Source organism: Pseudomonas sp. Sample_14 (assembly GCF_004307515.1).
Lineage (GTDB): Bacteria > Pseudomonadota > Gammaproteobacteria > Pseudomonadales > Pseudomonadaceae > Aquipseudomonas > Aquipseudomonas atacamensis.
Map to the genome: position 1 here is coordinate 1 of NZ_RCOC01000083.1, position 43,402 is coordinate 43,402.

The 43,402-nt window shown below is 59.9% G+C and carries 36 protein-coding genes and 1 pseudogene; 15 read left to right on the top strand and 22 right to left on the bottom strand.

Going from position 1 to position 43,402, the window contains the following annotated elements; all coding sequences use genetic code 11:
* Nucleotides 1–63: 63 nt before the first annotated feature.
* From tilS to rpsB, 18 genes are all read right to left on the bottom strand, one after another.
* On the bottom strand, nt 64–1,392 hold the full coding sequence (tilS, locus tag D8U61_RS19195) for a tRNA lysidine(34) synthetase TilS (protein ID WP_130927472.1): 1,329 nt from the start codon (nt 1,390–1,392) through the stop codon (nt 64–66).
* Nucleotides 1,393–1,524: 132 nt separating this feature from the next.
* Nucleotides 1,525–2,472 (bottom strand): acetyl-CoA carboxylase carboxyltransferase subunit alpha, encoded by a 948-nt coding sequence (locus D8U61_RS19200; protein WP_016771465.1) that lies wholly within the window; start codon nt 2,470–2,472, stop codon nt 1,525–1,527.
* 139 nt (nt 2,473–2,611) lie between these two features.
* Nucleotides 2,612–6,133, bottom strand: coding sequence for a DNA polymerase III subunit alpha (gene dnaE / locus D8U61_RS19205; RefSeq protein WP_122698404.1), 3,522 nt, complete (start codon nt 6,131–6,133; stop codon nt 2,612–2,614).
* A 76-nt stretch (nt 6,134–6,209) separates the two neighbouring features.
* Entirely contained in the window at nt 6,210–6,836 is a 627-nt protein-coding gene (gene rnhB, locus D8U61_RS19210) for a ribonuclease HII (protein WP_016771466.1), read from the bottom strand.
* 11 nt (nt 6,837–6,847) lie between these two features.
* Nucleotides 6,848–7,981, bottom strand: a complete 1,134-nt coding sequence (gene lpxB, locus D8U61_RS19215) for a lipid-A-disaccharide synthase (protein ID WP_162999776.1) — start codon at nt 7,979–7,981, stop codon at nt 6,848–6,850.
* Nucleotides 7,981–8,757, bottom strand: coding sequence for an acyl-ACP--UDP-N-acetylglucosamine O-acyltransferase (gene lpxA / locus D8U61_RS19220; protein ID WP_016771468.1), 777 nt, complete (start codon nt 8,755–8,757; stop codon nt 7,981–7,983). Before lpxA ends, lpxB begins: the two co-directional genes overlap by 1 nt.
* Nucleotides 8,754–9,194 carry a 3-hydroxyacyl-ACP dehydratase FabZ gene (gene fabZ, locus D8U61_RS19225; protein WP_016771469.1) on the bottom strand — a complete coding sequence of 147 codons (441 nt, stop codon included), beginning with the start codon at nt 9,192–9,194 and terminating at the stop codon, nt 8,754–8,756. The genes lpxA and fabZ overlap by 4 nt, the downstream gene beginning before the upstream one ends.
* Before the next feature lie 106 nt (nt 9,195–9,300).
* Nucleotides 9,301–10,356: a UDP-3-O-(3-hydroxymyristoyl)glucosamine N-acyltransferase gene (gene lpxD / locus D8U61_RS19230; RefSeq protein WP_016771470.1), complete on the bottom strand. Its 1,056-nt coding sequence runs from the start codon at nt 10,354–10,356 to the stop codon at nt 9,301–9,303.
* Nucleotides 10,357–10,359: 3 nt separating this feature from the next.
* A complete protein-coding gene (locus D8U61_RS19235) occupies nt 10,360–10,863 on the bottom strand; it encodes an OmpH family outer membrane protein (protein ID WP_003222140.1) in 504 nt (167 codons plus the stop codon).
* Between the two features lie 45 nt (nt 10,864–10,908).
* Nucleotides 10,909–13,284, bottom strand: coding sequence for an outer membrane protein assembly factor BamA (gene bamA / locus D8U61_RS19240; RefSeq protein WP_024011830.1), 2,376 nt, complete (start codon nt 13,282–13,284; stop codon nt 10,909–10,911).
* Between the two features lie 74 nt (nt 13,285–13,358).
* A complete protein-coding gene (gene rseP, locus D8U61_RS19245; RefSeq protein WP_110600137.1) occupies nt 13,359–14,711 on the bottom strand; it encodes a sigma E protease regulator RseP in 1,353 nt (450 codons plus the stop codon).
* A gap of 55 nt (nt 14,712–14,766) precedes the next feature.
* Nucleotides 14,767–15,957, bottom strand: coding sequence for a 1-deoxy-D-xylulose-5-phosphate reductoisomerase (gene ispC, locus D8U61_RS19250; RefSeq protein ID WP_130902040.1), 1,191 nt, complete (start codon nt 15,955–15,957; stop codon nt 14,767–14,769).
* Complete coding sequence (locus D8U61_RS19255; RefSeq protein WP_016771474.1) at nt 15,954–16,760, bottom strand: phosphatidate cytidylyltransferase; 807 nt, start codon at nt 16,758–16,760, stop codon at nt 15,954–15,956. Before D8U61_RS19255 ends, ispC begins: the two co-directional genes overlap by 4 nt.
* Nucleotides 16,760–17,515 carry a polyprenyl diphosphate synthase gene (gene uppS / locus D8U61_RS19260; protein ID WP_016771475.1) on the bottom strand — a complete coding sequence of 252 codons (756 nt, stop codon included), beginning with the start codon at nt 17,513–17,515 and terminating at the stop codon, nt 16,760–16,762. Before uppS ends, D8U61_RS19255 begins: the two co-directional genes overlap by 1 nt.
* A 14-nt stretch (nt 17,516–17,529) precedes the next feature.
* A complete protein-coding gene (gene frr / locus D8U61_RS19265) occupies nt 17,530–18,087 on the bottom strand; it encodes a ribosome recycling factor (protein WP_007954771.1) in 558 nt (185 codons plus the stop codon).
* Complete coding sequence (pyrH, locus tag D8U61_RS19270; protein WP_003222124.1) at nt 18,084–18,827, bottom strand: UMP kinase; 744 nt, start codon at nt 18,825–18,827, stop codon at nt 18,084–18,086. The genes frr and pyrH overlap by 4 nt, the downstream gene beginning before the upstream one ends.
* Before the next feature lie 209 nt (nt 18,828–19,036).
* Nucleotides 19,037–19,900 carry a translation elongation factor Ts gene (gene tsf, locus D8U61_RS19275; protein WP_095180487.1) on the bottom strand — a complete coding sequence of 288 codons (864 nt, stop codon included), beginning with the start codon at nt 19,898–19,900 and terminating at the stop codon, nt 19,037–19,039.
* A 191-nt stretch (nt 19,901–20,091) separates the two neighbouring features.
* Nucleotides 20,092–20,829, bottom strand: a complete 738-nt coding sequence (rpsB, locus tag D8U61_RS19280; protein ID WP_003222119.1) for a 30S ribosomal protein S2 — start codon at nt 20,827–20,829, stop codon at nt 20,092–20,094.
* A 373-nt stretch (nt 20,830–21,202) separates the two neighbouring features.
* Between rpsB and map the strand changes: the two genes are divergently transcribed.
* The 4 genes from map (at nt 21,203) to D8U61_RS19300 (ending at nt 27,094) form a co-directional block, all read left to right on the top strand.
* The gene (map, locus tag D8U61_RS19285; RefSeq protein WP_016771477.1) at nt 21,203–21,985 is read left to right on the top strand and encodes a type I methionyl aminopeptidase; all 783 of its coding nucleotides are present in this window, start codon (nt 21,203–21,205) and stop codon (nt 21,983–21,985) included.
* Between the two features lie 40 nt (nt 21,986–22,025).
* On the top strand, nt 22,026–24,728 hold the full coding sequence (locus tag D8U61_RS19290) for a [protein-PII] uridylyltransferase (RefSeq protein ID WP_016771478.1): 2,703 nt from the start codon (nt 22,026–22,028) through the stop codon (nt 24,726–24,728).
* Nucleotides 24,729–24,951: 223 nt separating this feature from the next.
* A complete protein-coding gene (gene dapC / locus D8U61_RS19295; protein ID WP_130927473.1) occupies nt 24,952–26,151 on the top strand; it encodes a succinyldiaminopimelate transaminase in 1,200 nt (399 codons plus the stop codon).
* Between the two features lie 187 nt (nt 26,152–26,338).
* Nucleotides 26,339–27,094, top strand: a complete 756-nt coding sequence (locus D8U61_RS19300) for a M12 family metallopeptidase (protein ID WP_130927474.1) — start codon at nt 26,339–26,341, stop codon at nt 27,092–27,094.
* Between the two features lie 24 nt (nt 27,095–27,118).
* Here D8U61_RS19300 and D8U61_RS19305 read toward each other — a convergent pair whose 3' ends face one another.
* Together D8U61_RS19305 and D8U61_RS28115 are read right to left on the bottom strand one after the other, a co-directional pair.
* Nucleotides 27,119–28,753: a Na+/H+ antiporter gene (locus D8U61_RS19305; protein ID WP_130927475.1), complete on the bottom strand. Its 1,635-nt coding sequence runs from the start codon at nt 28,751–28,753 to the stop codon at nt 27,119–27,121.
* A gap of 106 nt (nt 28,754–28,859) precedes the next feature.
* Nucleotides 28,860–28,946, bottom strand: a pseudogene (locus D8U61_RS28115) (metal ABC transporter ATP-binding protein); the annotation flags it as partial.
* Between the two features lie 99 nt (nt 28,947–29,045).
* On the opposite strand from D8U61_RS28115, the gene D8U61_RS19315 reads away from it, so the two are divergent.
* The 4 genes from D8U61_RS19315 (at nt 29,046) to D8U61_RS19330 (ending at nt 32,207) form a co-directional block, all read left to right on the top strand.
* Nucleotides 29,046–29,408, top strand: a complete 363-nt coding sequence (locus tag D8U61_RS19315) for an ArsC family reductase (RefSeq protein ID WP_269670131.1) — start codon at nt 29,046–29,048, stop codon at nt 29,406–29,408.
* A gap of 31 nt (nt 29,409–29,439) precedes the next feature.
* Nucleotides 29,440–30,474, top strand: coding sequence for a 2,3,4,5-tetrahydropyridine-2,6-dicarboxylate N-succinyltransferase (gene dapD, locus D8U61_RS19320; protein WP_041478134.1), 1,035 nt, complete (start codon nt 29,440–29,442; stop codon nt 30,472–30,474).
* A gap of 126 nt (nt 30,475–30,600) precedes the next feature.
* Nucleotides 30,601–31,806, top strand: coding sequence for a cysteine desulfurase (locus D8U61_RS19325; protein WP_130927476.1), 1,206 nt, complete (start codon nt 30,601–30,603; stop codon nt 31,804–31,806).
* On the top strand, nt 31,803–32,207 hold the full coding sequence (locus D8U61_RS19330) for a SufE family protein (protein ID WP_016771483.1): 405 nt from the start codon (nt 31,803–31,805) through the stop codon (nt 32,205–32,207). The genes D8U61_RS19325 and D8U61_RS19330 overlap by 4 nt, the downstream gene beginning before the upstream one ends.
* A gap of 121 nt (nt 32,208–32,328) precedes the next feature.
* On the opposite strand, the gene tcdA is transcribed toward D8U61_RS19330, so the two are convergent.
* The gene (gene tcdA, locus D8U61_RS19335) at nt 32,329–33,147 is read right to left on the bottom strand and encodes a tRNA cyclic N6-threonylcarbamoyladenosine(37) synthase TcdA (RefSeq protein WP_125917994.1); all 819 of its coding nucleotides are present in this window, start codon (nt 33,145–33,147) and stop codon (nt 32,329–32,331) included.
* A gap of 214 nt (nt 33,148–33,361) precedes the next feature.
* Between tcdA and D8U61_RS19340 the strand changes: the two genes are divergently transcribed.
* The 4 genes from D8U61_RS19340 to D8U61_RS19355 all read left to right on the top strand — a co-directional run bounded on the left by D8U61_RS19340 (nt 33,362) and on the right by D8U61_RS19355 (nt 38,609).
* Nucleotides 33,362–35,953 carry a glycosyltransferase gene (locus D8U61_RS19340; protein ID WP_056783195.1) on the top strand — a complete coding sequence of 864 codons (2,592 nt, stop codon included), beginning with the start codon at nt 33,362–33,364 and terminating at the stop codon, nt 35,951–35,953.
* A 242-nt stretch (nt 35,954–36,195) separates the two neighbouring features.
* Nucleotides 36,196–37,347 carry a succinyl-diaminopimelate desuccinylase gene (gene dapE / locus D8U61_RS19345; RefSeq protein WP_016771486.1) on the top strand — a complete coding sequence of 384 codons (1,152 nt, stop codon included), beginning with the start codon at nt 36,196–36,198 and terminating at the stop codon, nt 37,345–37,347.
* Nucleotides 37,347–38,156: a putative RNA methyltransferase gene (locus D8U61_RS19350; protein WP_130927477.1), complete on the top strand. Its 810-nt coding sequence runs from the start codon at nt 37,347–37,349 to the stop codon at nt 38,154–38,156. The genes dapE and D8U61_RS19350 overlap by 1 nt, the downstream gene beginning before the upstream one ends.
* Before the next feature lie 75 nt (nt 38,157–38,231).
* Nucleotides 38,232–38,609, top strand: coding sequence for a hypothetical protein (locus D8U61_RS19355; RefSeq protein ID WP_016771488.1), 378 nt, complete (start codon nt 38,232–38,234; stop codon nt 38,607–38,609).
* Nucleotides 38,610–38,747: 138 nt separating this feature from the next.
* Here the strand turns inward: D8U61_RS19355 and D8U61_RS19360 are convergent, their stop codons facing one another.
* Nucleotides 38,748–38,957 (bottom strand): cold-shock protein, encoded by a 210-nt coding sequence (locus D8U61_RS19360; protein WP_016771489.1) that lies wholly within the window; start codon nt 38,955–38,957, stop codon nt 38,748–38,750.
* Between the two features lie 236 nt (nt 38,958–39,193).
* On the opposite strand from D8U61_RS19360, the gene plsB reads away from it, so the two are divergent.
* The 3 genes from plsB to D8U61_RS19375 all read left to right on the top strand — a co-directional run bounded on the left by plsB (nt 39,194) and on the right by D8U61_RS19375 (nt 42,930).
* Nucleotides 39,194–41,695, top strand: coding sequence for a glycerol-3-phosphate 1-O-acyltransferase PlsB (plsB, locus tag D8U61_RS19365; protein ID WP_110600147.1), 2,502 nt, complete (start codon nt 39,194–39,196; stop codon nt 41,693–41,695).
* Between the two features lie 119 nt (nt 41,696–41,814).
* Nucleotides 41,815–42,213 carry a YbaY family lipoprotein gene (locus tag D8U61_RS19370; protein WP_130927478.1) on the top strand — a complete coding sequence of 133 codons (399 nt, stop codon included), beginning with the start codon at nt 41,815–41,817 and terminating at the stop codon, nt 42,211–42,213.
* A gap of 27 nt (nt 42,214–42,240) precedes the next feature.
* Nucleotides 42,241–42,930, top strand: a complete 690-nt coding sequence (locus D8U61_RS19375; protein ID WP_130927479.1) for a DUF4197 domain-containing protein — start codon at nt 42,241–42,243, stop codon at nt 42,928–42,930.
* Nucleotides 42,931–43,402: the final 472 nt, after the last annotated feature.

Below are 43,402 nucleotides of genomic sequence, written 5' to 3' on the forward strand. Positions count from 1 at the left end.
CAATTCAGGCGAATCCACAGAAGTTGTATCAAGAAGGGAGCGTAGTCTACCGGAATGCTCCTTTCAGCTCAAACCTTGATCTTCGTCTGTTGGCTGCCAGTGCAATGTCCAGCCTTCGTCCATCTGACCAGCAAGACCCGGCAGGTTCGCCACGGCGAGCAATTCTTCACCACGAAACAGCAGCGGCAATCTGCCACGCACGAAGGCCGGCACCGCGCGCTCGTTGAGCAGACGCTTGAGATCCCGCCTGCCGCGCTCGGCCAGTTGCATGACCTCACCGCCCTGCCGATAGGCAATACGCAAAGGCCCGGATGGAGCTTGCCCGTGGAGCATGACGCGTCCGTTATCCGGCAAGCGTAGCGCTGAAGTCGGGGTCTGCCAGTCGGCACCGATCACTGGCGTGCGCAACCAATTGCCGCTCAGCCACCAGACGCGACCGGCGCTGCGGTGCAGCTCTCCGTCGGCCAGACGCCAGATCGGTGAAGCGTCGGCGCCGGCATTGCACAGCGTTGTCCAACCCGACCAATGGTCAGCATCCGGCAGCCGGGTCAACGGTTCGAGCCAGTGGCTGAGGGCATTTCGCTGGCGCGCGTCAGATAACGCCGTCAATGGTGTCAGCTCCAGCGATGGCACACCCAGCCAAGCGAATTCATGGGGCGTTTCGGCTTGTGCGAGATCAATCTGCGCCAGCTCATCGAGCAAGCCCTGCGCCTCACGCAGATGCGCAGCCGTTCGCGCCATGCTGGCCTGCGCTTGCGGCCAGCGCTCGGCCAGCAGCGGCATGACTTGATGGCGCAGGTAATTGCGCGAAAACTGGTGATCCTGATTCGACGGGTCTTCGATCCAGCGCAACTGATGCGCCTGTGCATAACCTTCCAGCTCAGCACGACTGACATCCAGCAACGGTCGAACCAGCGTGCCCTGCCCCACTGGACGCTGCTGCGGCATCGCGCCGAGCCCGCGGACACCGGCACCGCGCAACAGCCGAAACAGCAGCGTTTCCGCTTGGTCGTCGCGGTGTTGACCGGTCAGCAGTGCATCATCGGCTTGCGTCAGCGAATTGAACACGGCGTAACGCGCATCCCGCGCCGCCCGCTCCAGGCTCGCCCCGCCCTTCACGGTGACCCGCTTCACTTGCAACGGCACGCCCAGCGCATCGCAAACGTCTTGGCAATGTTGCGGCCACGCATCGGCCGCAGCCTGAAGGCCGTGGTGGATATGAATGGCGCTGAGCGCAGGGAGGGATTCAGTGTTCGCCAGGGTGGCGAGCAGATGCAGGAGGACGGTGGAATCGAGGCCACCGGAGAAGGCGATGCGCCAGTGAGCGACGTGGCGCCAGGGCTCAAGGTTCAGCAGAAGACGGGATGGCAAATCAATCGGGGACTGGCCCATAACTTTCTCTTTGCCCCAAACAAATGTGGGAGCGAGCCTGCTCGCGAAGGCGGTTTAACATTCAACACATTCGTCGAGTGCTATACCGCTTTCGCGAGCAGGCTCGCTCCCACATGGGTATCGCGCTTCGACTTAGAGACCGTAGCTCATCAGGCGATCGTAACGGCGCTTGAGCAGCGCTTCGTTATCGAACTGCTTGAGCATCGCCAGTTGCGAGCTCAGCTCGGCGCGGATCGACGCAGCGGCAGCAGCCGGGTCACGGTGGGCGCCGCCCAGTGGCTCGCTGATCACTTTGTCAACAATGCCCAGGCCTTTGAGACGCTCAGCGGTGATGCCCATCGCTTCAGCGGCATCCGGTGCTTTCTCGGCGGTCTTCCACAGGATCGATGCGCAACCTTCCGGCGAGATCACCGCGTAAGTCGAATATTGCAGCATGTTCAATTGATCGCAGACGCCGATGGCCAGTGCGCCGCCGGAACCACCTTCACCAATTACGGTGGCGATGATCGGGGTCTTCAACCGCGCCATCACACGCAGGTTCCAGGCAATCGCTTCGCTCTGGTTGCGCTCCTCAGCATCGATGCCAGGGTAAGCACCCGGGGTGTCGATGAAGGTCAGGATCGGCATCTTGAAGCGCTCGGCCATCTCCATCAGACGGCAGGCCTTGCGGTAGCCTTCCGGACGCGGCATGCCGAAGTTGCGGCGAACTTTCTCACGCACTTCACGGCCCTTCTGGTGGCCGATGATCATCACCGGCTGGTCTTCCAGACGGGCGATACCGCCAACGATGGCAGCGTCGTCGGAGAAGTGACGGTCGCCGTGCAGTTCGTCGAACTCGGTGAAGATGTGCTCGATGTAATCGAGGGTGTAAGGGCGTTTCGGGTGACGCGCCAGGCGTGCGATCTGCCAGCTGGTCAGCTTGCCGAAGATGTCTTCGGTCAGCGTCTTGCTCTTGTCCTGCAGGCGGGAGATCTCATCGCCGATATTCAGCGAATTGTCATTACCGACCAAGCGCAACTCTTCGATCTTGGCTTGCAGGTCGGCGATCGGCTGTTCGAAATCTAGAAAATTCGGGTTCATAGGCGTCCGTCTTGGGTCGTGTCCCAAGTGAGCTTGGGCCGGCCGGTTGTCTATTCGCGCCCTACCTTAAGGGAGAGGCGCGCTGAGGTCGAGATTAAAAATTCAGGTTGTGGGCAAGCGCAATGATGGCACTTGCCGGTCAACGGTATTGGAGGAAGACGTTGTCTCGCCCGAACTGGTCACGCAGGGCTTGAATCAAGGTATCCGCCGGGTCGATCCGCCAGGTCTCGCCGAACTGCAGCAAGGTCTTCGCATCCGGGCTGGTGTACTCCATGGTCACCGGGCACGCGCCGCGATGACGCTTGAGCAGTTCGCCCAACCAGCGTAGCTGATCGCCTTTCAGATCCTGGGTGTGCAGCTTCAGGCGCAGGCTCTCGGCCAGATTGGTTCGCGCATCTTCCATGCTCATCACCCGCTTGACCCGCAGGCGCAGGCCGCCGGAGAAGTCGTCATTGCTGACCTCGCCTTCGACCACCACCATCGCGTCGGTCTGCAACAGTGATTGCGCCGAATGGAACGCATCGGCAAACAGCGACGCTTCGATCCGCCCGGAGCGGTCGTCGAGGGTGATGAAGCCCATCTTGTCGCCTTTCTTGTTCTTCATCACCCGCAGGGCAATGATCATCCCCGCTACGGTTTGCGTGTCACGCGCCGGCTTCAGGTCGATGATGCGCTGGCGGGCGAAACGGCGGATCTCGCCTTCGTACTCGTCGATCGGGTGACCGGTCAGGTACAGACCCAGAGTGTCTTTTTCACCCTTGAGGCGTTCCTTGAGGGTCAGTTCCTTGGCCTTGCGATGGGACGCGTAGACGTCGGCATCTTCCTCGACGAACAAGCCGCCAAACAGGTCGGCGTGGCCAGAGTCGTGAGTCCGCGCAGTCTGCTCGGCCGCCTTGATCGCCTCTTCCATCGCCGCCAGCAGTACCGCGCGGTTACGGTCGATGTTGGCTTGATAGGCCTTTTGTTCGTCGTGGAAATACGGGCCGAGGCGATCCAGCGCGCCGCTGCGAATCAAGCCATCAAGAGTTCGTTTGTTGATGCGCTTGAGGTCGACCCGCGCGCAGAAATCGAACAGATCCTTGAACGGACCGGCCTGACGCGCTTCGGTGATCGCTTCCACCGGACCTTCACCGACGCCTTTGATCGCGCCCAGGCCGTAAACGATGCGGCCGTCGTCGTTCACCGTGAACTTGAACTCCGAAGTGTTCACGTCCGGCGCGTCGAGGCGCAGCTTCATCGTCCGCACTTCTTCGATCAAGGTCACGACCTTGTCGGTGTTGTGCATATCCGCCGAGAGTACCGCGGCCATGAACGGCGCCGGGTAATGGGCTTTCAGCCAGGCAGTCTGGTACGACACCAGGCCGTAAGCGGCGGAGTGGGATTTGTTGAAGCCGTAACCGGCGAACTTTTCCACCAGGTCGAAAATGTTACCGGCAAGATCCGCGTCGATGCCGTTGGTCGCGCAACCCTCAATGAAACCGCCGCGCTGCTTGGCCATTTCTTCGGGCTTTTTCTTACCCATCGCTCGACGCAGCATGTCCGCACCGCCGAGGGTGTAACCGGCCATGACCTGGGCAATCTGCATCACCTGTTCCTGATACAGGATAATGCCGTAAGTCGGCGCCAGTACCGGCTTAAGCCCGTCGTACTGGTAGTCGGAGTGCGGATAGGCCAGTTCGGCGCGTCCGTGCTTACGGTTGATGAAGTCGTCCACCATGCCCGATTGCAGCGGGCCCGGACGGAACAGTGCCACCAGTGCGATCAAGTCTTCCAGGCAGTCAGGCTTGAGCTTTTTGATCAGCTCTTTCATGCCCCGGGATTCAAGCTGGAACACCGCCGTGGTTTCGGCTTTTTGCAGCAACTGGTAGGTCGGCTTATCGTCGAGCGGGATAAAGGCGATATCCAGCGGCGGCTCGTTGACCTTGGCGCGGTCGCGGTTGATGGTTTTCAGCGCCCAGTCGATGATCGTCAGGGTACGCAGGCCGAGGAAGTCGAACTTCACCAGACCGGCGGCCTCAACGTCGTCCTTGTCGAACTGGGTTACCAGACCGTCGCCGGCCTCGTCGCAATAGATCGGCGAGAAGTCGGTCAATTTGGTCGGCGCGATTACCACACCACCGGCGTGTTTGCCGACGTTACGCACCACGCCCTCGAGCTTGCGCGCCATCTCCCAGATTTCCGCCGCTTCTTCATCGACCTTGATGAAGTCGCGCAGGATCTCTTCCTGCTCGTAGGCTTTTTCCAGGGTCATGCCGACTTCGAACGGAATCATCTTCGACAGACGATCCGCCAGGCCATAGGACTTGCCCTGCACCCGCGCCACGTCACGGACCACAGCCTTGGCGGCCATGGAACCGAAGGTGATGATCTGGCTCACCGCGTTGCGGCCGTATTTCTCGGCCACGTAATCGATCACCCGGTCACGGCCGTCCATGCAGAAATCGACGTCGAAGTCGGGCATGGAAACCCGTTCCGGGTTGAGGAAACGCTCGAACAGCAGGTCATATTCCAGCGGGTCGAGGTCGGTGATCTTCTGTACGTAAGCCACCAGCGATCCGGCACCCGACCCACGGCCCGGACCTACCGGTACGCCGTTGTTCTTGGCCCACTGGATAAAGTCCATCACGATCAGGAAGTAACCGGGGAAGCCCATCTGGATGATGATATCCAGCTCGAAATTCAAACGGTCGACGTAGACCTGACGCTTGGCTTCGTAGTCTTCGGTGGTGTCCTTGGGCAGCAGCACCGCCAGGCGTTCTTCGAGCCCTTCGAAGGAGACCTTGCGGAAATATTCGTCGATGGTCATGCCATCGGGGATCGGGAAGTTGGGGAGGAAGTGTGTGCCCAGCTTCACATCAATGTTGCAGCGCTTGGCGATCTCGACGGTGTTTTCGATGGCGTCGGGAATATCGCTGAACAGCTCGAGCATTTCCTCGGCGCTTTTCAGGTATTGCTGATCGCTGTAATTCTTCGAACGACGCGGGTCATCGAGGGCGCGGCCTTCACCGATGCACACACGGGTTTCGTGGGCGGCGAAGTCTTCCTGCTTGATGAAGCGCACATCGTTGGTCGCCACCAGCGGCGCGCCAAGCTTGTCGGCCAGCGCCACGGCGCCGTGCAGTTGCTCTTCATCGTTGGGGCGGTTGGTGCGCTGGATTTCCAGATAGAAACGATCCGGGAACACCGCCATCCACTCGCGTGCCAGCGCTTCGGCTTCCGCCGGGTTGCCGCCGATCATGGCCATGCCGATCTCGCCTTCTTTGGCGGCGGACAGCATGATCAAACCTTCGTTGGCCTCGGCCACCCACTCGCGCTCGACGATGACCATGCCGTTGCGCTGGCCTTCGATGAAGCCACGCGAGATCAGTTCGGTGAGATTGCGATAACCCTGAGCGTTCATCACCAGCAGGCTGAGGCGGCTCAGCGGTGCATCCGGGTCCTTGTTCGCCAGCCACAGGTCGGCGCCGCAGATCGGCTTGATGCCAGCGCCCATGGCGTTTTTATAGAACTTGACCAGGGAACACATGTTGTTCTGGTCGGTGACCGCGACCGCCGGCATGTTCATGGCGGTCAGCGCTTTGACCAGCGGCTTGATCCGCACCAGCCCGTCGACCAGGGAGTATTCAGTGTGCAGGCGTAGATGAACGAATGAAGCCGGCATAGTGATCCTGTCCAGTTACATAGAGACAACGAGGCCCGGATTGTACCGGGCCTCGAATAAAACATCAGCCTTGCGCCTAAACCTGCGTCAGGCTTTCCCGCGCCTCGTAAGCCAGGCGTACCGGGGCGAACGAGCGGCGGTGAATCGGCGTCGGGCCGAGCCGCGCCAGTGCTTCCAGATGAACGGGCGTCGGGTAGCCTTTATGGCCGCCGATGCCGTAGCCCGGGTAGATCAATTCGAACGCCGCCATTTCGCGATCACGACTGACCTTGGCCAGAATCGACGCCGCCGCGATGGCCGGTACCTTGCCGTCGCCCTGGATCACCGCCTCGGCACGCATCGGCAAATGCGGGCAGCGGTTACCGTCGATCATCGCCAGTTTCGGCTGAATGTGCAGACCGGCGACCGCGCGCTGCATGGCCAGCATGGTCGCGTGGAGGATATTCAGATCGTCGATTTCTTCGACTTCGGCGCGGGCAATACACCAGCTCAGGGCTTTCTCGCAGATCTCGTCGTAGAGCTTTTCGCGCTTGGCTTCGGTGAGCTTTTTCGAATCGTCGAGGCCGAGGATCGGCCGGTTCGGATCGAGAATCACTGCTGCCGTTACCACCGCACCGCACAACGGGCCACGACCGACTTCATCAACACCGGCGACCAGTTCTTCGACTTCGGCCACCAGAGTGAAATCCAGGCCCATTTGCATGCTTGTCTTGCTCATTGTGGTTTGCCGATCAGGTCAAGGACGGCTTGCGCCGCCTGATTGGAAGCATCGCGCCGCAGCGTGCGGTGGATCTCGTCGAAGCCGCGGGTCTGTTCCTCGCCGCCATCGATCAAGGGCGACAGCGTCTGCGCCAAGGCTTCGACAGTCGCATCATCCTGCAACAACTCCGGCACCAGCAAGCGCTGGGCGAGCAAGTTGGGCAGCGACACGTACGGGCTCTTGACCATGCGCTTGAGAATCCAGAACGTCAGCGGCGCCAACCGATAGGCCACCACCATCGGCCGCTTGTACAGCAGCGCTTCAAGGGTAGCAGTGCCAGAGGCGATCAACACGGCGTTGCACGCGGCGAGCGCCAGATGAGATTTACCGTCGAGCAAGGTTACCGGCAAATCCCGGCCAGCAAGCAAGGCCTCGAGTTGCACCCGGCGTTCCGGGTTTGCACAAGGCATGACAAAGCGCACGCCCGGACGCATGGCGCGCAGACGTTCGGCAGTGTCGAGGAACAGCGCACCGAGGCGACTGACTTCACCGCCACGGCTGCCGGGCATCAACGCCACCAGCGGGCCGTCGGGCAAACCCAGCTCGGCGCGTGCAGCGGCTCGGTCGGCTTGCAGCGGAATGGTATCGGCCAAGGTGTGACCGACGAAACGCACCGGCACGCCTTTCTCTTCGTAGAATTTCGCTTCGAACGGCAACAGGGTCAGCATCAGATCGCAGCCTTCGCGGATCTTCAGCACCCGTTTCTGCCGCCATGCCCACACCGACGGGCTGACGTAATGCACGGTCTTGATCCCGGCCTGACGCAGCTTGAGTTCGATATTGAGGTTGAAATCCGGCGCATCGATGCCGATGAACACGTCTGGCTTTGCGGCAATCAGTGTGGCAATCAGCTCTTTGCGGCGCTTGAGCAATTCACGCAGCCGACCGAGGACCTCCACCAGCCCCATGACCGACAAGCGCTCCATGGGAAAGTACGAGGTCAGGCCTTCGGCCTGCATCAACGGACCGCCGACGCCGATGAACTCGACTGCCGGGTGCTGTGCCTTGAGCGCGCGCATGAGGCCGGCGCCGAGAATGTCACCGGAAGCCTCACCCGCCACCAGCGCAATACGCAGACTGGCCATGATCAGCGGGTGATGCCGCGAGTCGATGCCTGGATCGAATCGCGGAACACGGCGACTTCAGGGAACTGCGCAGACGGCTCTGCCAGCTCGGCCAGCGCCTGCTCGACCGTCAGGCCCTGCCGATAGACCGTCTTGTAAGCACGACGCAAGGCGTGGATCGCGTCTTCGCTGAAACCGCGACGGCGCATGCCTTCGAAGTTCATGCTGCGCGCTTCGGCCGGGTTGCCGAATACGGTGACGAACGCCGGAACATCCTTGCCGATCGCCGTGCCCATGCCGGAAAAGCTGTGGGCGCCGATGTGGCAGTACTGATGCACCAGGGTGAAACCGGAGAGGATCGCCCAGTCGTCAACGTGTACATGCCCGGCCAACGCAGTGTTGTTGACCAGAATGCAGTGATTGCCGATGACGCTGTCATGGCCGATGTGGGCATAGGCCATGATCAGGTTGTGATCACCCAGGGTGGTTTCCGAACGGTCCTGCACGGTGCCACGGTGAATGGTCACGCCTTCGCGGATGACGTTGTGGTCGCCGATCACCAGGCGGGTTTCCTCGCCTTTGTACTTCAGATCCGGGGTGTCTTCGCCTACCGAAGAAAACTGGTAGATGCGATTGTGCTTACCAATGCGGGTCGGCCCCTTGAGGATCACATGCGGCCCGATCACGGTACCCTCGCCGATTTCCACACCTGCGCCGATGATCGACCACGGGCCGACCTCGACGCCGTCAGCCAGAACGGCGGACGGATCGATGATTGCGCGAGGGTCAATCAAACTCATACTTTCTGTTCCGCGCAGATGATTTCTGCCGAGCAGACCGGCTTGCCGTCCACCGAAGCCTGGCACTCGAACTTCCAGATCTTGCGCTTGCAGCTGATGAAGGTCGCTTCAAGGATCAACTGATCGCCCGGCTTGACTGGCTGGCGGAAGCGCAGCTTGTCGGAACCGACGAAGTAATACAGGGTGCCGTCGGCCGGTTTGACGTCGAGCATCTTGAAACCGAGGATCCCGGCAGCCTGAGCCATCGCTTCGATGATCAGCACGCCCGGCATGATTGGATGCGCAGGGAAGTGACCATTGAAGAACGGTTCATTGATGCTGACATTCTTGTAGGCGCGAATTCGCTTGCCTTCAGTGTCCAGTTCCACCACCCGGTCCACCAGCAGGAACGGGTAACGGTGAGGCAGGTATTCGCGAATCTCGTTGATGTCCATCATTTCAGGGGAAAGCCTATGTAAAGATTGGGAGCGCGACTGACGCGCACTCCTCTAGCAAATCAAGGAGGCAGTCCAGAGGCTGTGCACACTTGATATGGAAATGGTATCAGCCATCAGATGAAGCATTGCCGTCAGGGGTCACTTCCCCAACGCGCTTTTCCAGCTGTTTCAACCGTCGCGCGATGTCATCGAGCTGACGGATGCGGGCCGCGCTTTTGCGCCATTCGGCCGCCGGTTGCATGGCTGTGCCGGAAGAATAGGCGCCCGGCTCGGTAATCGAGTGAGTCACCATGGTCATCCCGGTCAGGAAAACGTTGTCGCAAATGTCAATGTGGCCGACCAGACCAACACCGCCGGCGAGCATGCAGTGCTTGCCGATCTTGGTGCTGCCGGAAATGCCGACGCACGCGGCCATGGCGGTGTGATCACCGACCTGGACGTTGTGCGCGATCTGGATCTGGTTGTCGAGCTTCACACCGTTGCCGATCACAGTATCGGCCAGAGCGCCGCGGTCGATGGCGGTGTTCACGCCGATCTCGACATCGTCGCCGATGGTCACGCCACCGATCTGGGCGATTTTCTGCCAGACGCCTTTTTCGTTGGCGAAGCCGAAGCCCTCACCGCCGATCACTGCGCCGGACTGAATAACCACACGCTTGCCGATGCGCACATCGTGATACAGCGTAACGCGCGGAGCGAGCCAGCCGCCTTCACCGATTTCGCTGCGCGCGCCGACTACGCAATGCGCGCCCAGCGTGACCTGTGCAGCGATGCGTGCACCGGCTTCGATCACCACGAACGGACCGATGCTGGCACTCGGGTCAACCACAGCGTCCGCCGCGATCACCGCTGTCGGATGAATCCCGCCAGCCGCTTTTGGCTTCGGATCGAACAGATGCGAAATACGTGCATAGGCCAGGTAAGGATCAGGCACCACCAGGGCATTACCGGCAAAACCCTCAGCGTCGGCTTCCTTGAGCAGCAGTGCAGCTGCTTGAGAACCGGCCAGGTATTTGCGGTATTGGGGATTTGCCAGAAAGCTCAACTGAGCTGGGCCAGCCTCTTGCAAAGTGGCTAGCCCAGTAATTTGCCTCTCGGGGTCGCCACGCAGGGTGGCGCCGAGGTGCTCGGCCAACTGGCCGAGCCTGATAGTCACGGTCATGGGTTACTTCAGCTGATTCATGCGCTCGATAACCTGGCGCGTGATGTCGTACTGAGGTTTGACATCAATGACTGCGCCACGCTCGAACACCAGGTCAAAACCACCCTTCTTGATGACTTCTTCCACAGCGCTGTCCAGTTTCGGCTTCAGCTGCTTGAGCATTTCACGGTCGGCAACGGCTTTGGCTTCGTTCAGCTCCTTGGACTGGAACTGGAAGTCGCGGGCCTTTTGCTTGAATTCCAGCTCCAGACGCTCACGCTCGCCCTGCTGCATTTTGTCGCCACCGGCCATCAGACGGTCCTGAATGCCTTTGGCGCTACTTTCCAGGGTTTTCAGCTTGGTCAGTTGCGGACCGAACTTCTTCTCGGCATCCACGGCGTACTTCTTCGCCGCGTCGGATTCCAGCAGTGCCATTTGATAGTTCAGCACGGCAATTTTCATGTCGGCGAACGCCGGGCCTGCCACCAGTACGGAGGCCAGGAGAACCAATTGAGTCAACTTACGCACGATGCACTCCTACAAAATCCATTGTCGTTATCTTGGGTCAGACGCTTAGAACGTCTGGCCGAGGGAGAATTGGAACACTTGAGTTTCAGCGTCATCCGGTTTCTTGATCGGCATCGCCAGGGCGAAGCTCAACGGCCCCAGTGCGGTGACCCAGGTCACGCCGACACCTACGGAACTGGCCATGTTGCTCAGGCTGATGTCGTTGCACTTGGTGTTGGACGAGGAACCGTTCGCGTTCGTAGTGTCCTTGCACTGCGAGTCAAACACGTTACCGACATCCCAGAAAACCGAAGTCCGCAGGGAACGCTGATCCTTGACGAATGGCAGCGGGAACAGAACTTCTACACCGCCCTGGATCAGGACGTTACCACCGAACGGCAGCGGATCCTGGTCCGGATCAAGCGACGTGCCCGGGTTGGTGCCACGGCTCGGCGTACTGCGCGGGCCGAGGGTGCTGTCCTTGAAGCCACGAACCGAGTTGAAACCACCGGCATAGTAGTTTTCATAGAACGGCAGACCATCGGTCGAACCGTAACCGTCGCCATAACCGAGTTCGGAGTGCAGGCGCAGTGTGTAGTTTTCGGTGATCGGCTGGAACAGCTGACCACGGTAGTCAAGTTTGAAGAACGACAGGTCGCTGCCCGGAATGGTGGTTTCCAGGGTCAGGCTCTGGGAACGACCACGGGTCGGCAACACGCCTTTGTTCAGGGTCGACTCGGACCAACCGGCCGAGGCCTTGAAGTTCAGGTAGTTGTCGCCTTCCTTGTCGACGAAATCGAAAATCTCGTCAACGGTATAGCGACCGGTGTTGATCTTGTCCTGCTGAGCAGACAGACCGAAGGTCAGACGCGATGTTTCGCTGATCGGGTAGCCAACGTTGACGCCAGCGCCCAGGCTGTCGACGGCGTAGCTCGAGATATCGGCATCGAGCTCATCGTAGTCAGTGGTGCGATAGAACGCGTTGTAACCCAGGCTCACGCCATCAGCGGTCCAGTAGGGGTCCACGTAGCCGAAGTTGTAGCGGCTCTGGTATTCGCTGCGGGTCAGACCGATGCTGACGCGGTTACCGGTACCGAGGAAGTTGTTCTGGGTGATCGAGCCACCGAGGATCAGACCGGCGCTCTGTGCAAAACCGACGCTGGCGGTGATCGAACCGGAAGCCTGTTCTTCAACGGCGTAGTTCACATCAACCTGGTCGTCGACACCTGGCACGGCCGGGGTTTCAACGTTGACTTCCTTGAAGAAGCCCAGACGCTCCAGACGGGTCTTGGACTGGTCGATCAGGTAGGTCGAAGCCCAGCCGCCTTCCATCTGACGCATTTCACGACGCAGCACTTCGTCTTCGGACTTGGTGTTGCCACGGAAGTTGATGCGGTTGACGTAGGCACGCTTGCCCGGATCGACAGCGAAGAGGATGTCTACAGTGTGGTCATCATCGTGCGGCTGAGGCACGCCGTTGACGTTGGCGAAGGTGTAACCCTCGTTACCCAGACGACGGGTGATCAGCTCGGAGGTGGTGGTCATCAGCTTGCGCGAGAACACCTGGCCCTTTTGCACAAGCAACAGCGACTTGATCTGCTCTTCAGGGACTTTCAGGTCGCCACTGAGCTTGACGTCACGAACGGTGTACTTCTCGCCTTCGGTGACGTTGACGGTGATGTACACGTGCTTCTTGTCCGGGGTAATCGATACCTGGGTCGAAGCGATGTCCATGTTGATATAGCCGCGGTCCAGGTAGTAGGAACGCAGACGCTCCAGGTCACCGGAGAGTTTTTCACGGGCATATTTGTCATCGTTCTTGAAGAACGACAGCCAGTTGGTGGTTTTCAGTTCGAACAGGTCAGTCAGGTCTTCCTCAGGGAAAACCGTATTGCCTACCACGTTGATGTGCTGGATGGCGGCAACGGTACCTTCGTTGATCTTCACCTTCAGACCCACGCGGTTACGCGGCTGCGAAACCACTTCGGTGTCGACGGTAGCGGAGTAACGACCCTGGGCAACGTACTGACGCTGCAATTCGTTACGCACACCCTCGAGGGTGGCGCGCTGGAAGATTTCGCCTTCGGCCAGACCGGATTGCTTGAGGCCCTTCATCAGGTCTTCAGTGGAAATCGCCTTGTTGCCTTCGATTTCGATACTGGCGACCGAGGGACGCTCGACCACAGTGATGACCAGAACGTTGCCTTCGCGGCCCAGCTGGATATCTTGAAAGAAACCGGTTTTGAACAACGCACGAGTGGATTCCACCAGGCGACGATCATCCGCCTGCTCGCCGACGTTCAACGGCAAGGCACCAAAGACGCTACCCGCGGAGACCCGCTGGAGGCCATTGACGCGAATATCAGAGATAGTGAAGGACTCGGCGTGAACTTCGGCGATCATCAATACGGTGAGAACCGCAGTTAGCAGCAGACGTTTCATGAAGTCCTTTCTTATTCCAACTGGCAATAAACAAACTGCCGCAAAATGCGGCAGATTCGCAATTCAGCGAAGCGTTACAGTCGACCCAGATCGTTGACCAGAGCAAGCAACATCACCCCGACCACCAAACTGATACCGATCTGTATCCCCCAACCTTGCACCCGATCCGACAAGGGGCGACCACGCACCCACTCGATCAGATAAAACAACAAATGCCCCCCATCCAGTACAGGAATGGGCAGCAAATTCAGAACGCCCAGGCTAATACTCAGATAAGCAAGGAAATTCAGGAAATCAGCGACGCCCGACTGGGCAGAAGCGCCCGCCACTTTAGCAATGGTTATCGGTCCACTCAAGTTTTTTACCGAGAGCTCGCCGAACAGCATTTTCTTCAGTGAATCCAGCGTCAGAATGCTCATGGTCCAAGTGCGACGGGCACCCTCGCCAATCGCGGCCAGCGGGCCATAACTGACCTCGCGGATCATTTCCGGCGGCCAGTCGATGGCTTTGACGCCAGCGCCCAGATAACCGCTTGGCGCTTTGCTTTCACCGCGCGCCGCCAGGGTCACAGGGACGTCGATTTGAGCATTGTCGCGCTCGATGCGCAGCATGATTTTGGTATCAGGACGCGTACGAACGGTATCGACCACTTGCTGCCAGTCATCGAGCGGCTGGCCATCAAGCGCCAGCAATCGATCGCCGGTTTTCAGCCCCGCCGCCTGAGCCGGGCCTTTCGGGTCCAGCTCGGCAAGCACCGGCGGCAAGGCCGGACGCCAAGGACGAATGCCCAGCGAGCGGATCGGATCCGGCTCGTCGGCACCTTTCAGCCAGTTATCCAGTGCCAGCGTACGGGGCGACTCAGCGGTCGAGCCCTGCTCGCGCACCAGCAATTGAATGGCACCGCTTTCACCGAGACGGCGCACCAGTTGCAGATTGACCGCAGCCCAACCTGACGTTGGCTCGCCATCGATCGAAACGATCTCCTGACCGGCATTCAGACCAGCCTTGGCGGCAATGCTGCCAGACTCGACCGCGCCAATGACCGGACGCACTTGCTCGCTGCCGAGCATCGCCAAGACCCAAAAGAAGACTAACGCCAGCAGGAAGTTAGCAATCGGGCCAGCGGCAACAATGGCGATACGCTGACGTACCGATTTGCGATTGAACGACTGATCGAGTTGATCGACCGGCACTTCGCCTTCGCGCTCGTCGAGCATCTTGACATAGCCGCCCAAGGGAATCGCGGCGACCACGAATTCAGTGCCTTGCTTGTCATGCCAGCGCAGCAACGGCATGCCAAAGCCCACGGAAAACCGCAGAACCTTGACGCCACAGCGACGCGCGACCCAGAAGTGGCCGAATTCGTGGAAGGTGACCAGCACACCCAAGGCGATCAGGGTGCCGGCAATCATATAGAGCGCGCTCATCTACTTTCTCCGCAATCCTGTTCAGTGTCGCGTGTCGCCGTTGCGTTACAAAAAACTATCGGCCGTGCCGACTCAACCATTGCTCGGCCAGCAGTCGCGCTTTCGCGTCCGCCGCAAATACGGCGTCGAGGTCGTGCAGCGCCACCACCGGCTCCAGATTCAAGACTTCCTCGATGATACTCGCGATTTCCAGGTAGCGAACCCGTCCGTCGAGAAACGCTGCCACGGCCACTTCATTGGCCGCGTTGAGCATCGCCGGCGCGCTGTTGCCAGCTTCGGCGGCCTGACGGGCCAAACGCAGACAGGGGAAGCGGCTTTCATCGGGCGCCTCAAAATCCAGTCGTGCAATGGCGAACAGATCCAGTGGCGGTACGCCGGAATCGATACGCTCCGGCCAGGCCAATGCGTTAGCGATCGGTGTGCGCATGTCGGGGTTGCCCAATTGCGCCAGGACCGAGCCATCGACGTAATCGACCAGAGAATGGATCACGCTTTGCGGATGAATCACAACTTCGACCTGAGACGGTTTGGCATCGAACAACCAGCAGGCTTCGATCAATTCCAGACCCTTGTTCATCATGCTTGCCGAATCCACGGAGATCTTGCGCCCCATGGACCAGTTCGGATGCGCACACGCTTGCTCCGGCGAAACATGCGCCAGCTCGGACATCGGCGTCTGCCGGAAAGGCCCGCCAGAGGCGGTCAGCAAGATCCGCCGCACCCCCACCGAGCTCAAGCCGCGCGCGAAATCCGCAGGCATGCACTGAAAAATCGCGTTGTGTTCACTGTCGATCGGCAGCAGCACCGAGCCACTTTTGCGCACGGCCTGCATGAACAGCGCGCCGGACATCACCAGCGCTTCCTTATTGGCCAGCAGAATCTTCTTGCCCGCCTCGACCGCTGCCAGTGTCGGACGCAGCCCGGCCGCACCGACAATGGCCGCCATGACCGCGTCGACTTCAGGCGCGGAGGCAACCTGACACAGGCCCTCCTCGCCTACCAGCACACGAGTCGGCAAACCGGCTGCACGCAAGTCATCCTGCAACCCACGCGCCGCAGCACCTTCAGGCACCACGGCAAATTGCGGTACATGACGAACGCACAGCGCGAGCAATTCGCTAAGACGGGTGAAACCACTCAATGCAAAAACCTGATAACGCTCAGGATGACGCGCAATCACATCCAGGGTGCTCAGACCGATCGAACCGGTCGCACCCAACACCGTAATCTGCTGGGGACGACTCACGGTGCGGCCATCCAGAGCAGTACGGCGAATACCGGAATGGCTGCGGTCAGGCTGTCGATGCGATCCAGCACGCCACCATGCCCGGGCAGCAGATTACTGCTGTCCTTGATGCCGGACTGGCGCTTGAACATGCTTTCGGTAAGGTCACCGACCACGGAAATGAAGACGATCACTGCCGCGCCGATGAGGCCTTTGAGCAGCTCGGCCACGGTCCAGTCGCGCACCAGCCCGACAATCGCGGTAATCACCAGACTCAGTGCCAGACCACCGTAGACGCCTTCCCAGCTTTTGCCCGGACTGACCTGCGGCGCGAGCTTGCGCTTGCCGAACTTGCGCCCGGAGAAATAAGCACCGATGTCCGCACCCCAGACCAGCACCATCACCGCCATGATCAACCAGTTACCCAGCGGGTACTGCTTGATCTGCACCAGACCCTGCCACGCAGGCAGCAGGATAAGCAGGCCGATCAGCAGTTTGGTTGCCGCAGTGGACCAGTGCGCGCTGGAGCGTGGATACGTCAGCACCAGATAAGTCGCAATCGCCCACCAGATCACCGATGCACCGAGCACCCAAGGCGCAAGGCCCGGCAACACGTACATGACAAACAGCATCAAGGCGACCACAGCGGCAAAGCCGACGCGGAACGACTGTGCGGTGAAGCCGGCCAGACGCGCCCATTCCCAGGCACCGAGGCTCACCACCAGGCCAATGAACAGCGCGAAGCCGGCACCTTTGAGCAGGAAAAACCCGCACAAGGCAATCGGCAGCAGGATCAGTGCAGTGATGATTCGTTGTTTAAGCATTAAACCCGGGCTCCAGCTTCGACCTGTTCGCTCGTTTTACCGAAGCGACGCTGGCGTGAAGCGAAATCGGCCAGCGCGGTGCGCATGGCGTCGTGTTTGAAGTCCGGCCAGAACAGGTCGGAAAAGTACAGCTCGGCGTAGGCCAGCTGCCACAGCAGGAAGTTGCTGATGCGATGCTCGCCACCGGTGCGGATGCACAGGTCAGGCAACGGCAGATCGCCGGTGGCCAGACACGTTTGCAGCAGATCCGGGGTGATGTCCTCCGGGCGCAAGTGCCCGGCCTGGACTTCACGCGCCAGACGTTGCGCAGCCTGGGCGATATCCCACTGACCGCCATAATTGGCGGCGATCTGCAGGACAAAGCGGTTGGCACCGACCGTCATGGCCTCGGCCTCGCGCATCGCCGCCTGAAGCTCAGGGTGGAAGCGCGAGCGATCGCCAATGATGCGCAGGCTGATGTTGTTGTCGTTGAGACGCTTGGCCTCACGACGCAGCGCCTTGAAGAATAGATCCATCAAAGCGCTGACTTCATCGGCCGGGCGCTGCCAGTTTTCACTGGAGAAGGCGAACAGGGTCAGGACTTCGACCTTGGCCTCAGCGCACACCTCGATCACCGCCCGCACAGCATCCACGCCCGCTTTATGCCCGGCGACACCCGGCATAAAGCGTTTTTTCGCCCAGCGATTATTGCCATCCATGATGATCGCGACATGGCGCGGCACCGCGGACGGCGCAGTCTGCTTGGTCTTGTCCATTTAAAGCTCGACCCTTATACGGCCATCAGGTCTTTTTCTTTCTCGTCCGTGGCCTTGGTGATCTGGGCCTCGGATTCTTTGGTCAGCTTATCGATATCGGCGATGGCACGACGCTCTTCGTCTTCGCTGATTTCCTTGTCCTTGACCAGTTTTTTCAGCTCACCCAAAGCATCGCGACGGATGTTGCGCACGGCTACGCGCGCGTCTTCGGCTGCACTGCGGGCCTGCTTGGTGAAGCCTTTGCGCGTTTCTTCGGTAAGGGCAGGCATCGGGATCAACAGCAACTCGCCCAGATTGGTCGGGTTGAGGTTCAGACCGGCGCTCTGGATTGCCTTGTCGACGGCAGCGAGCATGTTGCGCTCGAAGGCCACGACCTGCAGGGTGCGCGAATCTTTCACGGTGACGTTGGCAACGCCGCTCAGCGGAGTGTCAGTGCCGTAGTAAGGCACCATGACGCTGCCAAGGATGCTCGGGTGAGCCTTGCCGGTACGAATCTGGCCGAACGCGTGGTTCAGAGATTCCAGGGATTTCTGCATACGCGCTTGGGCGTCTTTCTTGATTTCGTTGATCATTGTTGGCCTTCCTCGATCAAAGTCCCTTCAGCGCCGCCGTGCACGATGTTCAGCAGGGCGCCGGGCTTGTTCATGTTGAATACGCGCAGCGGCATCTTGTGATCGCGGCACAGGCAGATGGCAGTCAGATCCATTACGCCCAGCTTGCGATCCAGTACTTCATCATAAGTCAGATGATCGAACTTCTCGGCATGCGGGTCTTTGAACGGGTCTGCGGTGTACACGCCATCAACCTTGGTGGCCTTGAGCACAACGTCGGCGTCGATTTCGATTGCACGCAGGCAGGCTGCCGAATCCGTGGTGAAGAACGGATTGCCGGTACCGGCCGCGAAGATCACGACGTCCTTGGAGTTCAGGTGGCGCATGGCTTTGCGACGATCGTAGTGATCGGTCACACCGACCATGGAAATGGCCGACATGACGATGGCCGAGATATTGGCACGTTCCAGCGCATCGCGCATGGCCAAGGCGTTCATCACAGTGGCCAGCATGCCCATGTGGTCGCCCGTGACCCGATCCATACCGGCTTTGCTCAGGGCTTCGCCACGGAACAGGTTGCCACCGCCGATCACCAGACCGACCTGCACGCCGATGCCGACCAGTTGGCCGACTTCCAGCGCCATGCGATCCAGCACCTTCGGATCGATCCCGAACTCTTCCGAGCCCATCAGGGCCTCGCCGCTAAGCTTGAGTAGAATGCGTTTATAGCGAGCCTGATAACCACTGCCCTGCTGAGCCATTGCGAATCTCTCCTGCGGCGTATTTAAAATTCTTTGCGAGCTGTTTACAGCTGGCGTTCACTCTAGCTTGGCGCTGCTGCAGCGCCATCGGAACATGGCTTTGTAAGTCAGTTCCGGGTGGAAACCAAATAAAAAATTGGTACCCCATCTGAAAAGAGGCTGCGCGCGTTAGCGGGCAGCCTCTTTCGGGCGACAGTTGAAAAACCGTCTTATTGCTTGGCGGCAGCCAGCTGGGCAGCAACTTCTTCAGCGAAGTTGTCGACCGGCTTCTCGATGCCTTCGCCTACTTTGAAGTAAGTGAAGGAAACGATTTCAGCACCGGCTTTCTTGGCCAGTTCGCCAACCTTGACTTCAGGGTTCTTGACGAACGCCTGCTCGACCAGGCTCGCTTCTGCCAGGAACTTGCTGATACGGCCCTTGACCATGTTCTCAACAATGTTTTCTGGCTTGCCTTTGATCTTTTCTTCGTTCAGCTGCAGGAACACAGCTTTCTCACGCTCGATCGCTTCGTCAGAGACTTGCGAAGGCAGCAGGAACTCAGGGTTGCTTGCAGCAACGTGCATAGCGATGTCTTTGGCCAGCTCGACGTCACCACCTTTCAGGACAACAGCAACACCGATCTTGTTACCGTGCAGGTAGGTGCCGACAACGTCACCTTCTACGCGTACCAGACGACGGATGTTGACGTTCTCGCCGACTTTGGCAACCAGCGCTTCACGAGCCGTTTCCTGAGCGGCGATCAGCGGAGCTGCGTCGGTCAGTTTTTCGTCGAAAGCTTTTTCTACGCTGGCAGCAACGAAGTTCTTGAAGTCGTCTTGCAGGGCCAGGAAGTCGGTCTGCGAGTTGACTTCCAGCAGCACGGCTGCCTTGTCATTCGATTTGATGGCGATTGCGCCTTCAGCGGCAACGTTGCCAGCTTTTTTCGCAGCCTTGATCGCGCCCGAAGCACGCATGTCATCAATGGCTTTTTCGATGTCGCCGTCAGCCTTTTCCAGGGCTTTCTTGCAATCCATCATGCCTTCGCCGGTACGCTCGCGCAGTTCTTTGACCAACGCTGCAGTAATTGCTGCCATTTTCAAATTCCTCTTGGATAGGTTTTCAACCATTCCACCCGATCGAACGGGCGTTCAATTCTTCCCGAACCACCCATGTTGGCTGCCGCACATGACAAATACAGACGTGGGCGCCGACAAATGGTTTTCGAGGTGGCAAAAAGGGGGCCAAGCCCCCTTTTTGCTTACTGAGTCAACGCCAAGGGCGTCGATTACTCAGCTGCAGCCTGAGTTTCTTCAGCTGCGAATTCTACAGTACCGCCAGCAACGTTGTTGCGGCCGCGGATAACTGCGTCAGCCATCGAACCCATGTACAGCTGGATAGCGCGGATGGCGTCATCGTTGCCTGGGATGATGTAGTCAACGCCTTCCGGGCTGCTGTTGGTATCGACAACGCCGATGACCGGGATGCCCAGCTTGTTGGCTTCGGTGATCGCGATGCGCTCGTGGTCAACGTCGATCACGAACAGTGCGTCTGGCAGACCGCCCATGTCCTTGATGCCGCCCAGCGAACGATCCAGCTTCTCAAGATCACGGGAGCGCATCAGCGCTTCTTTCTTGGTCAGCTTGGCGAAAGTACCGTCTTCGGCTTGAACTTCAAGGTCACGCAGACGCTTGATGGAAGCACGAATGGTTTTGAAGTTGGTCAGCATGCCGCCCAACCAGCGGTGATCGACGTACGGCGAGCCGCAACGTGCTGCTTCTTCAGCAACGATCTTGCCAGCGGAACGCTTGGTGCCGACGAACAGAATCTTGTTTTTGCCCTGGGCCAGACGCTCTACGAAAGTCAGAGCTTCGTTGAACATTGGCAGGGTTTTTTCAAGGTTGATGATGTGAATCTTGTTACGCGCGCCGAAAATGTACTTGCCCATTTTCGGATTCCAGTAACGGGTTTGGTGACCGAAGTGCACACCGGCCTTCAGCATATCGCGCATGTTGACTTGGGACATGATAGTTCCTTGATAAGTCGGGTTTGGCCTCCACGTATCCCAATGACCAACCAGAGGCATAAAGCCCAAGGCACCCAGGTCATCGTGTCGACACGTGTGTGGATTTAAGCTTTTCGGGGCATCCCCGGAAAGCGGCGCATTTTATACCACAGGGTGCGCAGAAACGGAACCCGGAATCTGTATTCGCACCAGGGACACGGGCGCAGCCCCCTTGGAATCGGCTCGATGGGCACCATTGTATAGATACAAGCTGGACATGCAGGCGCGGATTTGCGCCTCCCGTCTGGTAGAATCGCGTTTTTCAGGGTCGCAAAATGTACGCTTGCCACCCAATTCGTATCCGTAAGCGCCGCCGAGCGCAGAGAGAGCCTGTATGACCGTCAACCTCAAAACCCCCGAGGACATCGCTGGCATGCGTGTCGCCGGCAAACTGGCCGCCGATGTGCTGGAAATGATTGCCGAACATGTCAAACCGGGCGTGACCACCGATCAGCTCAACCAGATCTGCCACGACTACATCGTCAATGTGCAGCAGGCCATCCCTGCCCCGCTCAACTACAAGGGCTACCCGAAGTCGATCTGCACTTCGATCAACCATGTGGTCTGCCACGGCATCCCTAACGACAAGCCGCTGAAAAACGGCGACACCCTGAACATCGACGTCACGGTGATCAAGGACGGCTACCACGGCGACACCAGCCGCATGTTCCACGTCGGCGAAGTGCCGGTCTGGGCCGAGCGCCTGTCGCAGGTCACCCAGGAATGCATGTACAAGGCGATCGAGATCGTCAAACCCGGCTGCCGCCTCGGCGACATCGGCGAAGTCATCCAGAAGCACGCGGAAAAGAACGGTTTCTCGGTGGTGCGCGAGTTCTGCGGTCACGGCATCGGCAAGGTCTTCCACGAAGAACCGCAGATTCTGCACTACGGTCGCGCCGGCACCGGCATGGAACTGAAGGCTGGCATGACCTTCACCATCGAGCCGATGATCAACCAGGGCAAGGCCGACACCAAGGTTCTGGGCGACGGCTGGACCGCGATCACCAAAGACCGCAAGCTCTCGGCACAGTGGGAACACACCCTGCTGGTCACCGACACCGGCTACGAGATCTTCACCTTGCGCAGCGATGACACCATCCCGCGTGTCTCGGCCTGACACCCAGAACGCTCCCAGCCTATAGAAGGAAAGCCAATCGATGCCGCAGGTGGATCCCGAACTCTTCGACCGCGGCCAGTTCCAGGCTGAACTGGCCCTCAAAGCGAGTCCTATCGCGGCGTTCAAGAAGGCGATCCGCCAGGCCCGCGAGGTCCTCGACACGCGTTTTCGCAATGGCCGCGACATCCGCCGGCTGATTGAGGACCGCGCCTGGTTTGTCGACAATATCCTGCAAAAGGCCTGGGAGCAGTTCAACTGGAGCGAAGACGCCGACATCGCTCTGGTGGCGGTGGGCGGCTACGGTCGCGGCGAACTGCACCCCTACTCTGATATCGATCTGCTGATTCTGCTCGACAGTGCCGACCACGAAGTTTTCCGCGATTCCATCGAGCGTTTTCTGACGCTGCTTTGGGACATCGGTCTGGAGGTCGGCCAGAGCGTGCGCTCGGTCGACGAATGCGCAGAAGAGGCCCGCGCCGACCTGACTGTGGTCACCAATCTGATGGAAAGCCGCACCATCTGCGGCCCCGAGCGTCTGCGCCAGCGCATGCTCGACGTCACCAGCACCGCGCACATGTGGCCGGCCAAGGAGTTCTTCCTGGCCAAGCGTGCCGAGCAGAAGGCTCGCCACCACAAATACAACGACACCGAGTACAACCTCGAACCGAACGTTAAAGGCTCGCCCGGTGGCCTGCGCGATATTCAGACGATCCTTTGGGTCGCCCGCCGTCAGTACGGCACCCTGAACCTGCGCGCCCTCGCTGGCGAAGGCTTTCTGGTCGAAAGCGAAAACGCCCTGCTCGCCTCCTCCCAGGAATTCCTGTGGAAAGTGCGCTACGCGCTGCACATGCTCGCCGGCCGCTCCGAAGACCGCTTGCTGTTCGATCATCAACGCACCATTGCCGGCCTGCTCGGCTTTGAAGGAGACGACGCCAAACAGGCGGTCGAAAACTTCATGCAGCAGTATTTCCGCACGGTGATGAGCATCGCCCAACTGAGCGATCTGATCATCCAGCACTTCGAGGAAGTCATCCTCGCTCCGGAAGACGAAGCGCCGCCGCAACCGATCAATTCGCGCTTCCAGTTGCATGACGGTTACATCGAAGCGCGCAATGACAACGTGTTCCGCCGCACGCCGTTCGCCATGCTGGAGATTTTCGTGCTGATGGCCCAGCAGCCGGAAATCAAAGGCGTGCGCGCCGACACCATTCGTCTGCTGCGAGAACATCGTCATCTGATCGATGACAACTTCCGTAACGATATCCGCAACACCAGCCTGTTCATCGAGCTGTTCAAGTGCAAGATCGGCATCCATCGCAATCTGCGGCGGATGAACCGTTACGGCATTCTCGGGCGCTACCTGCCCGAGTTCGGTTTTATCGTCGGGCAGATGCAGCACGACCTGTTCCACATTTATACGGTCGATGCGCACACGCTGAATCTGATCAAGCACCTGCGCAAACTGCAGTACACCCAGGTCTCGGAGAAATTTCCGCTGGCGGCCAAGCTCATGGCCAAGCTGCCCAAGCCTGAGCTGATCTACATGGCCGGTCTGTATCACGATATCGGCAAGGGCCGGCATGGTGATCACTCGGAGATCGGCGCGGTCGATGCCGAGGCGTTCTGCCAGCGTCACCAGTTGCCGGTGTGGGACAGCCGCCTGATCGTCTGGCTGGTGCAGAACCATTTGGTGATGTCCACCACTGCGCAGCGCAAGGATCTGTCCGACCCGCAGGTGATCCACGATTTCGCCCAGGCGGTCGGCGACGAAACCCGCCTCGACTACCTCTACGTGCTGACCGTGGCCGATATCAACGCGACCAACCCGACGCTGTGGAACTCATGGCGCGCCAGCCTGTTGCGCCAGCTTTATACCGAGACCAAGCGCGCCCTGCGCCGGGGTCTGGAAAACCCGGTGGATCGCGAAGAACAGATCCGCCAGACGCAAAGTGCCGCGCTGGACATCCTGGTGCGCGGCGGCACCGACCCGGACGATGTCGAGCAACTGTGGGCGCAATTGGGCGATGATTATTTCCTGCGCCACACCGCCGGCGATGTAGCCTGGCACAGCGATGCGATCCTGCAGCAACCGGTTGATGGCGGGCCGCTGGTGCTGATCAAGGAAACCACCCAGCGCGAGTTCGAGGGCGGCACGCAGATCTTCATTTATGCACCGGACCAGCACGATTTCTTCGCCGTGACCGTGGCGGCGATGGACCAGCTCAACCTGAACATTCACGACGCCCGGGTCATCACCTCGAGCAGCCAGTTCACTCTCGACACCTATATCGTGCTCGACAACGAAGGCGAATCGATCGGCGACAACCCCGCGCGGATCAAGCAGATCCGCGAAGGCCTGACCGAAGCGCTGCGCAACCCGGACGACTACCCGACGATCATCCAGCGCCGGGTGCCGCGTCAGCTCAAGCATTTCGCCTTTGCGCCGCAGGTCACCATTCACAACGACGCCCAGCGTCCGGTGACCGTGCTGGAACTGACGGCGCCAGACCGGCCGGGCCTGCTGGCGCGGGTCGGGGGGATTTTCCTCGAGTTCGACCTGTCGCTGCAGAACGCCAAGATTGCGACCCTGGGCGAGCGCGTGGAAGACGTGTTCTTCATCACCGACGCGCACAACCAGCCGTTGTCCGATCCGCTGCTGTGCAGCCGTTTGCAGGATGCGATCGTCGAACAGCTGAGCGTCAATCAGGAACCGGATATCAAACTTTCGCGGATCAGTATCTGAATCACCCGTTTATCCGTGTGAATGCAGCCCATGCCTTCCTCCGGTACATACAATCCCCTGTGGCAAGGGGATTTATCCCCGTTCGGCTGCGAAGCAGTCGTAAAACCTGTGTATGCGGACATTCAGTTGAACCGCAGTGAATGGTTTTTGGGGCCGCTGCGCAGCCCAACGGGGATAAATCCCCTCGCCACAGAAAGCTCTTGAGCATTTAAAAGAGGCCCCCATGAACAACGCTCTGAACCAGCTCCAGCCGTACCCGTTCGAAAAGCTCCGCGCCCTGCTCGGCAGCGTTACGCCGAACCCGGACAAACGCCCGATCGCCCTGTCGATCGGCGAGCCGAAACACCGTTCGCCGAGTTTTGTCGCCGAAGCGCTGGCGAACAGTCTGGATCAGATGGCGGTGTACCCGACCACCCTCGGCATCCCGGCCCTGCGCGAAGCCATCGCCGGCTGGTGCGAGCGTCGTTTTGGTGTGCCGAACGGCTGGATCGATCCGGCGCGCAATGTGCTGCCGGTCAACGGCACCCGTGAAGCGCTGTTCGCCTTCACCCAGACCGTGGTCAACCGTGGCAACGATGCGCTGGTGGTCAGCCCCAACCCGTTCTATCAGATCTACGAAGGCGCGGCGTTCCTCGCCGGGGCCAAGCCGCATTACCTGCCATGCCTCGATGAAAACGGCTTCAACCCGGACTTCGACGCAGTAGCGCCGGAGATCTGGCAGCGTTGCCAGATTCTGTTCCTGTGCTCGCCGGGCAATCCGACCGGCGCGCTGATTCCGGTCGAGACTCTGAAGAAGTTGATCGCCCTGGCTGATCAGTATGACTTCGTCATTGCCGCCGACGAGTGCTACAGCGAACTGTACTTCGACGAACAAACCCCGCCGCCAGGCCTGCTCAGCGCCTGCGTCGAACTGGGCCGCAATGACTTCAAGCGCTGCGTGGTCTTTCACAGCCTGTCCAAGCGCTCCAACCTGCCGGGCCTGCGCTCAGGCTTCGTTGCCGGCGATGCCGACATCCTCAAGGGTTTCCTGCTCTATCGCACTTACCACGGCTGCGCGATGCCAGTGCAGACTCAACTGGCCAGCGTTGCCGCGTGGAATGACGAAGTGCATGTGCGCGCCAACCGTGCGCTGTACCGCGAGAAGTTCGATGCGGTGCTGAACATTCTCAGCCCGGTCATGGACGTACAGCGCCCGGACGGCAGCTTCTATCTGTGGCCGAACGTGCAGGGCGATGATGCGGCGTTCTGCCGTGATTTGTTCGAGCAAGAGCACGTGACCGTGGTGCCGGGCTCGTATCTGTCTCGCGATGTCGATGGCGTCAATCCGGGGGCGGGCCGCGTGCGCATGGCGCTGGTTGCGCCGTTGGCTGAATGTGTCGAGGCCGCCGAAAGAATACGCGCATTCGTAACTCGCCAACAGTAACTTTCAAGAGTCCGCATCAGGCCACCTGATGCTGACTAAAAAAAAGAAACGCTAACTTACAACCCCCTCCTTTACTCCTCAATACACTAACTAATAACCTACCCCCGCAATAACCAACTTACAAACTACAAGTTTTTAACCACTAACTTGCAGTCGACCCTGGATAAAAACCTCAAAGGAATTGACCATGTACAAAACCAGACCCTGTCTGAATCTTGAAATAGAAGATCCAGTTGCCAGCTTTCGAGCGGCCATCAATGAAAACTCGAAAAATATTTCGTACACCAACAACTCAGGCCTGACCTACCGGACCATGGCACTCAATGCAAAGTGTTGGCACCCGAGCCGCCACCTGACCATTTCGTTTATGGACAACCCACCCGCCTCGCTGAAAGAAGCGATAAAGAGCCATATATGGGAATGGGCGGACTATGTCAGCCTCACCTTTAGCTTCATCGATAGTAAAGACGGCGTAATCCGAATTACAACCGACACTACTCAAAACGCTTCGCAAATTGGCACCGACGCACTAACAGTCGCGGCAGGAAAACCCACGATGTTCATATACGCGCGTCCGGGAGATGCGGATTTTCGCACGGTAGTAATACACGAGTTCGGTCATGCGCTCGGTTTTCATCATGAGCATCTGCACCCTGATGCTAACATTCCCTGGAACAGACCGAAGGTCTATCAGGAATATGCGGAAAAATGGGGAATGGATAAGCAAAGCGTGGACCTGAACATTTTTACACCGATAGACGAGGCGATCACCGTCACCCCATACGACCCGACTTCAATCATGCATTATCCTGTCGAGAAGGAACTAACCGATGGGAAGTTTGAGATACCGATGAACACGGAAATAAGTTGGCAGGACAAACGCATCTGCGCACATTTCTATCCGATCGAAATTCCTGACGGCGGCTCTTGCGAATCCCCTTGAATCGCCATCAGGAATCATCTCGTGCTACGACTTGACCTGCCCCAGATTGGCCTCGCTCAAATCCAATTCGCCGAGCACTTCTCGCAACACGTCATCACCGATCTGGTGCTGACGGCTGAGGCTGTAGAGTTCCAGGCGTTGCGCGCGCAGCGCTTTCAAGCGCAAACGCCGTTCAAGCAGATCCATCTGGAATGCCAGCGCCTGGGCTTCGGCGGAATCATTGAACACATCAAGTTGATGGCGATATTCGGACATGATCCGCGCCTTGAGCTCCGCTGCCAGCGCCGCTTGAGCGGCATCCTGCGGGACCACTTCTTCGCTTTCCAGCGAGTGAATCGCCGCTTCGGCTGTCTTGCGCCAAGCGTCGCGCACTTCCTGACGACGCTTGTCGTCAGGACTTTTGTCGATGCCGCGCAGCAGCAAGGGCAGCGCGATACAGGCCGAGACCAGCGACAGCAGAATCACCCCGGCAGCAATGAAGATCAGCAAGTCGCGTTCAGGAAAAGCCTCGGCGCCGATCAGCATCGGCACCGACATCACGCCTGCCAGCGTCACCGCCCCGCGCACACCGCCCACCGTCAGCAACCAGCATGAACGCGCCGTGGGCACTTGCGTCAGCTCGCCCTTGCCGCGCACTCGGCGCAGCAACACCGACAAGCGCCAGATGCTCTGCACCCAGATGAACCGCAGCAGCACCAGCGCGACGAAAATCGCCAGCACATCGAGGCAGCGATAGAACAGCGTTGGCCACAGCGTCGGCTCATGGCTGACCACCGCCTTGATGATGTCTGGCAATTGCAGGCCAAGCAGCAGGAAGATCAAGCCATTGAACGCAAATTCGAGCAGCGCCCAGACGCTGCGATTAAGCAATCGCGTGCTGGTCTGGCGCGGCAGCAGGTCGAGCCAGCTTTGCATCATCCCCGCCGCCACCGCCGAAAGAATGCCCGAAGCGCCCAGACGTTCAGCCAGTACGTAAGCGGCGAACGGCAGCAGCAACATGAACACCACGTGAGTGGCCGGATCGTCCCAGCCGCGGGCGATCATCCACGCGCGCAGGCGCCCGACCAGCCAGCTCAACGCTACACCCACAGCCAGGCCACCGAGCGCCACCGCGACGAAGGTCAGACTGGCATTGGTCAACGAAAACACGCCCGTGACCGCTGCAGCGAGGGCGAACTTGAAGGTCACCAGGCCTGAGGCGTCATTCATCAGCGCCTCGCCCTGAAGGATGTGCATCAGCGGCGTGGGGAGACGGTTCTGCGAAATCGCTGAAACCGCCACGGCGTCCGTTGGCGATAAAACCGCTGCCAGGGCAAAGGCCACTGGCAGCGGAATCGTTGGCAACAGCCAATGAATGAAATAACCGGCACCGACCACGGTGAACAGAACAAGGCCGACCGCCAGGGTCAGGATCGGTCCACGCAATTGCCAGAAGGCGCGTTTGGGCATGCGCCAGCCATCGGAAAACAACAACGGCGGCAGGAACAGAAACAGGAACAATTCGGGATCGAGGGCGACGTGCAGGCCAAGCGTCGGCCAGGCGAGCAAGGCACCGGCAGCAATTTGCACCAGCGGCAACGGCAGCGGGATGACCCGCCCGACCAGTCGCGAGACGCTGACCAGCATCAGCAGGATGAGGACGGTGTAAGCAGTTTGCATAAAACCAGAATCTCAGGCGATCGACAGCGTTGAACTGCCATATTAGCGCCTTAGGCTGTGGCTGACCGTTGCACATACGTCGCACGCCTGGACGCCGGACTAAATGTGGGAGCGAGCTTGCTCGCGAATGCGGTGTGTCATTCAGCACAGAAATTGACTGACAGGCCCCCTTCGCGAGCAAGCTCGCTCCCACAGGTTTTACAGCGTTACGACAACCGTGGCCGACGAAACCGTCCGGTCATGGCATAATCCGTCACCATTTTTTTCCAGCACCTGTAAAGGGGGCGATTCCTTGGCCGTTTCAAGTAAAACGTTGCACCTTTTCGGCATCAAAGCCTGCGACACCATGAAAAAGGCGCGCACCTGGCTCGATGAACACGCTGTCAGCTACGACTTTCACGATTACAAGACCGCCGGCATTGACCGTGAGCACCTGACCCAATGGTGCGACGAGCACGGCTGGCAAACCGTGTTGAACCGCGCCGGCACGACCTTTCGCAAACTCGACGACGAACGCAAAGCCGATCTCGACCAGGCGAAAGCTATCGAACTGATGCTCGCACAACCCTCGATGATCAAGCGCCCGGTGCTCGATCTCGGTGACCAAACCCTGATTGGCTTCAAGCCAGATATCTACGCGGCCGCTCTGAAGTAAGCAGCCCGTCACTCTTTGTAGAGGTATTCACATGTCCAATTCCCTGTTCAGCATCGCTTTTGGTGTCGGCACCCAGAACCGTCAAGGCGCATGGCTGGAAGTGTTCTACGCCCAGCCACTGCTCAACCCTTCGGCCGAACTGGTCGCGGCTGTTGCGCCGATCCTCGGTTACACCGAAGGCAACCAGGCCATCACCTTCACCACCGCCCAGGCTGCGCAACTGGCTGAAGCCGTGAAAGGCATCGACGCCGTGCAAGGCAAGCTGCTGACCCGCCTGGCCGAAAGCCACAAGCCGCTGGTCGCCACGCTGCTGGCCGAAGACGCGCAACTGACCTCCACGCCTGAGGCCTACCTCAAGCTGCATCTGCTCTCGCACCGTCTGGTCAAGCCGCACGGCGTCAGCCTCGCCGGTATCTTCCCGCTGCTGCCGAACGTGGCGTGGACCAGCCAGGGCGCGATCGACCTGAGCGAACTGGCAGAAATGCAACTCGAAGCACGCCTGCGCGGCGAGCTGCTGGAAGTGTTCTCAGTGGACAAGTTCCCGAAAATGACCGACTACGTGGTACCGGCCGGCGTGCGTATCGCTGATGCTGCACGTCTGCGTCTGGGCGCCTATGTCGGCGAAGGCACCACCGTGATGCACGAAGGTTTCATCAACTTCAACGCTGGCACCGAAGGCCCGGGCATGATCGAAGGCCGCGTTTCCGCTGGCGTCTTCGTCGGCAAGGGTTCGGACCTGGGCGGCGGTTGCTCGACCATGGGCACCCTGTCGGGCGGTGGCAACATCGTGATCAAGGTCGGCGAAGGCTGCCTGATCGGCGCCAACGCCGGTATCGGTATTCCGTTGGGCGACCGCAACACTGTGGAATCGGGCCTGTACGTGACCGCTGGCACCAAGGTTGCGCTGCTCGACGAAAACAACAATCTGGTCAAGGTTGTGAAAGCACGTGAGCTGGCCGGTCAGACTGATCTGCTGTTCCGTCGCAATTCGGAAACCGGTGCTGTGGAATGCAAGACCCACAAATCGGCGATCGAACTGAACGAAGCGCTGCACGCTCACAACTAAGCGCTGTAGGCCTGTGGGAGCGAGTCTGCTCGCGAAGCTTTTGGCGTCCTCAAGGACGCTTTCGCGTGCAGGTTCGCTCCCACAAGGTTTGGCGTACACCCCGCCCAATTTCACAGGGCTGAACCCATGATGATCCCCTCCCCCTGGCGCGCCGATTTCCCGGCCATCGCCGCGCTGCAACGGCAAGACCAGACCTATCTGGACAGCGCCGCCACCACGCAAAAACCCCAGGCCCTGCTCGACGCACTGACGCATTACTACGCCAACGGCGCGGCCAATGTGCATCGTGCGCAACACCTGCCCGGTGCCCACGCGACGCAAGCGTTCGAAGACAGTCGGCGCAAGGTTGGCCAATGGCTGAATGCCGGTGACAGCGGGCAAATCATCTTCACCCACGGCGCCACCAGCGCGCTGAATCTGCTGGCTTATGGTCTGGAGCCTCTGTTTCAGCCGGGCGATGAGATTGTCATCAGCGCCCTGGAGCATCACGCCAACCTGCTGCCGTGGCAGCAACTGGCGCAACGTCGCAATCTGAAACTGGTGATCCTGCCGCTGGATGCCGACGGCCTGATCGACCTCGGCGCTGCCGTACACCTGATCGGCCCGCGCACGCGTTTGTTGGCGGTCAGCCAGTTGTCCAATGTGCTCGGCGCCTGGCAGCCACTGACCGCTTTGCTGGGCATGGCCAAGGCGCAGAACGCGCTGACCGTGGTCGATGGTGCGCAAGGTGTGGTGCACGGTCGGCATGATGTACAGGCGCTGGGTTGCGACTTCTATGTATTTTCCAGCCACAAACTCTACGGCCCCGATGGCCTCGGCGTGCTGTTCGGGCGCAACGCTGCGCTGGAGCAATTGCAGCATTGGCAGTTCGGCGGCGAGATGGTGCTCGACGCCAACTATCAGGATTCGCGCTTCCGCCCGGCGCCGTTGGGGTTCGAGGCAGGCACACCGCCGATCGCCAGTGTCATCGGCCTCGGAGCCACGCTGGATTATCTGGCTGGACTGGATCAGCAAGCCGTGTCTGCCCACGAAGCGGCGCTGCACGACTACCTGTTGCGCGGCCTCGCCGCACGCAACGGCATTCGCCTGCTCGGCAAGCCGCAACTGGCCTTGGCCAGTTTTGTCGTCGAAGGCGTGCACAACGCCGATCTGGCGCATCTGCTCACCGAACAAGGCATCGCCGTACGCGCCGGGCATCACTGCGCCATGCCGCTGATGAAAAGCTTCGAACTGGCCGGCGCGATTCGCGTGTCGCTGGCGCTGTATAACGACTCGGAAGATCTGGAGCGCTTTTTCAAGGCGCTGGATCAGGCGCTGGAGATGTTGCGATGAGCCTGCCGGTTGAAGCGGCTGAGGCGCTGCAGATCTTTCAGAATGCGGCTGGCTGGGAACAGCGGGCGCGGTTGCTGATGCAGTTCGGCGATCGCTTGCCGGCGCTGGATGACGCGCAAAAGTGCGAGGCCAACCGGGTGCATGGCTGTGAGAGTCAGGTGTGGCTGGTCGGGGATTTGCGCGACGGACACTGGCAGTTCAAGGCAAGCAGCGATGCGCGGATGATTCGCGGGTTGGTGGCGTTGCTGCTGTTGCGGGTCAACGGCTTGTCGGCGGCTGATATAAAGCAAATCGATTTGCCGGATTGGTTTAATCAGCTCGGCCTGTCCCGCCAGCTATCGCCATCGCGCAGCAATGGCCTCAATGCCGTGCTTCAGCGGATGAATGAGTTGGCTCGCTGACTGATCGTTCCCACGCTCTGCGTGGGAATGCCTCAACGGACGCTCCGCGTTCGGCTCTGGATGGGACGCGGAGCGTCCCGGGCTGCATTACCACGCGGAGCGTGGGAACGATCAAATACCTTCAGGCTTGAGGCTTGACCCGGTCCGCCGGGCGCCGTACACCAGCGACAATCTTGTCCACAGCCTTGGTCGCCGCGACCATGCCAAATGTCGCGGTAACCATCATCACCGCGCCAAACCCGCCGGCGCAGTCGAGCTTCACGCCATCGCCGACAAAACTCTTCTGCAGACAAATGCTGCCATCCGGTTTCGGGTAGCGCAGCTGTTCGGTGGAAAATACGCACGGCACGCTGTAGTGGCGGGTCACGGTGCGGGAGAAGCCGTAGTCACGACGCAAGGTCGAGCGCACTTTCGAAGCCAGCGGATCGTTGAAGGTGCGGTTCAGATCGCAGACCTGAATCAACGTCGGATCGATCTGCCCGCCCGCCCCGCCGGTGGTGATGATTTGGATCTTGCGGCGTTTGCACCAGGCGATCAGCGCCGCTTTGGCGTTCACCGCATCGATGCAGTCGATCACGCAGTCGATGTCCGGCGTAATGTATTCAGCCATTGTGTCGCGGGTGACGAAATCGGCCACGGCGTGCACCGTGCAATCAGGATTGATCCCGCGCAGACGCTCGGCCATCACCTCGACCTTGGGTTTGCCGACGGTGCTGTCCAGCGCATGCAACTGGCGGTTGGCATTGCTGACGCAGACGTCGTCGAGGTCGAACAGCGATATCTCGCCAACCCCGCAACGGGCCATGGCTTCCGCCGCCCAGGAACCGACGCCACCAACGCCGACGATCGCCACATGGGCGGCGCGCAAGCGTTCCAGGCCCTCGATGCCATACAAACGGGCGATACCTGCAAACCGCGGATCTTCTGTACTCATGACCATTACCCCAAAAACCGGCGCGCATTATAGGGCTACGCAGCGACAAGTTTTAAGCTGCAAGCGACAAGTGTAAGAACTTAAGTCAGAGACGGCTGCCCAACGTCAGGCATTTTCCCGTCAGTTGTACGGCTGGTTAACCGCCGGTGTAGGATGCGCGCCCCTCGGGCGTCTATCCGACCGATCCTTCGTTCCACAGCCTTTGGAACCCGAAACAGCTATGTCATCGCGTAAATTTGGACTCAACCTGGTGGTGGTGCTGGCCATCGCTGCCTTGTTCACCGGTTTCTGGGCGCTGGTCAATCGCCCGGTCACGGCACCGAACTGGCCGCAGCAAATCTCCGGCTTCTCGTATTCGCCATTCCAGCAGGGGCAATTCCCACAGAAGGATCAGTATCCCTCTGACGACGAAATGCGCCGTGACCTGGAAATCATGAGCAAGCTGACCGACAACATCCGTATCTATTCGGTTGACGGCTCGCTTGGAGACATCCCGAAACTGGCTGAAGAATTCGGCCTGCGTGTCACCCTCGGCATCTGGATCAGCCCGGACCAGGAACGCAACGAACGGGAAATCACCAAAGCCATCGAGCTGGCCAACACCTCGCGCAGCGTCGTGCGCGTGGTGGTCGGCAACGAGGCGCTGTTTCGCGAGGAAATCACCCCGGAAGCGCTGATCGTTCTGCTGGATCGGGTGCGCGCTGCGGTAAAAGTACCGGTGACCACTTCCGAGCAATGGCACATCTGGGAGAAATACCCGCAACTGGCCAAGCACGTTGACCTGATCGCCGCCCACGTCTTGCCCTACTGGGAATTCATTCCGGTGGACAAGGCCGGCCAGTTCGTCTTCGACCGTGCCCGCGATCTGAAAAAACTCTTTCCGAAAAAACCGCTGCTGCTCTCCGAGGTCGGCTGGCCGAGCAATGGTCGCATGCGCGGTGGCGCCGATGCCTCGCCGGCAGATCAGGCGATTTACCTGCGCACACTGGTCAACAAGCTCAATCGCCAAGGCTTCAACTACTTCGTGATCGAAGCGTTCGATCAGCCGTGGAAGGCCAGCGATGAAGGTTCGGTCGGCGCCTACTGGGGCGTGTTCAACGCCGCGCGCCAGCAGAAATTCAATTTCGAAGGCCCGGTGGTGGCGATTCCGCAATGGCGCGTGCTGGCCATCGGCTCGGTGGTGCTGGCGTTGCTGTCGCTGACCCTGCTGATGATCGACGGCTCGGCCCTGCGCCAGCGTGGTCGCACGTTCCTGACGTTTATCGCGTTCCTCTGCGGTTCGGTGCTGGTGTACATCGGTTACGACTACAGCCAGCAATACAGCACGTGGTTCAGCCTCACGGTCGGATTCCTCTTGGCGCTCGGTGCGCTCGGGGTATTCATCGTCCTGCTCACAGAGGCCCATGAACTGGCCGAAGCGGTGTGGATTCACAAGCGCCGGCGGGAATTCCTGCCGGTGCTGGGCGATTCCGATTACCGACCGAAAGTCTCGATCCATGTGCCGTGCTACAACGAGCCGCCAGAGATGGTCAAACAGACCCTCGACGCACTGGCCGCACTCGATTATCCCGACTTCGAAGTCCTGATCATCGACAACAACACCAAGGATCCGGCGGTGTGGGAACCGGTGCGCGATTACTGCGCAACCCTCGGCCCGCGCTTCAAGTTCTTCCACGTTTCGCCGCTGGCCGGTTTCAAGGGCGGCGCGCTGAACTACCTGATTCCGCACACCGCCAAGGATGCCGAGGTCATTGCGGTGATCGACTCCGATTACTGCGTGCACCCGAACTGGCTCAAGCACATGGTGCCGCACTTCGCCGACCCGAAAATCGCCGTGGTGCAGTCGCCGCAGGATTATCGCGACCAGAACGAAAGCACCTTCAAGAAGCTGTGCTACGCCGAATACAAGGGCTTCTTCCATATCGGCATGGTCACTCGCAACGACCGTGACGCGATCATTCAGCACGGCACCATGACCATGACCCGCCGTTCCGTGCTGGAGGAATTGGGCTGGGCTGACTGGTGCATCTGTGAAGACGCCGAACTCGGCCTGCGCGTGTTCGAGAAAGGCCTGTCGGCGGCGTATTACCACGACAGCTACGGCAAGGGCCTGATGCCGGATACCTTCATCGACTTCAAGAAACAGCGTTTCCGCTGGGCCTATGGCGCGATCCAGATCATCAAGCGCCACACCCGCAGCCTGCTGCGCGGCAAGGACACCGAACTGACTCGCGGTCAGCGTTATCACTTCCTCGCTGGCTGGCTGCCGTGGGTCGCCGATGGCATGAACATCTTCTTCACCGTTGGCGCGCTGTTGTGGTCGGCGGCGATGATCATCGTGCCGCAACGGGTCGATCCGCCGCTGCTGATTTTCGCAATCCCGCCACTGGCGCTGTTCGTGTTCAAGGTCGGCAAGATCATCTTCCTCTACCGCCGCGCCGTCGGTGTGAATCTGAAGGATGCGTTCTGCGCGGCGCTGGCCGGGTTGGCGTTGTCGCACACCATCGCCAAAGCGGTGCTGTACGGTTTCTTCACCAGCAGCATTCCGTTCTTCCGCACGCCGAAAAACGCTGACAACCACGGTTTCTGGGTGGCGATCAGCGAGGCTCGCGAGGAGCTGTTCATCATGCTGTTGCTGTGGGGCGCGGCGCTGGGGATCTTCCTCGTGCAGGGCATTCCGAGCAATGACATGCGCTTCTGGGTAACCATGCTGCTGGTGCAGTCGCTGCCGTATCTGGCGGCGCTGATCATGGCGTTCCTGTCGTCGCTGCCCAAACCTGTGGCCAAGGCTGAGCCGGCACCGGTCGTCTAAATCCGCAACGCAGCACTAAACGGCGGCCAATGGTCGCCGTTTTGCTTTAAGATAACCGCCATTTTGCGGGGCTTGGCGTGATAACCGGTCTGACTGACCACCCCTATCCCTTGTGGGAGCGAGCCTGCTCGCGAAGGCGTTGTAACATTCAACCTTTAAGGTGCCTGGTAGACCGCTTTCGCGAGCAGGCTCGCTCCCACATTAGAAGCCCAAGCTCACACCCCATGATCCCGGAGTTTTCCATGACGGCCCACGCCGACCTATCGCCGACCCTTCAACTGGCCATCGACCTGATCCGCCGTCCCTCCGTAACCCCGGTCGATGCCGACTGCCAGAAGCAGATGATGCAGCGCCTGGGCGATGCCGGTTTCACCCTGGAGCCGATGCGCATCGAAGATGTGGATAACTTCTGGGCCACTCACGGCAACAACGACGGCCCGGTGCTGTGCTTCGCCGGTCACACCGACGTGGTGCCGACCGGTCCGGTTACCGCATGGCAGATCGATCCGTTCAATGCCGTGATCGACGAACACGGCATGCTCTGCGGCCGTGGCGCGGCAGACATGAAAGGCAGCCTGGCATCGATGACCGTCGCCGCTGAACGCTTCGTCGCCGACTATCCGAATCACAAAGGCAAGGTCGCTTTCCTGATCACCAGCGACGAAGAAGGCCCGGCGCATCACGGCACCAAGGCCGTGGTCGAACGTCTGGTCGCGCGCAACGAGCGCCTGGACTGGTGCATCGTTGGCGAACCGTCGAGCACCACGCTGGTCGGCGATGTGGTGAAAAACGGCCGTCGCGGTTCCCTCGGCGCCAAGCTCACGGTCAAAGGTGTGCAAGGTCACGTGGCCTATCCGCATCTGGCGAAGAACCCGATCCACCTCGCCGCTCCGGCGCTGGCAGAGCTGGCCGCCGAGCACTGGGACCACGGCAACGATTTCTTCCCGCCGACCAGTTTCCAGATTTCCAACCTCAATTCCGGCACCGGCGCGACGAACGTGATCCCGGGTGATCTGGTGGCGGTGTTCAACTTCCGTTTCTCCACCGAATCGACCGTCGAAGGCCTGCAGAAACGCGTTGCCGACATCCTCGACAAGCATGGTCTGGACTGGCACATCGACTGGGCGCTGTCCGGCCTGCCATTCCTCACCGAACCGGGGGCGCTGCTCGATGCGGTGTCGTCGAGCATCAAGGACATCACCGGTCGCGAGACCAAGGCGTCGACCAGCGGCGGCACCTCCGATGGCCGTTTCATCGCGACTATGGGCACGCAAGTGGTTGAACTGGGCCCGGTCAACGCGACCATCCACCAGGTCAACGAGCGCGTGCTGGCAGCCGATCTCGACGTGCTGACCGAAATCTATTACCAGACCCTGATCAAGTTGCTCGCCTGATGCTCGCGTGCCCGATCTGCAGTGAGCCGCTCAACGCGGTCGACAACGGCGTGGTCTGCCCCGCCGGGCATCGGTTTGACCGTGCGCGTCAGGGTTATCTGAACCTGTTGCCGGTGCAGCACAAGAACAGCCGCGACCCGGGCGACAATCAAGCGATGGTCGAGGCGCGGCGTGATTTCCTCAACGCCGGGCACTACGCGCCAGTCGCCAGGCGTCTGGCTGAATTGGCGGCGAGTTATGCGCCGGAGCGCTGGGTCGACATCGGTTGTGGCGAGGGTTACTACACCGCGCAAATCGCCGAAGCTTTGCCGAACGCTGATGGCTACGCGCTGGATATCTCCCGCGAAGCGGTCAAACGCGCCTGCAAGCGCAATCCGGCGATCACCTGGTTGATCGCCAGCATGGCCCGCGTGCCATTGGCCTCAGGCAGTTGCCAATTTCTCGCCAGCGTCTTCAGTCCGTTGGATTGGGAGGAAGCCAAGCGTCTGCTCAGCGTCGGCGGCGGCCTGATGAAAGTCGGCCCGACCCGTGGCCATCTGATGGAATTGCGCGAACGCCTGTACGACGAAGTGCGCGAGTACACCGACGACAAGCACCTGGCCCTGGTGCCGGCAGGCATGGCCTTGGCGCACAGCGAAACCCTGGAATTCAAGCTGACTCTGGACAAGCCCGAGGACCGCGCCAACCTGTTGGCGATGACGCCTCACGGCTGGCGTGCCAGTGCCGAGCGTCGTGCGGCGGTGATCGAGCAGGCCGAGCCGTTCGAGACCACCGTGTCGATGCGCTACGATTATTTCGTTCTTCAATAACTTTTGGTCTCGGGCACAGGCCCGGGGCCGGCTAAATCCGCGAATGGATTTTTCAGACCCGCAGTGAGGACATCCATGCGCCAACCGGACATCGAGATTTACCTGAAAGACGCCGACGTCGACCACAAGGCCATCGCCGCCTGGCTCGGCCAAGCGCTGGGCCCGTGCAGCGACTGGGTACAGAAAGGCCAGACGTACAAGTGCAAGGCCGGCAACGTGCCAGTGACCTGGCTGCCGAAAGCCGTGGGCAAGTGGAACAGCCTGTTCCTGGAAAGCGACCAGACCCCCTGGGACGACGACATCGCCTGCGCCCGCGCAGCCTTTGCCGCGCTGAACGTGGAAGTGCGTTGTGCACCGGGGACGTGGGTCGAAGAAGAAGGTGAAGAAACCGCTGATCGCTGGATTCGCATCAGCGAAGACGGAGAAGAAGAAATCACCTGGAAGACCGCGTAACCAGGGCAACGTAGAGCCCACGTGGGAGCGAGCCTGCTCGCGAATGCGCAGTGTCAGTCGATATGAATGGTGACTGATACACCGCATTCGCGAGCAGGCTCGCTCCCACAGTGGTTTTTGGCGTTCTGGAGGTTTGTGTTACAGACCTACAACATCCTCAGCCTGCAACCCCTTCTCGCCGGTGATCACCGCATACTCAACCTGTTGACCTTCGGTCAGCGAGCGGTGCCCTTCGCCGCGTATCGCGCGGTAGTGGACAAACACGTCCACGCCGTCGTCGCGCTGGATAAAGCCGTAGCCTTTGGCGTCGTTGAACCACTTCACGTTGCCGGTTTCGCGTGTTGCCATCTGTTCATACTCCTTTTTTATTATTGAACGGGCTTTTCGCAGGAAAGCCTTCGAGGAACGTCAGCCTGCGTCCGACGTCCATGACAGGGCACCGGCAACAGAGCGCCGAGTATATGACAGGTGCGGAAACTCTCAACAGGAGATTACTTCGGCGCTTTTTTGCCGATTTTCGCCTAATACGGCAAACTGTCCGCCCCGAGCGCCTGCTCGGTTTTATTCACTCACGCAGAAGCCGTATGACCCGTTCCCCGTTCCGCCGTCTTGTGTTTGGCACCCTGCGCCGCCTGTTGTATCTCTGGGTTCGCTCCGAGACCATCAATCAGTCGTCGTTCACTCTTAACCTCGACCGCAGTCGTCCGGTGTTCTACGTCCTGCAAAACCCATCACTGACCGATCTGGCAGTGGTTGACACCGAGTGCACCAAGGCCGGTTTGCCACGCCCGGTGCTGGCGGTGTCGGTGGGTTCACTCATCGAACCAGCGGCGTTTTTCTATTTGACGCCGGACCCGGACTGGCTCGGTCGTCAGGACAAACGCGGCGCGCCGCCGACTCTCACCCGTCTGGTCAGCGCGCTGACTCAGAATGCTGCCGAAGACGCGCAGATCATTCCGGTCAGCGTGTTCTGGGGCCAGTCCCCGGACAGCGAAAACAGTCCGTGGAAACTGTTGTTCGCCGACAGCTGGGCAGTCACCGGACGCCTGCGCCGGCTGCTGAGCATCATCGTCCTCGGGCGTAAAACCCGCGTGCAATTTTCCGCGCCGATCCACCTGCGCGAACTGATCGATCACAACAAGGGCCACGAGCGCACCGTGCGCATGGCCCAGCGCATCCTGCGCGTGCACTTCCGCAACCTGAAAGCTGCGGTGATCGGCCCGGACATTTCCCACCGACGCAATCTGGTCAAAGGCCTGCTCAATCAGCCGTTGGTCAAACAGGCGATCCTCGACGAAGCCGAGCGCGAAAAAATCTCCCCGGAAAAAGCCAAGGCCCAGGCCCTGCGCTACGGCAACGAGATCGCCTCGGACTACACCTACACCGCGATCCGCTTTCTCGAAGTGGTGCTGAGCTGGTTCTGGAACAAGATCTACGACGGCATCAAGGTCAACCACATCGAGGGCGTGCAGAACGTCGCGCAAGGTCACGAAGTGATCTACGTGCCGTGCCACCGCAGCCACATCGATTACTTGCTGCTCTCGTATCTGCTGTTCCGCAACGGCCTGACCCCACCGCACATTGCCGCCGGGATCAACCTCAACATGCCGGTGATCGGCAGCCTGCTGCGTCGCGGCGGTGCGTTCTTCATGCGCCGCACCTTCAAGGGCAATCCGTTGTACACCTCGGTGTTCAACGAATACCTGCACACGCTGTTCACAAAAGGTTTCCCGGTCGAGTATTTCGTCGAGGGCGGTCGCTCGCGCACTGGGCGCATGCTGCAACCGAAAACCGGCATGCTCGCGATCACCCTGCGCAGTTTCCTGCGTTCGTCGCGGATGCCGATCGTCTTCGTGCCGGTGTACATCGGATACGAGCGCGTGCTCGAAGGCCGCACCTACCTCGGCGAACTGCGTGGGGCGAGCAAGAAAAAAGAATCGATCTTCGATATTTTCAAAGTGATCGGCGCGCTCAAGCAGCGCTTCGGTCAGGTCGCGGTCAACTTCGGCGAGCCAATCAAACTGGCGGAATTTCTCGACGCCGAGCAACCGGACTGGCGCCAGCAGGAGCTCGGCCCGCAGTTCAAACCGGCGTGGCTCAACGAAACCACCAACCGCCTCGGCGAGAAAGTCGCCCGGCATCTGAACGAAGCGGCGGCGATCAATCCAGTGAATCTGGTGGCGTTGGCTCTGCTGTCGACCACGCGTCTGGCCCTGGATGATCGCGCCATGGCGCGGGTGCTGGACCTGTATCTGGCGCTGCTGCGCAAGGTCCCGTATTCGCCACACACCACCTTGCCGGAAGGCGATGGCCGTGCGCTGATCGAGCATGTGAAAGACATGGATCTGCTCGCCGAGCAGAACGATGCGCTGGGCAAGATTCTGTATCTGGACGAGCAGAACGCGGTCCTGATGACTTACTACCGCAACAACGTCCTGCACATTTTCGCTCTACCGTCGTTGCTGGCGAGTTTCTTCCAGAGCACCTCGCGCATGAGCCGCGAGCAGATCCTGCGCTACACCCGCGCGCTGTATCCGTACCTGCAATCGGAGCTGTTCATCCGCTGGAGCCTGGACGAACTCGACGCGGTGATCGATCAGTGGCTGGAAGCGTTCGTCGAGCAGGGCCTGCTGCGTTTCGAGAAAGACCTGTACCTGCGTCCGGCGCCGAGTTCGCGGCATTTCGTGCTGCTGACGCTGCTGTCGAAAAGCATCGCGCAGACCTTGCAGCGTTTCTACATGACCGTGTCCCTGCTGCTCAACAGCGGCCAGAACAGCATCAGCGCCGAAGAGCTGGAAGACCTCTGCACGGTCATGGCCCAGCGTCTGTCGATCCTCCATGGCCTGAACGCCCCAGAGTTTTTCGACAAGAGTCTGTTCCGCCACTTCATCCAGACCCTGCTCGACCTCGACGTCCTGCGCCGCGACGAAGCCGGCAAGCTCAGCTACCACGAACTGCTCGGCGAGCTGGCCGAAGGCGCGGCCAAGCGCGTGCTGCCGGCGGAGATTCGCCTGTCGATCCGCCAGGTCGCGCTGCACCGCAGTGAAGATGCGGCGGATCAGATCACGCCACAGCCTGAGGCTTGAAGCCTCAGACCTGTGGGAGCGAGCCTGCTCGCGAAGACGGAATGTCAGTCGACATTTAGTTTGACTGACCCAGCGCTTTCGCGAGCAGGCTCGCTCCCACATTGAAAGGAGTTCCACCCATGAAAAAACTGCTGACCTTCGCTGCCGCCACCCTGCTCAGCGCCTGCCAATCAACCACACCTGCCGGCAAGGCCAGCCTCGACGGCGAAGTCTTCTACCTGCAACGCATCGCCCTGCCCCCGAGCGCGACCCTGAGCGTCAGCCTGCAGGACGTGTCGCTGGCCGATGCACCGGCCATCGTCCTCGCCGAACAGAACGGCCCGATCAAAGGCCAGGTGCCGCTGCCGTTTCATTTGAGCTACGATCCGGCGCAGGTCAAATCCGGCCACCGTTACTCGGTCAGCGCGCGCATTGAAGTCAACGGCGAGCTGATGTTCATCACCACCGAAAACCACGCCGTGCAACTCGACGGCAACGACCCGCAGCCGCTGAAAATTCGCGTCGACGCCGTTCGTTAATCCATTTTTCGCCACAAGGAAGCCGCCATGCGCCGCCCTACCCTTCGCTTCGCCGCCGCCTGCGCCGGTCTGCTGATCTCCGCCAACGCCTTGGCCTTGTCGCTCAACGACCTGTCGCAACAAGACGCCACCGGCGGCCTCAAGGACGCCCTGACCCAAGGCGCACAGATCGCCGTGAAACAACTCGGCACCCCGGGCGGCTTCAGCAACAACCCCGAAGTGAAAATCGAACTGCCGGGCAAACTCGGCAAAGCCGCGAGCAAGATGAAAGCCTTCGGCATGGGCGCCCAGGTCGAAGAACTGGAAACCGCGATGAACAAAGCCGCCGAATCCGCCGTGACCCAGGCCCAGCCAATCCTCGTCGATGCAGTGAAGAAAATGAGCGTGGCCGACGCCAAAGGCATCCTCAGCGGCGGCAACGATTCGGCAACCCAATACCTGAACAAATCCAGCCGCGAACGGATCCGCGCGAAATTCCTGCCCATCGTCAAACAAGCCACCGACAAGGTCGGCGTCGCGCAGAAGTACAACACCTTTGCAGGTCAAGCTGCGGCTTTCGGTGTCGTCGACGCCAAGAGCGCCAACGTTGAAAGCTACGTCACCGAACAGGCACTCAATGGTTTGTTCGAGATGATCGGCAAGCAGGAAGAAACAATTCGTCAGAACCCGGCCGCTGCGGCGACGAGTCTGGCGAAGAAGGTGTTTGGTACGTTGTAATTTCCGAACCACAAAAAAAGCCCGCTCAACTTCCTCGGCTCAGCGGGTTTTTTTGCGCATCCGCTTTGTGGATCGACCGGACCGAGGACACGATTCACCGCAGTTCAGCAAGGGAAATCCTCTGCCGATGCGCAGTCATAGCGGGAAGTCGGGCTGATTACCAGAGCAACGTCGGCTTGAGATACCGAGTCAGTATCCGCAAAAGAAACAGATCAAAAGCCCCTCACCCTAGCCCTCTCCCGGAGGGAGAGGGCTAGGGTGAGGTGTTCAGGCGAAATACGCCGACTTGCGATACCGAGTCGAATGCAGATTTTGGAACGCCCAAAATCGGCTCCCTCTCCCTCGGGAGTGGGCTGGGGTGAGGGGCAGCAACAACACAAATCAAAAGCCGAACACCCACGCTTTTCACCACTCAATGGCCGAGTGTCAGCTCGCCTGCTCTTGATCTTGATCCACCGGCGACGTCGGAAGG

What these genes read in the sequence shown, in the direction of transcription:
- tcdA (WP_125917994.1), bottom strand. Translation starts at nt 33,147, where the DNA reads ATGGTCATGAGTACAGAAGATCCGCGGTTTGCAGGTATCGCCCGTTTG.
- tilS (WP_130927472.1), bottom strand. Translation starts at nt 1,392, where the DNA reads ATGGGCCAGTCCCCGATTGATTTGCCATCCCGTCTTCTGCTGAACCTT.
- D8U61_RS19370 (WP_130927478.1), top strand. Translation starts at nt 41,815, where the DNA reads ATGAAAAAACTGCTGACCTTCGCTGCCGCCACCCTGCTCAGCGCCTGC.
- D8U61_RS19355 (WP_016771488.1), top strand. Translation starts at nt 38,232, where the DNA reads ATGCGCCAACCGGACATCGAGATTTACCTGAAAGACGCCGACGTCGAC.
- dapD (WP_041478134.1), top strand. Translation starts at nt 29,440, where the DNA reads ATGTCCAATTCCCTGTTCAGCATCGCTTTTGGTGTCGGCACCCAGAAC.
- rseP (WP_110600137.1), bottom strand. Translation starts at nt 14,711, where the DNA reads ATGAGCGCGCTCTATATGATTGCCGGCACCCTGATCGCCTTGGGTGTG.
- lpxA (WP_016771468.1), bottom strand. Translation starts at nt 8,757, where the DNA reads ATGAGTTTGATTGACCCTCGCGCAATCATCGATCCGTCCGCCGTTCTG.
- D8U61_RS19200 (WP_016771465.1), bottom strand. Translation starts at nt 2,472, where the DNA reads ATGAACCCGAATTTTCTAGATTTCGAACAGCCGATCGCCGACCTGCAA.
- map (WP_016771477.1), top strand. Translation starts at nt 21,203, where the DNA reads ATGACCGTCAACCTCAAAACCCCCGAGGACATCGCTGGCATGCGTGTC.
- dnaE (WP_122698404.1), bottom strand. Translation starts at nt 6,133, where the DNA reads ATGCCGGCTTCATTCGTTCATCTACGCCTGCACACTGAATACTCCCTG.
- D8U61_RS19375 (WP_130927479.1), top strand. Translation starts at nt 42,241, where the DNA reads ATGCGCCGCCCTACCCTTCGCTTCGCCGCCGCCTGCGCCGGTCTGCTG.
- D8U61_RS19330 (WP_016771483.1), top strand. Translation starts at nt 31,803, where the DNA reads ATGAGCCTGCCGGTTGAAGCGGCTGAGGCGCTGCAGATCTTTCAGAAT.
- D8U61_RS19290 (WP_016771478.1), top strand. Translation starts at nt 22,026, where the DNA reads ATGCCGCAGGTGGATCCCGAACTCTTCGACCGCGGCCAGTTCCAGGCT.
- D8U61_RS19340 (WP_056783195.1), top strand. Translation starts at nt 33,362, where the DNA reads ATGTCATCGCGTAAATTTGGACTCAACCTGGTGGTGGTGCTGGCCATC.
- rpsB (WP_003222119.1), bottom strand. Translation starts at nt 20,829, where the DNA reads ATGTCCCAAGTCAACATGCGCGATATGCTGAAGGCCGGTGTGCACTTC.
- rnhB (WP_016771466.1), bottom strand. Translation starts at nt 6,836, where the DNA reads ATGCAAATGGGCCTGGATTTCACTCTGGTGGCCGAAGTCGAAGAACTG.
- lpxD (WP_016771470.1), bottom strand. Translation starts at nt 10,356, where the DNA reads ATGACCGTGACTATCAGGCTCGGCCAGTTGGCCGAGCACCTCGGCGCC.
- D8U61_RS19305 (WP_130927475.1), bottom strand. Translation starts at nt 28,753, where the DNA reads ATGCAAACTGCTTACACCGTCCTCATCCTGCTGATGCTGGTCAGCGTC.
- D8U61_RS19255 (WP_016771474.1), bottom strand. Translation starts at nt 16,760, where the DNA reads ATGCTTAAACAACGAATCATCACTGCACTGATCCTGCTGCCGATTGCC.
- fabZ (WP_016771469.1), bottom strand. Translation starts at nt 9,194, where the DNA reads ATGATGGACATCAACGAGATTCGCGAATACCTGCCTCACCGTTACCCG.
- tsf (WP_095180487.1), bottom strand. Translation starts at nt 19,900, where the DNA reads ATGGCAGCAATTACTGCAGCGTTGGTCAAAGAACTGCGCGAGCGTACC.
- D8U61_RS19325 (WP_130927476.1), top strand. Translation starts at nt 30,601, where the DNA reads ATGATGATCCCCTCCCCCTGGCGCGCCGATTTCCCGGCCATCGCCGCG.
- plsB (WP_110600147.1), top strand. Translation starts at nt 39,194, where the DNA reads ATGACCCGTTCCCCGTTCCGCCGTCTTGTGTTTGGCACCCTGCGCCGC.
- uppS (WP_016771475.1), bottom strand. Translation starts at nt 17,515, where the DNA reads ATGGACAAGACCAAGCAGACTGCGCCGTCCGCGGTGCCGCGCCATGTC.
- D8U61_RS19360 (WP_016771489.1), bottom strand. Translation starts at nt 38,957, where the DNA reads ATGGCAACACGCGAAACCGGCAACGTGAAGTGGTTCAACGACGCCAAA.
- bamA (WP_024011830.1), bottom strand. Translation starts at nt 13,284, where the DNA reads ATGAAACGTCTGCTGCTAACTGCGGTTCTCACCGTATTGATGATCGCC.
- frr (WP_007954771.1), bottom strand. Translation starts at nt 18,087, where the DNA reads ATGATCAACGAAATCAAGAAAGACGCCCAAGCGCGTATGCAGAAATCC.
- D8U61_RS19350 (WP_130927477.1), top strand. Translation starts at nt 37,347, where the DNA reads ATGCTCGCGTGCCCGATCTGCAGTGAGCCGCTCAACGCGGTCGACAAC.
- pyrH (WP_003222124.1), bottom strand. Translation starts at nt 18,827, where the DNA reads ATGGCTCAGCAGGGCAGTGGTTATCAGGCTCGCTATAAACGCATTCTA.
- dapC (WP_130927473.1), top strand. Translation starts at nt 24,952, where the DNA reads ATGAACAACGCTCTGAACCAGCTCCAGCCGTACCCGTTCGAAAAGCTC.
- D8U61_RS19300 (WP_130927474.1), top strand. Translation starts at nt 26,339, where the DNA reads ATGTACAAAACCAGACCCTGTCTGAATCTTGAAATAGAAGATCCAGTT.
- dapE (WP_016771486.1), top strand. Translation starts at nt 36,196, where the DNA reads ATGACGGCCCACGCCGACCTATCGCCGACCCTTCAACTGGCCATCGAC.